Annotated in this window: 45 protein-coding genes, 1 tRNA gene and 1 pseudogene; 22 read left to right on the top strand and 25 right to left on the bottom strand. The window is 72.4% G+C overall.

The features are described 5' to 3' along the window. Positions 1–22: 22 nt before the first annotated feature. The 4 genes from ABH937_RS34605 (at position 23) to ABH937_RS34590 (ending at position 8,089) form a co-directional block, all read left to right on the top strand. The gene (locus ABH937_RS34605; protein ID WP_370220539.1) at positions 23–424 is read left to right on the top strand and encodes a globin; all 402 of its coding nucleotides are present in this window, start codon (positions 23–25) and stop codon (positions 422–424) included. Between the two features lie 149 nt (positions 425–573). Further along, positions 574–4,071 (top strand): FtsX-like permease family protein, encoded by a 3,498-nt coding sequence (locus tag ABH937_RS34600; RefSeq protein ID WP_370220538.1) that lies wholly within the window; start codon positions 574–576, stop codon positions 4,069–4,071. Further along, positions 4,068–7,097: a hypothetical protein gene (locus ABH937_RS34595; protein ID WP_370220537.1), complete on the top strand. Its 3,030-nt coding sequence runs from the start codon at positions 4,068–4,070 to the stop codon at positions 7,095–7,097. The genes ABH937_RS34600 and ABH937_RS34595 overlap by 4 nt, the downstream gene beginning before the upstream one ends. Then, positions 7,094–8,089, top strand: a complete 996-nt coding sequence (locus ABH937_RS34590) for an ABC transporter ATP-binding protein (RefSeq protein WP_370220536.1) — start codon at positions 7,094–7,096, stop codon at positions 8,087–8,089. Before ABH937_RS34595 ends, ABH937_RS34590 begins: the two co-directional genes overlap by 4 nt. A 48-nt stretch (positions 8,090–8,137) precedes the next feature. Here ABH937_RS34590 and ABH937_RS34585 read toward each other — a convergent pair whose 3' ends face one another. From ABH937_RS34585 to ABH937_RS34565, 5 genes are all read right to left on the bottom strand, one after another. Beyond that, on the bottom strand, positions 8,138–8,905 hold the full coding sequence (locus ABH937_RS34585) for a hypothetical protein (protein WP_370220535.1): 768 nt from the start codon (positions 8,903–8,905) through the stop codon (positions 8,138–8,140). Positions 8,906–8,945: 40 nt separating this feature from the next. Next, positions 8,946–9,425, bottom strand: a complete 480-nt coding sequence (locus ABH937_RS34580) for an acyl-CoA thioesterase (protein WP_370220534.1) — start codon at positions 9,423–9,425, stop codon at positions 8,946–8,948. 134 nt (positions 9,426–9,559) lie between these two features. After that, entirely contained in the window at positions 9,560–11,224 is a 1,665-nt protein-coding gene (gene ettA, locus ABH937_RS34575) for an energy-dependent translational throttle protein EttA (protein ID WP_280688738.1), read from the bottom strand. Positions 11,225–11,559: 335 nt separating this feature from the next. Further along, on the bottom strand, positions 11,560–12,750 hold the full coding sequence (locus tag ABH937_RS34570) for a thioester domain-containing protein (RefSeq protein ID WP_280688737.1): 1,191 nt from the start codon (positions 12,748–12,750) through the stop codon (positions 11,560–11,562). Positions 12,751–13,388: 638 nt separating this feature from the next. Beyond that, positions 13,389–14,336: a single-stranded DNA-binding protein gene (locus ABH937_RS34565; RefSeq protein ID WP_280688736.1), complete on the bottom strand. Its 948-nt coding sequence runs from the start codon at positions 14,334–14,336 to the stop codon at positions 13,389–13,391. Positions 14,337–14,772: 436 nt separating this feature from the next. Between ABH937_RS34565 and ABH937_RS34560 the strand changes: the two genes are divergently transcribed. Beyond that, positions 14,773–14,848: transfer RNA gene (locus ABH937_RS34560), tRNA-Arg, on the top strand. Between the two features lie 93 nt (positions 14,849–14,941). On the opposite strand, the gene ABH937_RS34555 is transcribed toward ABH937_RS34560, so the two are convergent. The 4 genes and pseudogenes from ABH937_RS34555 to ABH937_RS34540 form a co-directional block, all read right to left on the bottom strand. Continuing rightward, complete coding sequence (locus tag ABH937_RS34555) at positions 14,942–16,108, bottom strand: site-specific integrase (RefSeq protein WP_370220533.1); 1,167 nt, start codon at positions 16,106–16,108, stop codon at positions 14,942–14,944. A gap of 20 nt (positions 16,109–16,128) precedes the next feature. Next, positions 16,129–16,512 (bottom strand): helix-turn-helix domain-containing protein, encoded by a 384-nt coding sequence (locus ABH937_RS34550; protein WP_370220532.1) that lies wholly within the window; start codon positions 16,510–16,512, stop codon positions 16,129–16,131. A gap of 211 nt (positions 16,513–16,723) precedes the next feature. Next, a pseudogene (locus tag ABH937_RS34545) lies at positions 16,724–16,906 on the bottom strand (IS3 family transposase); the annotation flags it as partial. A 155-nt stretch (positions 16,907–17,061) separates the two neighbouring features. Next, positions 17,062–17,790, bottom strand: a complete 729-nt coding sequence (locus ABH937_RS34540; RefSeq protein WP_280689035.1) for an aspartate/glutamate racemase family protein — start codon at positions 17,788–17,790, stop codon at positions 17,062–17,064. 520 nt (positions 17,791–18,310) lie between these two features. On the opposite strand from ABH937_RS34540, the gene ABH937_RS34535 reads away from it, so the two are divergent. Then, positions 18,311–18,664 carry a hypothetical protein gene (locus ABH937_RS34535; protein ID WP_370220531.1) on the top strand — a complete coding sequence of 118 codons (354 nt, stop codon included), beginning with the start codon at positions 18,311–18,313 and terminating at the stop codon, positions 18,662–18,664. Positions 18,665–19,054: 390 nt separating this feature from the next. Here ABH937_RS34535 and ABH937_RS34530 read toward each other — a convergent pair whose 3' ends face one another. The 4 genes from ABH937_RS34530 to ABH937_RS34515 are packed head-to-tail and all read right to left on the bottom strand — an operon-like array spanning position 19,055 to position 22,906. Further along, complete coding sequence (locus ABH937_RS34530; RefSeq protein WP_370220530.1) at positions 19,055–19,513, bottom strand: SRPBCC family protein; 459 nt, start codon at positions 19,511–19,513, stop codon at positions 19,055–19,057. Further along, positions 19,514–19,996: an SRPBCC family protein gene (locus ABH937_RS34525; RefSeq protein ID WP_370220529.1), complete on the bottom strand. Its 483-nt coding sequence runs from the start codon at positions 19,994–19,996 to the stop codon at positions 19,514–19,516. It lies immediately after the preceding gene. After that, complete coding sequence (locus tag ABH937_RS34520) at positions 19,993–20,313, bottom strand: metalloregulator ArsR/SmtB family transcription factor (RefSeq protein WP_280688731.1); 321 nt, start codon at positions 20,311–20,313, stop codon at positions 19,993–19,995. Before ABH937_RS34520 ends, ABH937_RS34525 begins: the two co-directional genes overlap by 4 nt. A gap of 10 nt (positions 20,314–20,323) precedes the next feature. Beyond that, positions 20,324–22,906: a SpoIIE family protein phosphatase gene (locus tag ABH937_RS34515; protein ID WP_370220528.1), complete on the bottom strand. Its 2,583-nt coding sequence runs from the start codon at positions 22,904–22,906 to the stop codon at positions 20,324–20,326. Positions 22,907–23,452: 546 nt separating this feature from the next. On the opposite strand from ABH937_RS34515, the gene ABH937_RS34510 reads away from it, so the two are divergent. The 4 genes from ABH937_RS34510 (at position 23,453) to ABH937_RS34495 (ending at position 28,660) form a co-directional block, all read left to right on the top strand. Next, positions 23,453–24,265 carry a 2,3,4,5-tetrahydropyridine-2,6-dicarboxylate N-succinyltransferase gene (locus ABH937_RS34510; RefSeq protein ID WP_370220527.1) on the top strand — a complete coding sequence of 271 codons (813 nt, stop codon included), beginning with the start codon at positions 23,453–23,455 and terminating at the stop codon, positions 24,263–24,265. A gap of 56 nt (positions 24,266–24,321) precedes the next feature. After that, a complete protein-coding gene (locus ABH937_RS34505; RefSeq protein ID WP_370220526.1) occupies positions 24,322–25,620 on the top strand; it encodes an acyl-CoA dehydrogenase family protein in 1,299 nt (432 codons plus the stop codon). Between the two features lie 21 nt (positions 25,621–25,641). Next, entirely contained in the window at positions 25,642–27,243 is a 1,602-nt protein-coding gene (locus tag ABH937_RS34500) for an AMP-binding protein (protein WP_370220525.1), read from the top strand. Positions 27,244–27,448: 205 nt separating this feature from the next. After that, positions 27,449–28,660 carry a serine hydrolase domain-containing protein gene (locus ABH937_RS34495; protein WP_370220524.1) on the top strand — a complete coding sequence of 404 codons (1,212 nt, stop codon included), beginning with the start codon at positions 27,449–27,451 and terminating at the stop codon, positions 28,658–28,660. Between the two features lie 43 nt (positions 28,661–28,703). On the opposite strand, the gene ABH937_RS34490 is transcribed toward ABH937_RS34495, so the two are convergent. From ABH937_RS34490 to ABH937_RS34475, 4 genes are all read right to left on the bottom strand, one after another. After that, on the bottom strand, positions 28,704–30,161 hold the full coding sequence (locus ABH937_RS34490; protein ID WP_370220523.1) for a phytoene desaturase family protein: 1,458 nt from the start codon (positions 30,159–30,161) through the stop codon (positions 28,704–28,706). 55 nt (positions 30,162–30,216) lie between these two features. After that, a complete protein-coding gene (locus ABH937_RS34485; protein WP_370220522.1) occupies positions 30,217–32,445 on the bottom strand; it encodes an AMP-binding protein in 2,229 nt (742 codons plus the stop codon). A 127-nt stretch (positions 32,446–32,572) separates the two neighbouring features. Further along, positions 32,573–33,316 carry a 4'-phosphopantetheinyl transferase superfamily protein gene (locus ABH937_RS34480; RefSeq protein ID WP_370220521.1) on the bottom strand — a complete coding sequence of 248 codons (744 nt, stop codon included), beginning with the start codon at positions 33,314–33,316 and terminating at the stop codon, positions 32,573–32,575. Positions 33,317–33,378: 62 nt separating this feature from the next. Continuing rightward, positions 33,379–33,870: an NUDIX hydrolase gene (locus ABH937_RS34475; RefSeq protein ID WP_280688722.1), complete on the bottom strand. Its 492-nt coding sequence runs from the start codon at positions 33,868–33,870 to the stop codon at positions 33,379–33,381. Positions 33,871–34,115: 245 nt separating this feature from the next. Here ABH937_RS34475 and ABH937_RS34470 point away from each other — a divergent pair, with 245 nt between their 5' ends. Continuing rightward, positions 34,116–34,949: an enoyl-CoA hydratase/isomerase family protein gene (locus ABH937_RS34470; protein ID WP_370220520.1), complete on the top strand. Its 834-nt coding sequence runs from the start codon at positions 34,116–34,118 to the stop codon at positions 34,947–34,949. Between the two features lie 80 nt (positions 34,950–35,029). Further along, positions 35,030–35,224: a DUF1918 domain-containing protein gene (locus tag ABH937_RS34465; RefSeq protein WP_280688720.1), complete on the top strand. Its 195-nt coding sequence runs from the start codon at positions 35,030–35,032 to the stop codon at positions 35,222–35,224. Between the two features lie 22 nt (positions 35,225–35,246). On the opposite strand, the gene ABH937_RS34460 is transcribed toward ABH937_RS34465, so the two are convergent. Continuing rightward, on the bottom strand, positions 35,247–36,464 hold the full coding sequence (locus ABH937_RS34460; protein WP_370220519.1) for an acyl-CoA dehydrogenase family protein: 1,218 nt from the start codon (positions 36,462–36,464) through the stop codon (positions 35,247–35,249). A gap of 133 nt (positions 36,465–36,597) precedes the next feature. Between ABH937_RS34460 and ABH937_RS34455 the strand changes: the two genes are divergently transcribed. Next, entirely contained in the window at positions 36,598–37,263 is a 666-nt protein-coding gene (locus tag ABH937_RS34455) for a TetR family transcriptional regulator (protein ID WP_370220540.1), read from the top strand. Positions 37,264–37,341: 78 nt separating this feature from the next. Then, positions 37,342–38,754, top strand: coding sequence for a glycoside hydrolase family 5 protein (locus ABH937_RS34450; protein WP_370220518.1), 1,413 nt, complete (start codon positions 37,342–37,344; stop codon positions 38,752–38,754). Between the two features lie 7 nt (positions 38,755–38,761). Here the strand turns inward: ABH937_RS34450 and ABH937_RS34445 are convergent, their stop codons facing one another. Next, entirely contained in the window at positions 38,762–39,727 is a 966-nt protein-coding gene (locus tag ABH937_RS34445) for a LuxR C-terminal-related transcriptional regulator (protein WP_280688717.1), read from the bottom strand. Positions 39,728–39,998: 271 nt separating this feature from the next. Here ABH937_RS34445 and ABH937_RS34440 point away from each other — a divergent pair, with 271 nt between their 5' ends. Continuing rightward, complete coding sequence (locus ABH937_RS34440) at positions 39,999–40,706, top strand: G1 family glutamic endopeptidase (protein WP_370220517.1); 708 nt, start codon at positions 39,999–40,001, stop codon at positions 40,704–40,706. Between the two features lie 253 nt (positions 40,707–40,959). On the opposite strand, the gene ABH937_RS34435 is transcribed toward ABH937_RS34440, so the two are convergent. Continuing rightward, positions 40,960–42,984 carry a M3 family metallopeptidase gene (locus tag ABH937_RS34435; protein ID WP_370220516.1) on the bottom strand — a complete coding sequence of 675 codons (2,025 nt, stop codon included), beginning with the start codon at positions 42,982–42,984 and terminating at the stop codon, positions 40,960–40,962. A 125-nt stretch (positions 42,985–43,109) separates the two neighbouring features. On the opposite strand from ABH937_RS34435, the gene ABH937_RS34430 reads away from it, so the two are divergent. Next, a complete protein-coding gene (locus ABH937_RS34430; protein WP_370220515.1) occupies positions 43,110–44,837 on the top strand; it encodes a bifunctional 3'-5' exonuclease/DNA polymerase in 1,728 nt (575 codons plus the stop codon). 24 nt (positions 44,838–44,861) lie between these two features. On the opposite strand, the gene dhaM is transcribed toward ABH937_RS34430, so the two are convergent. Continuing rightward, the gene (dhaM, locus tag ABH937_RS34425; RefSeq protein WP_370220514.1) at positions 44,862–45,257 is read right to left on the bottom strand and encodes a dihydroxyacetone kinase phosphoryl donor subunit DhaM; all 396 of its coding nucleotides are present in this window, start codon (positions 45,255–45,257) and stop codon (positions 44,862–44,864) included. Positions 45,258–45,371: 114 nt separating this feature from the next. Here dhaM and dhaK point away from each other — a divergent pair, with 114 nt between their 5' ends. Both dhaK and dhaL read left to right on the top strand, forming a co-directional pair. After that, entirely contained in the window at positions 45,372–46,367 is a 996-nt protein-coding gene (dhaK, locus tag ABH937_RS34420) for a dihydroxyacetone kinase subunit DhaK (protein WP_280688712.1), read from the top strand. 88 nt (positions 46,368–46,455) lie between these two features. Further along, the gene (gene dhaL / locus ABH937_RS34415; RefSeq protein WP_370220513.1) at positions 46,456–47,094 is read left to right on the top strand and encodes a dihydroxyacetone kinase subunit DhaL; all 639 of its coding nucleotides are present in this window, start codon (positions 46,456–46,458) and stop codon (positions 47,092–47,094) included. A gap of 18 nt (positions 47,095–47,112) precedes the next feature. Here dhaL and ABH937_RS34410 read toward each other — a convergent pair whose 3' ends face one another. Beyond that, positions 47,113–48,282, bottom strand: coding sequence for a PP2C family protein-serine/threonine phosphatase (locus ABH937_RS34410; protein ID WP_370220512.1), 1,170 nt, complete (start codon positions 48,280–48,282; stop codon positions 47,113–47,115). A 276-nt stretch (positions 48,283–48,558) separates the two neighbouring features. On the opposite strand from ABH937_RS34410, the gene ABH937_RS34405 reads away from it, so the two are divergent. Next, entirely contained in the window at positions 48,559–48,777 is a 219-nt protein-coding gene (locus ABH937_RS34405) for a heavy-metal-associated domain-containing protein (protein ID WP_280688709.1), read from the top strand. A gap of 83 nt (positions 48,778–48,860) precedes the next feature. Continuing rightward, complete coding sequence (locus tag ABH937_RS34400) at positions 48,861–51,122, top strand: heavy metal translocating P-type ATPase (protein WP_370220511.1); 2,262 nt, start codon at positions 48,861–48,863, stop codon at positions 51,120–51,122. A gap of 16 nt (positions 51,123–51,138) precedes the next feature. On the opposite strand, the gene ABH937_RS34395 is transcribed toward ABH937_RS34400, so the two are convergent. From ABH937_RS34395 to ABH937_RS34385, 3 genes are all read right to left on the bottom strand, one after another. Further along, a complete protein-coding gene (locus ABH937_RS34395; protein WP_370220509.1) occupies positions 51,139–51,858 on the bottom strand; it encodes an SDR family NAD(P)-dependent oxidoreductase in 720 nt (239 codons plus the stop codon). Positions 51,859–52,361: 503 nt separating this feature from the next. Beyond that, positions 52,362–53,672, bottom strand: a complete 1,311-nt coding sequence (locus tag ABH937_RS34390; RefSeq protein WP_370220507.1) for a citrate synthase — start codon at positions 53,670–53,672, stop codon at positions 52,362–52,364. A 223-nt stretch (positions 53,673–53,895) separates the two neighbouring features. After that, positions 53,896–56,136, bottom strand: a complete 2,241-nt coding sequence (locus tag ABH937_RS34385) for an ATP-dependent RecD-like DNA helicase (RefSeq protein WP_370220506.1) — start codon at positions 56,134–56,136, stop codon at positions 53,896–53,898. 151 nt (positions 56,137–56,287) lie between these two features. Between ABH937_RS34385 and ABH937_RS34380 the strand changes: the two genes are divergently transcribed. Together ABH937_RS34380 and ABH937_RS34375 are read left to right on the top strand one after the other, a co-directional pair. After that, positions 56,288–57,079 (top strand): VOC family protein, encoded by a 792-nt coding sequence (locus ABH937_RS34380; RefSeq protein ID WP_280688704.1) that lies wholly within the window; start codon positions 56,288–56,290, stop codon positions 57,077–57,079. 39 nt (positions 57,080–57,118) lie between these two features. Continuing rightward, the gene (locus ABH937_RS34375) at positions 57,119–57,571 is read left to right on the top strand and encodes a GNAT family N-acetyltransferase (protein WP_280688703.1); all 453 of its coding nucleotides are present in this window, start codon (positions 57,119–57,121) and stop codon (positions 57,569–57,571) included. Positions 57,572–57,671: the final 100 nt, after the last annotated feature.

The following is a 57,671-nucleotide window of genomic DNA, read 5'->3' as shown; positions in this document are numbered from 1 at the left end:
GGCAGTCTGCGACCATGGTCAGGTGACTGAGATCGGGCGGGACGAGACTCGCGAGGAGAGCTTCTTCGAGGCGGTCGGCGGCGAGGCCGCCTTCCGCCGGCTGGTGCACCACTTCTACCAGGGGGTGGCCGGGGACGAGGTGCTGCGTCCGATGTACCCCGAGGCGGACCTGGCCGGCGCCGAGGAGCGCCTGGTGCTCTTCCTGATGCAGTACTGGGGTGGCCCGCGCACCTACAGCGAGCAGCGCGGCCACCCGCGGCTGCGGATGCGGCACGCCCCGTTCAAGGTCGACCAGGCCGCGCACGACGCCTGGTTGCGGCACATGCGGGCGGCGGTGGACGAACTCGATCTCCAGCCGGCCGCCGAGCAGCAGTTGTGGGACTACCTGACCTACGCGGCCGCCTCGATGGTCAACGCGCACTGACGTCCCATCGACGCCCACTGACAGCCCGCTGCCCTCTCGGGCAGACCTACCGGGATTCGGACGTTCGTTCCAGCAACACCCTTCCCATGGACTTCGTGGTCTGACAGCATCGCCCGGTATTCGGACGGTTCGGGGGAGGGTCGGCGTCCATGGGCTTTGTCCTACGCAGGCTGCGCAGCCGCTGGGCGCTGGCCACGGCCGCAGCGCTGACCGTGCTGCTGACCGCCACCGTGCTCTGCGCGCTGAACGCCTTCGAGGCCGGGATCGGGGACGCCGGGGTCCGCCGGGCGCTGAGCGTCCAGGATCAGAGCGCCACCACCGTCCAGGTCGGCTCCGACAGCATCGACGCGAGCAAGCGGACGGCTGCCGACCAGCAGGTCCGGGCGCTGGCGGGGCGGATCTTCGGCCCGCTGCCCAGCACCGTCCGCGAGGTGGCCCGCAGCCACGCCTACGCGCTGCCGGCCGGCGGCAGCACCACCGGCCCGGGCAGCACCAGCCCAGGCAGCACCGGCTCGGGCAGCACCTCGACCGGAGCCGACCCCGATCTGACGCTGCTCGCCACGCTGGACCCGACCGAGGTCACGGTCAGCGCGGGCCGCCTGCCGCAGCCCGTCGCCGACGCCGGCGCTCCGGTTCAGGTGGCCGTGCCCGACCTCGCGCTCAGCCGGCTCGGCCTGCGTCCGGCGAACCTGCCGGCCACGCTGCGGCTGGTCGACCGGTTCGACGGCTCCGCGCTGGACGTGCTGGTCACCGGCAGCTACCACGCCACCGACGCGACCACCCCGTACTGGCAGCTGGACCCGCTCGCCGGACGTGGCCTGAAGGTCAACGGCTTCACCACCTACGGCCCGCTGCTGGTCGCCGACTCCGCCTTCAGCAGCGGTCGGATCACCGAGCAGGGCGTCAACTGGCTGATCAGCGCCGACTTCTCACAGGCCCAGGCGAGCCAGCTGGACGCCCTGCGGGACCGGACGAGCAGTCAGCTGACTGACTTTCAGCAGCGCACCGGCCTCACCAGCAGCAGCGGGCTGCCGAACGCCCTGGACGCGCTGCACAACGACCTGCTGGTGGCCACCTCCACCCTGGTGATCGGCGCGCTGCAGCTGACCGTGCTGGCGATCGCCGCCCTGGTCCTGGTGACCCGGCTGCTGACCGAGCGGCAGGCCGCCGAGGACGCGCTGCTCACCGCGCGCGGCGCCGCCTGGCACCGGATCGCCCGGCTGACCGCGCTGGAGGCGGCCTTGCTCGCGCTGCCCGCCGCCGCGCTCGCCCCGCTGCTCACGCCGCCGCTGCTGCGCCTGCTCGGCCGCTACGGCGCGCTCGCCCGCACCGGCGTGCGGCCGAGCGGCGGGCTGTCACTCGACTCCTGGCTGATCGCGCTCGCGGTCGCCGGCGGCGCGGTGCTGGTGGTGCTGGTGCCCACCGCGCTGCGGGCGGCCGGCCCGGTGCTGCAGCGGCGGGCCGGGCGACGCCGGCAGCTCGTCTCGGGCCTGGCCAGGTCCGGTGTGGACCTCGCGCTGCTCGTGCTGGCCGTGCTCGCCTACCTGCAACTCGCGCACTACGGCTCGGCGGCCGGCACCGGCGTCTCGGCCACCGCCGCCGGCGCCGCGACCACCGGCGGCGGGGCGCTGTCGGCGGACGCCACCGGCCGGCTCGGCCTGGACCCGATCCTGGTCACCGCACCCACCCTGGCGCTGTGCGCCGGCACGGTGCTGGCGCTGCGGCTGCTGCCACTGGCCGCCCGGCTCGGCGAGCGCTGGGCGAGCCGGGGCCGCGGGCTGCCGGGCGCGCTGGCCGGCTGGCAGTTCGCCCGCCGGCCGCGGCGCAACGCCGGCCCGGTGCTGCTGCTGGTCTTCACGGTCTCGATGGGCCTGCTCGCGCTCGGCCAGGCCGCCTCGCTCACCGCCTCGCAGCGTGACCAGGCCGACTTCACCACCGTCGACGGCCTGAAGGTGACGGATCTCGCGGTACCGGCCGTCGGCCAGGGCGGGGTGCTCGCGGCGCTGCCCGGCGGCAGCCGGTTCCTGCCCGTCAACCGGCAGCCGCTGCCGCTGCAGAGCGGCCGGATCGGCCAGTTGCTGGCCGTCGACAGCAAGGACGCGGCCACCTCGGTCCGGCTGCGCCAGGACCTGACCGGCGGGCGGACGCCGGCCCAGCTGTTCGGCCCGCTGACCTCCGCCGACCCGAAGACCGGACCGGGCGCCAGTCCGAGCACCGGATCGGGCGCCGACCCGAGCAGCGGACAGAGCACCGGACCGGGCGCCGGGATCACGCTGCCGGGCGAGCCGACCCGGCTCGACCTCGACGTGTCGGTACGGACCGGCGACGCTCACTGGACCCCGCCGCCCGGCGCGCCGCCGGGCCTGTTCGTGCCGCCCGTCGACGCGACCACAGCCACCCCCACGCTGCGGCTGGAACTGCGCGACCGGTTCGGGGTCGCCTTCGAGGCGATCGTCCCCAACCTGCCCTACCAGGGCGACGGAACCGTCTCGGCCGACCTCGGCGCCCTCTTCGCCGCACCGGTGGGCCGCCCCGCCTACCCGCTCACGCTGACCGGCTTCCAGCTGACCAACAGCGTATCGACCGGCGCCGAACAGCAGTTGACGATCCATCAGCTCAGATCCGTGGACGCCCCCGGCGCGGCCGGCGTACCGGCGCCCCGCCTCGGCGGACTGCACTGGCGGGTGACGGACTACGACACCACCGCGGGCGCGCCGCCCGGCCAACCGACCCTGGCCCCGGACAACGGCCAGGACCTGCTCGGTCTGACGTACACCTCGAAGGGCGCCGGCGACACCCAGCAGGTCACCGTGGACGGGCCGGGCGGTTCGTTCCCCGGCACCATCGCCGCCGCCGCGACCAAGGACTTCATGGACGCCACCGGCGCCAAGCTCGGCCAGCACGTCCCGGTGCAGGCCGGCACCGCGAGCCTGGACGTCAGGATCACCGAGGTGGTCCCCGCGCTGCCCACCGTCGGCAGCGACAGCGGCGGCCCGACCACCGCGCTGATGGTCGACCTGGCCACCATGGACCGGGCGTTGGCCGGCGCCGGCGGCCAGCCGGTCGGCCCGAACGAGTGGTGGCTGCCGAGTACCGGCCCCGGCGACCCGGTGCCCGCCCAGGCCGCCGCCAAGCTGCGGGCCGGCACCGTCCCGGCGCAACTGGATCTGGACGATCAGCAGTTGGCCACGATGCGCGACGACCCGCTGAGCGCCGCCCCGCAGAGCGCGCTGCTGGCGCTGACCGTCGCCGCCGCCGTACTGGCCGCGATCGGGTTCGCGGCGGCCGCGGTGGGTGCCGCCGGCGAGCGGGCCGGCGAGTTCGCCGTGCTGCGCGCGCTCGGCGCCCGGCACCGGCAGTTGGCCAGAACCGCCGCCGCCGAGCAGGGGATCCTGATCGCGCTCGGGCTCGGGGTGGGCGCACTGCTCGGCACGGTGCTGGTCCACCTGGTGGTGCCGCACACGGTGCTCACCCCGGCCGCGCACCGCCCGATGCCGCCGGTGCTGGTGGTGCTGCCGCTCGGGCAGGCCTTGGTGCTGCTGGCGGCGGTCGCCGCGCTGCCCGTCCTGCTTACCGTCCAACGGGTGCTGCGGCCGGCCCGAGGCGCCGACACCGTCGCCTGCCTGCGCCTCTCGGAGGAGATGTGAGCGCCCGACCGCTGGCCCCTTGGGTGCGGACCCGGCTGCGGACCAGCCGCGCCGCCGCGCTGCTGCTGACCGTGCTGGTGCTCGGCAGCACCTTCCTGGCCGCGGCGCTCCCGCGCACGCTGGACCGGGACTCCGACCGTGCGGTCAGCAAGTTGCTGACCGACGCCGCGCCGACCGCCCGCAGCCTGACGGCCACGGTCGGCAGCGACCAGACCAGTGGCGGCCTCGGCAACCCGGGCGGCGTCTCCGGCTACACCCAACGCGTGCTGGACCTGGTCGCGCACGAGCTGCACGACGAGATCACCCAGCCGCTGGCCCCCTCCCCCGGCGAGCAGACCTACGGTGCGCGCACCACCGTCCCGCGCGACCTGACCGACCCCGGGTTGCCCAGCCCCGACGCCGTCCCGCCGTCGATGAACCTGGTCACCCCGCACGACCAGAGTGCCCATGTCCGGCTGCTGGCCGGCCGGCTGCCGGACACGGTCGACGCCGGAGCCGACGGCAACCTCCGCTTCGAGATCGCGCTGGCCAAGCCGACCGCCGACCTGCTGCACGTCGGTGTCGGCAGCGTCCTGGACACCGGTCGCACCACCAGTTTCACGGGGTCGCCGGTGATCAACGGCCCACGGTCGCAGCGCCAGGCCGTGGTGGTCGGCGTCTTCGAGGCGAACGATCCGAACGAGGCGTTCTGGTCCCCGCTGCCCTGCCTGACCGGTCCCTGCCTGGCCAGCACCCCGACCATGCCGCCCGCCCACTACTGGCAGGTCAACGCGCTGGTCGGCGCCGGCGCACTGCCACAACTGCCGGTCTGGGGCGGCCGGGCCGAGCTCTTCTGGCAACTGCCGATCGATCCGCGTCACCTGCACGGCTACCAGCTCGGCCAGGCGCAGCGCCTGGTCGGCTCGATGCTGGACGGCCCGCTGGTCACGCAACTGGACGCGGCCGCCGGCGTCCCCGGCCTGCGGCCGGAGTCCAGCCTGCCCACCCTGCTGGAGCAGGCCCAGCAGGAGCGCGCCGCAGCCGCCCCGCTCTACGCGATCGGCCCGCTCGGCGCGGCCGGGGTCGCGGTGGTGGTGCTGCTGCTGGCGGCCGGGCTCGCGGTGGACCGCCGGCAGGCCGAGTTGGCGCTGCTGCGTGCCCGGGGCGGCTCGCTGCCGGCGATCGGTGGGCGACTGCTCGCCGAGACGGCGGTGCCGGTGCTGCCCGCCACCCTGCTCGGCACCGCCCTGGCGCTGGTGCTGCTGCCCACGCCCCGCTGGACGGCCGCGGTGCTGCTCGGCGTGCTGACCGGCCTGGCCGGACTGCTGCCGTTCCCGGTACGGGCGGTGGCGCTGCTGCGGGCCACCGGGCCACGGGCCAAGGACCGTCGGACGCCCGCGCCGGCCAGGACCGGTCGGCGTTCCCGGTTCGCCCGGCCGCTTGGCGAACCGGGGCGACTGGTGGCGGAGTTGGCCGCGCTGGCGCTGGCCGCCGGCGCGGTGCTGGCGGTGCGACGGCGCGGGGTGGCCCCGCCCGGCAGCTCGCTCGACCTGCTGCTGAGCGCGGCGCCGGTGCTGCTGGCGGTCGCCGCGACGGTGCTGCTGGCCCGGCTCTTCCCGCTGCTTCTCGCGCCCGGGGCGCGGCTGGCGGCCCGGGGGCGCGGGGCCGTCGGCTTCCTCGGACTGGCCAGGGCCACCCGCGGTGGTGGCACGGGCGGCGGCCTCGGCGGCTCCCTCGGCGGCTCCGGAACACGGCAGCGGCAGGCCCCCACCGTGCTGCCGCTGATGGCGCTGCTACTCGCGGTCACCACCGCCGGCTTCGGGGTCACCGTGCTGGACTCCAGCTCCGCGGCGCGCCAGCTGGCGGTCCGTCAGCTGGTCGGGGGCGACGCCCGGGTGATGGCGAGCGATCTCGGCACCCTGCCGGCGGGCTTCCCGGCGGCCGCGGCCAAGCTGCCCGGGGTGCGGGCCGGCACCTCGGTGGTGGTCGACCAGACCGCCGCGCTCACCACCAGCAGCGGCGACGACATGGCGGGGGCGATGCTGGTCATGGTCGATCCGCAGGGGTACGCCGCGCTGTCGAGGCAGGTGGGCTACGGGCAGTTCGATCCGGCGGTGCTGGACGGGTCGTCAGGTGGGGCCTCGGGTGGGTCAGGCGCGTCGTCGGGCGGGTCAGGCGCGTCGTCGGGGGACTCGTCGGACGGCTCGGACGGCCTGGTCCCGGCGCTGATCAGCGACAACGTCGCGAGCGCGCTGCACGGTGGCAGCGGCGGCATCGAACTCCCGTCGCCGTACGGGGAACTGCGGATCAAGCCGGTCGGTGCCTTCCACCGCACCCCCGCGATGCCGGACCCCGCCGAGCGCGCGGTGATCGTCGTCTCCAGCGCGGCCGTCGTGCGTCAACTGCCCAGGTCGGCACCGCTGCTGGCGGCACCCACCGAGTGGTTCGGCAGCGGCGGCGGGATCAGCGGCGCCGCGCTGCGCGGGCTGCTGGCCGGCGAGCTGCCGGCGGCCGGGATCGACGCCGGCCAGGCGGGCCGGCTGAACCAGGCCAACCAGCTGTTCAGCGTCGCCACCGCGCAGGACTACGCCAACGGGCTGAGCGACAGCCCGTTGCAGCACGCGGCCGCGCGGCTCTTCTGGACAGCCGTGTTCGCCGCCGCCGGGTACAGCGCGCTCGCGCTGCTGCTCACCCTGCTCCGCGCGGCACCCGAACGGGCCGCGCTGCTCGCCCGGTTGCGCACCATGGGCCTGCGCCCGGGCCAGGGGCTGGCGCTGATCCTGATCGAATCGCTGCCGCAGACCCTGCTCGCCGCGATCGCCGGGGCCGCGGTGAGCTGGCTGACCGTGCCGCTGCTCGGCTCGGCGGTGAACCTGACGGCCATGGTCGGCACCAGCGTGCCCGGCGGCCTGCGGCCGGCACTGGCCCCGGTGGCCTGGCAGGCGCTGATCCTGGCAGCGCTGTCCTGCGCGGTGGTGGTCGCGGAGACGCTGCTCGCCGGGCGGCGGCAGATCAATACCGAGTTGAGAGCGGGTGACCAGCGGTGAGCGATGGGACGAAGCGGGTGGCCGGCGGTGCCGAAGCCGAGGTCAGCTTCGAGGAGTTGCAACGGCGGGTGCGGACCGCCAAGGCCGCCCCCGGCTACGGGCACGACTCCGTGATCGCCTGCGACCGGCTGGTGCGGATCTTCACCGCCGAACGGGTCGAGGTGCAGGCGTTGCAGGGCCTGGACCTGCTGGTGGGCAAGGGCGACCTGGTCGCGCTGGTCGGCGCCTCCGGCAGCGGCAAGTCCACCCTGCTCAACATCCTGGCCGGACTCGACGTCCCGTCGGCCGGTTCGGCCAGCGTGGCCGGCTGCGACCTGCTGAACATGACGGCCAAGGAGCGCCTGCGCTACCGCCGCGAGGTGGTCGGCTTCGTCTGGCAGCAGACCGCACGCAACCTGCTGCCGTTCCTGACCGCCGCCCAGAACGTCGCGCTGCCCATGCAGTTGAACGGCGAGCGCTGGAAGGCGGGCCTGGCCGGACGCCGCTCCGCCCGGGCGCGCGAACTGCTCGACGCGCTCGGCATCGGCCGGTTGGCCGACCGGCGACCCGCCCAGCTCTCCGGTGGCGAGCAGCAGCGGGTGGCCATCGCCGTCGCGATGGCCAACAACCCCTCGGTGGTACTCGCCGACGAGCCGACCGGCGAGCTGGACTCGGAGACCGCCGCCGGGATCTTCGAGGCGTTCCGCACGGTCAACCGCGAACTCGGCGCCACCGTGGTGATCGTGACGCACGACCCGATGGTGGCCGGCGAGGTCCGGCGCACCGTCGCGATCCGGGACGGGCGGACCAGCTCCGAGGTGCTGCGGCAGACGCTCACCGACGAGGAGGGACGCGAGACGGTCAGCGAGCGGGAGTACGTGATGCTGGACCGCACCGGGCGGGTCCAGCTGCCGCGCGAGTTCCTGGCCGCGCTGGGGATGGAGCACCGGGTCGCGGTCGACCTGGCCGCCGACCACATCGCGGTGCGGCCGGACGACCGGGAGGCCGGCTGAGCGGCCGGGCCCGTGCTGGGGTGCGTCAGGCGCGGCCGGTGTGGTGCGTCAGGCCAGCGGGGTGAGCCCCAGGCCCGCACCCGGGGCGGCGGCGGCCCGCAGGGCGACGGTGCCGTGCGGGGCGGTCAGCCGCAACCAGCCACCCGCGCGGTGCGCCGTCAGCGGTGCGCCCGGGTGCAGGAAGCCGATCCGGTAGGCGGCGTGGGCCGCGCGCAGCGGCAGCGCCGGGAGCGCGGTCAGCGGGCGGGCCCAGATCTCGTCGGCGATGCCGTCCAGCACCGCGCGGGTGCGGTGGTGCTCCGGCACCTGGGCCGTGCGCTCCTTGAACTCGCCGACCGCGGCCAGCAGTTGCGGGAGCACCTGGTCCGCGCCGACCGCGCCGAGCGGCCGCCAGCCGCCGCGCGGCGGCAGCAGACCCGCCCAGGCGGGCCCGGTCACCGGCGGCGGCACGGCGAGCGCGCCGTGCTCCTCGTCCACGCCGTCCAGCAGCTGACCCGCCGAGACCGTGAGGTCGACGGCCGGGCCGACGAACGGATCGGCGGACGGATCGGCGGACCGAACCAGACGTGCGGTGCGCAGCGCCAGGACCCCCGCGCTGCCGAGCGGCAACCGCCCGTACACGGCCAGCACACCGGCGCCCGAGCCCTCGCCCGTTCCCGTGCCCGCGCCCGCTCCCGTCTCGTCCGGGGTCGCCTGCAGCCGGACCGCCGCCGCGCGGTCGAACCGCAGCAGCCGGGCCAGGAACGCGCCGAGGTCGGCCGCCTCGCGGGGGTCGGCCAGCACGAACCGGGCGGTACTGATCACGGGTGCGCTCACACTTCGTTCGTCGTCGGGGTTCGTCGTTCGCTCGAGGTGGTCAGGCCGCCGCGGGCACCTTCTCGGCCCGCTTCGCCGTGCTCCGCTCGACGACGTCCGACTCGTCCATGAAGCGGCTGAGGAACTCCCGCTCCACCGGGCTGATCCGGCGCGGGCGGGCGTTCTTCAGGTCGTACGGGACCACGACCGTGGAGGCCCGGACGTACACCGTCTCGGTGCCGTCCTCCGCGATGTCCTTCACCTCGTAGCGGACGGTGAGCGAGGCCCCGCCGATCCGGGTCACCCAGGTCTCGATGGTCACCGGCGTCGGGCGGTGCACCAGCGGGAGCTTGTAGTCGATCTCGTGCCGCGCCACCACGGAGCCGCCCGCGAACTCGCCCGCCCCGGCCTCGGCGGCCTGGGTGAACATGAAGTCGATCCGGGCCTCCTCCAGGTAGCGCAGGAAGACCACGTTGTTGACATGGCCGAAGGCGTCCATGTCGGACCACCGCAGCGGGCAGGCGTAGATGTGGCGAGCCACGAACGTCTCTCCTTCTTCCACTCATTCGATCGGCCCGGCCGGATGCCGCAGGGGCACCCGGCCGGGCCGCTGGGCCGCCGGGCCCGGTCAGCCGTGGGCCGCGTGTTGACGGACCAGCGGGCGCTGACGGATCGTCAGCCGCGCGTCAGCTTCTTGTAGGTCGCGCGGTGCGGGCGGGCCGCATCGGCACCCAGGCGTTCGATCTTGTTCTTCTCGTAGGACTCGAAGTTGCCCTCGAACCAGAACCACTTGCTGTCACCCTCGTAGGCGAGGATGTGGGTGGCCACTCGGTCCAGGAACCAGCGGTCGTGGGAGATGACCACAGCGGCGCCCGGGAACTCCAGCAGCGCGTTCTCCAGCGAGGAGAGGGTCTCGACGTCGAGGTCGTTGGTGGGCTCGTCGAGGAGCAGCAGGTTGCCGCCCTGCTTGAGGGTGAGCGCCAGGTTCAGGCGGTTGCGCTCACCACCGGAGAGCACCCCGGCCGGCTTCTGCTGGTCCGGGCCCTTGAAGCCGAACGCCGAGACGTAGGCGCGGGACGGCATCTCGACCTGGCCGACGTTGATCCAGTCGAGACCGTCGGAGACGACCTCCCACAGGGTCTTCTTCGGGTCGATGTTGGCGCGGCTCTGGTCGACGTAGCTGATCTTGACGGTCTCGCCGACCTTGACGCTGCCGGAGTCCGGGTTCTCCAGGCCCTGCAGCATCTTGAAGAGCGTGGTCTTGCCGGCACCGTTGGGGCCGATCACGCCGACGATGCCGTTGCGCGGCAGGGTGAAGCTGAGGTCGTCGATCAGCACCTTCTCGCCGAAGGCCTTGTTGAGCTTGTCCACCTCGACCACGATGCTGCCCAGACGCGGGCCCGGCGGGATCTGGATCTCCTCGAAGTCCAGCTTCCGCATCTTGTCGGCCTCGGCCGCCATCTCCTCGTACCGGGCGAGGCGGGCCTTGGACTTGGCCTGGCGGCCCTTGGCGTTGGAGCGGACCCACTCCAGCTCTTCCTTGAGCCGCTTGGCGCGCTTGGCGTCCTTCTGGCCCTCGACCTTGAGACGCGACTGCTTGGTCTCCAGGTAGGTGGAGTAGTTGCCCTCGTACGGGTAGGCGCGGCCGCGGTCGAGCTCCAGGATCCACTGGGCGACGTGGTCGAGGAAGTACCGGTCGTGGGTGACCGCGACGACGGTGCCGGCGTACTTGGCCAGGTGCTGCTCCAGCCAGTTCACCGACTCGGCGTCCAGGTGGTTGGTGGGCTCGTCGAGGAGCAGCAGGTCGGGCGCCTCGAGCAGCAGCTTGCAGAGCGCGACGCGGCGGCGCTCACCACCGGAGAGGCTGGTGACCGGCCAGTCGCCGGGCGGGCAGCCCAGCGCGTCCATGGCCTGCTCCAGCTGCGCTTCGAGGTCCCAGGCGTTGGCGTGGTCGAGCTCCTCCTGGAGCTTGCCCATCTCGTCCAGCAGCGCGTCCGAGTAGTCGGTCGCCATCAGCTCGGCGATCTCGTTGAACCGGTCGAGCTTGCCCTTGACCTCCTTGACGCCGTCCTCGACGTTCTCCAGGACCGTCTTGGACTCGTCCAGCGGCGGCTCCTGCAGCAGCATGCCCACGCTGAATCCGGGCGACAGGAACGCGTCACCATTGGAGGGCTGCTCCAGGCCGGCCATCATCTTCAGCACGGTGGACTTGCCGGCGCCGTTGGGGCCGACGACGCCGATCTTCGCTCCGGGGAGGAAGCTGAGCGTCACGTCGTCAAGGATGACCTTGTCGCCGTGCGCCTTGCGCACCTTGCGCATGGTGTAGATGTATTCCGCCACGTGAGATCGCTCCGGCGTCGTCGAGGAGTGTTTCAGGCTGTCAGCGTTCCATTGTGCCGCACCCCGGCTCCCATCCCGAACCTGCGGGGGCCCGGGCAGGCCGGGGACGGGGCCGAGGACGAGGCCAAGGACAAGGCCGGGGACAAGGCCGGGGACGGGGACGAGGGCAGGGCCGGGGACGAGCGCAGCCGCACGGCGGGAGGGCGGGCGAACGCCAGTGGCCCGGCCCCGGGGTCGGGGCCAGGCCACTTCGTCTTCTTCTCACAGCCGCTCAACAGCCTTCTACAGCTGCGTCAGGCTTTCCTGGTCACCCGGTCGGGCCCCAGGCTGCCCGATCAGGCAGCGGTGCGGCTGTGGCGACCACGGCGACGCATCATGAACACCGAGCCACCACCGAGCAGCACCAGCGCACCGGCGATGCTCGCGATCAGCGGGGTCGAGCCGCCACCACCGGTGAACGCCAGGCTCTTGCCACCCGTGCTGCTCGGGCTGGCCGAGACACTCGGCACCACCGGGGCGGCGGAGCTGCTCGGCTTGGCACTCGGGGTCGCCGGGGCGGTGGGAGTGGCCGACGTGCTCGGGGACGAGGACGGGGTGGTCACGGTCCAGCCGGCCTTGGCGGCGGCGCTGACCGTGTCGGTCTGGCTGCCGGCGAGGATCAGGGTCTGGCTGTGGTGATCGGGGGTGTAGTTGAGGCTGCGGAACGCCCGACCGCTCTGCACCTGGGCCGAGGTGGAGGCGGTGATGGTCGCCGAACCGGCGGCCGCACCGGCCGGAGCCTTCACGAAGAGCTTGTCGCCGTTCTTCGCAGGCTTGGTCAGCTTGCCGGTCTTGTCCGACAGGACGTTGCCGGTGGCGTCCGTGATGACCACGCCGGCCGCGCTGGAGGCGGAGTCGAGCTGGGCGGCGACGGAGTCACCCGTGCTCGCGACCGTGATCGGCCCGAGCAGCGCACCGGGCGCACCGTTGACAGCCGCCGGGCTCAGGGTGAGCGACGGGGTCGGCTGCTGCACGTCGGTCGCGTGGCTGATGAGGTAGGTCGCCAGCGCCGCGGCCGTGGCGTCGGTCGGGACCGCCTTGAGGTGGTCCGAGTAGGTCCAGATGGCAGCCTGGGTGCCGGCCGCGGCCTGGTCCGCCGAGAGCGTCGCGCCGCCGACGTCCTTGCTCAGCGTGGCGAGGTCGCTCACCTGCGGGTAGGAGTTCTGCAGGATCCAGTTGACCTTGCCGGCGTCGGGGTTGGTCCCGAGCGAGATGCCGGACCAGTCGCTCTCCTGGTACTTGGCGCTCTGCTGCGTCTCGTTGTGGATGTCGATGCAGTAGGTGTCGAACTCGGTACCGTCGGCCGCCTTGAGGACGATCAGGCCACCGCCGGCGATCCAGTCGCTGTCGTTGATCTTGATGTGGCCGCCGGCCTTCAGGCCGTCCTGAAGCGTGGCGACGGCCCCCGAACCGCCGGTGCCGCCGTCCGCGACAGCCGCCCCCGCCAGTGCGAACCCGCCGCCGACCAGCATGCTCGACGCGAGCATGACAGAAGCGAAGCGGGAGATACCCCGCCGTTGCATGTGGTACATGAATGACCCCTCCGGGCAGGGCCGCGCCCATGACGGCCCGCCGCGCATTGCCGCGCTTGTGGCGCTGCCGCACTTGTCTGAACCAGACGCATCATATTGAGAACCGCAGGCGTGCAAACCACAGGACCTACAGAAGTCGCTTCTGTATCGGAATTGTTATCAAGCCGGTTGCCAACGCGTCATCCTGACGCGGTGCCAGCTATTTCGTCACTTTATCGACTCTCTGACCTGCCGCCGTCGGTCTCCCATTGCACAGTCGGTGACGAGAAGTGTCACCGAAGTGTCGGCGAAGAGTTGGCGAAGGCTCAACTAACGGTCAGCGGGCGAGACCCCTTTGCCCGACTCCACTACTCCCGATTCCCATACCCCGCAGGCCCTTTCCACGCCCACGCCTACGGCCACGCCTGTGTCCTGAGCAGGCCCGTACTGTCACGATGCCAACCCCCGACCGGCCCCCGACCAGCGCCCAGCCGGTGACCGCCAGCGACTGCCCCTTCGACCAGCTTCGACCATCTCCGGCCGCCGGGGCGCCCGACCCGACGCCAGGTCAGGCCACGCGCCCCGCTCCGCCCACGGCCGCGCGCCCAGCTCGGTCACACCGTCACCACCTCGCCCTCCGCCCCGACCGACGGAGCCTCCGCTCCGGCTGACGCTCCGCCTGCCGCGCACCCTCCCCTGGTCGACCGCGGCGCCACCGCACCCCGCGCTGCTCGGGGCGCCCGCGTGGCGCGCGCCGCCGGGGAGCCAGGCACCCCCTCTCCCCCGACGTCACCCGCCGCTGCACCCGCCTCGATCGCCATCGGCCGCCGAGGCGACCCGACCGCCACCTCGCGCACCCCGGGAGCCTCGCCGGCCACCGCAGCGGCCATCAACTCGCCAGCCCCAGCAGCGCCTCCGGCACCACCCGTGCCATCCGCCTCCGCCGCCCGCGTGGCGCGGTGCTCGCGGATCGCCTTCACGATCCACTCCGGCACCGCCTCTCCTGCCGACGTCACCTCCGAACGACCACGAACCGCCCAGCGGAACGCCGACGTACCCCGGCCGAGATCGTGCCCCACCGCCCGGGCGTCGATGTCCACAACGCTCCGCCGCTTGCCGTCGTCCTCCCATTCCCTGATCCGCAGCCGCCCGCACACCACCACCGGATCACCCTTGCTGAGCGAACTGACCACATTCGTCGCCAACCAGCGCCAGGCCGTCACGCTGACCCAGTTGGTCTCGCCGTCGACCCACTCACCGCGCGCCCGGTCGTAGCGCCGCTCGGTGGCCGCGAGCCGGAAGTTGGCCGTCGGCACCCCGGCGGCCGTCTGCCCGTAGTTCACCGCCGAGGCGACATTTCCGATCATCGTCACCAGAGTCTCGTTCACGACACACCCTCCGCATTTCTCGTATTTCTCCCGTACCGGAGAATCGGTCGGCTGATGACGATGATGTCCCGTTTCATGGACATCGGCCCACGGTGGGATATTTCTGTGGATAACCAGCCCCTGTGGATAACTTTGCCAGGGTTTGGCCATCCCATATTCACGGCCGATAGTCATTACATTCTGCGTGCATGACAAGAGGGCGGCTCACCTGCGCCCCATGCCCCCTGAACGAGTGGCAGCAGGGACGCTCTGTCCACGTCATCCGACCGGACGAACCGAAATCCCACCCCCGCCCCACCCTTCCTGAACCGTCACGTTCCCGGCACACCCCGCTACCAGCACGGCAGGTCCATAACGGGTGAGGAGACATCGCCGTAACGACTGCACAACGTCCGACGGGAACCCACCCCGCAATGCTGCACCCCGCCCCGCTACCTGCGATTATCAGACCGCTCTCGCAAGGCCGACACAACCCACCCCCTCGGTGGAAAGCCAAGCAAGGCAGCCTTACCCCCTTATCCTGTCCCCGACAGGGCAGGGCGCCACCAACCCCACCCAGGGATTAGGCACCGAACGCCCACCAGCCCCACCCCGGGCCAACGCCCGCCCCGCCCCCGTAGCTCAGCGGATAGAGCAGGTGCCTTCTAAGCACTTGGCCGCAGGTTCGAGTCCTGCCGGGGGCACCACCGCGCCCCGCCGATCCGAGCCGGATCGGCGGGGCGTTTTCGCAGGTCAGAGCACGACCGTGCGGCAACCTTGTCTGCGGTGACCACGGACTTCTAATCGAACTCTTGTCCGACTGGTTGCGGCTGGCGGCCGCGGTTTCCGGCTGTCCACGGCACATTCGCGGACGCGCGGCGGCAACGATCCGCCGTGGCCCGGGCCAGTCGGGGGCCGCCCGGCGCCCCGTTCGGGCCTGCGGCCTCCCAGCGGAGGTTGGCCTCGATCCGGCGCCGGTACTCCGCCTGCTGCCCGTCGATGCACAGGGCGTAGTTCCGGAGCAGAACCTCGACGCTGTTCCCTGCCCAGACGGCCACCTCGGCCGGTGGGATCCCGGCGTTCAGCCATTCCGTCAGCCGGGTGTGCCTGAGGTCGTACACCCGCTTCCCCATCGGAGAGGCCGCCTCCTCGGCGGTCAGGAGCTGGTCCCGGGCCCGGTGCCAAGCACGCCGACATACGGACCCGGCCAGCACTCCGCCTCCCTCCCCTTGGAAGAGCAGGTCACCGGTCTTCAGCTTCTCGTCCTCGATGTGCTGGAGCAGGATGCCACCGAGCAGGGGCGAGCACGGCACCGGCCGCACCTGCCCCTCCTCGCGCCCTTTCAGGTGCCGGCGGTCGTGCCGCGTCCCGGAGTCGGTCCAGCGGCGGCCCACTTCCGGCGTAGCCACGTGCACCAACAGTTCGCCCCACGCTCCTTCTTGCAGAGCCAGGTCACTCACCCGCAGGGCCACAGCCTCTTCCGGCCGCGTCCCGGCGTAGCGCACCGTCGCGAAGAACGGGTGGAGCCGGCTGCCACCGCGCGGACGATTGCGGATCCAGGCGAACAACTGGGCGGTCTTCTCCGGCCCGATCAGCGATCGCTTGTCGACCGCATCGCTGGTCTTCACGGCCTTGGCCCGCGGTTCGCTCGACTGCTGCATCGGATTGGCCGTCAGCACCTTGGAGCGGACCGTGTAGTCCAGCGCGTTCGTCAGGATCCGACGACTCCGACTCCGGGACGACGCGGCGGCCCGCTTCCCGTCGAGCTTGGTGGTGATCGCGGTGATCACCAGGGCAAAGCGGGCGCTGCCCTCGATGTCGCCGGCCGGGCCACTGTGCCGCTGAATCCAGCGCAGGATCCGCTTGTTCTCTTGCGATGCCTGGTCCCGGTGTTCCTTGTTGAACGCCCACTCAAGGACGAAGGTGGCAGTCGAACCGGTCCGGAAGATCCCCGGACAGGCCGTCACGGCCCAGCGTGTTCCCCAGGTCAAAGCCGATGGTTGCTCACCGTTCGTCCGGGCTCCCCGCTGCTCGATGATCCGGGGCGGACGAAACCCGTCAAGCCCGCACCGCTCGCCACCGCTTCCGATTCGCCCCGCGCGCGGGCCCGCTGGCGCTCGGCGGTCAGCTCCCGGCAGTCGGGGCAGTGCCCGCGTCCACCGGAGGCGGCGAACGCCGCTGCCCACGGACGACGTCCGACCGCCTGACCGCGCCCGTAGGACGGTGCGGCGTTGAGACGGCCCACTGCCCGCACGTCACGCTTGTTCTCGCCCCAGTCCGCCAGGCGCCGCGAGATCGTGGCGGTCGAAACCCCCATCAGGGCCGCGATGGCCTTGATGCTCTGGCCGTCGCGGTACAAGCCCACCACCATGGTGCGGTCGAGTTCTGTACGAGGGGCCACAGGTACGGGCTCGTTCGGCGGTGGCGAGTTCGACCTGCGAGAGGGTGCGCCAGCGCCGCCGGGGCTTGATCAGCTCGGTCTTGAGCAGCCCGATCGTAGATTCCATGAGGGCGTTGTCGTAGGGGTCCGGGGCGCGCTCGGCGACCGGGTCGGCGATGGTGCTGATGACCTTCTTACCTCGCACGGCGCTGGTGATGCCGAGTTCGCGCATCAGTCGCTCGACGGTACATCGGGCCACCGCGTGGCCTTGCCGACCCAGCTCGCGCCAGATCTTCCGAGCCCCGTAGACACGGTAGTTGGCGTGGTAGACCTTCTGGATGAGCTCCTTGAGTTCCTCGTCGCCACAACTAGTACGGCCGGGCACGGGATGTGAGGCTGCTGTCGCAGAGCGGGCAGGTAAACGGATTTCTGATCCCCAGTCTCGATGGAGCGGGCCGCGACCCAGCAGGGGCCCTTCTAAGCACGTGGCCGCAGGTTCGAGTCCTGCCGAACGATCGAGCCTGCGGGACTAGACGGCTGTCAGCGGGATACGGACGCGGTTGGTGCGTCGTTCTCGGTGCCGGACAGTGCCGCGTCCACAGCGGCCGCGGCGTGGAGTCGTGCGGTGGGGAAGACCGGGACGGGACTGTCCTCGGAACCGATGAGAAGCTCGATTTCGGTGCAGCCCAAAATGATGCCTTCCGCACCGCCTGCGACCAGGTCCGTGATGACCTTCTGGTAAGCGGCGCGTGACTCGTCCCGCACGATGCCCAGGCAGAGTTCCTCGTAGATCACGTGGTGAACGGTCGTGCGCCCGTCAGCGTCCGGGATTCGCACATCGAGTCCGCCGGCTTCGAGACGGCCTCGGTAGAAATCCTGCTCCATTGTGAACGCGGTGCCCAGCAGGCCGACTCGGTGCAGGCCTGACGCCCGTACGGCCTCTGCGGTGGCGTCGGCCAGGTGCAGCAGGGGGATGGAGACCGCCGCCTCGACACGGTCGGCGACCTTGTGCATGGTGTTGGTGCAGATCAGCACCATGTCTGCGCCGGCTGCCTCGAGAGCCTGAGCAGCCGCAGCCAGGATCTCGCCGGCCTCCGTCCAGCGGCCCTGGACCTGCAACTGCTCGATCTCCGCGAAGTCCACCGAGTAGAGCACGCACCGCGCCGAGTGGAGTCCGCCGAGGCGGTCGCGCGTGAACTCGTTCAACAACCGGTAGTACTCCGCTGTCGACTCCCAGCTCATCCCACCGATCAGCCCGATCGTCTTCATCGCCACGCCCCTCACGTCGACTCCGAGCGGCATCGGGTTCGCCACCGGAGGCCTCCATATGAGGAATCAAGCATGGCAGACCCCGATATATAGCCTCGCTTGGAGTCAGTGAGCGCACTCGACCGGCTCGCACAGGTCACGGGCATCCGCTCAAGCGGCAGTGGGCCACTCGTCACTCTCGCTGACCATGACGGTCAGCACTGCGTGATCCGGCTGGATTCTCGCTCTTCTGGCGCATCCACCCCGTAGCCGCCCCAGGGGTGGGTGGCGGGGCGACCAGCACCGTCAGGGCGCTGGGTCTCCGTCAGAGTGTCAGGTCCATCATGCCTTGTCACAGGCTCCCGGGGTAGGACGGAGAGCACGCCCGGGTTCCCTTGCCCGCATGTGTCGTTCGCCCGCAGACTCGACGGCATCCACTCCCACGGCCGCGTGTCGGCGCCTGTCCCCAGGTGCCGGTGCGTACGTCGTGCTGCCCCGCCGTCGACGGTGGGCGGGAGTGCCGGGTTGAAGGGGGAACGCGATGGATCAGGATGCGGTACTGCGGGCGAGGGCGCTGCTGCTCAGCTCGAACCGGCGGGTATTGCGAGGGCCAGAGGCACTGTGGGTCTACCGGGTACTGACGCAGGTCGGGCCCGAGGTATACGGGTCGAAGCTCGCGTATGTGCTGGTCGAGGCCAGCCGGTCAGCCAGGGTGAGCGAGCTGCCGCAGGTCAGGCTGGCGCTGCTGGACGAGGCGGTCGAGGTCGCACAAGCGCTGGACGGAGCGAACCCGTTCCGCGCGAAAGTGCTGGCCAACGCAGTGGACGCCCGTCGGCAGGAGCTGACCGATTCCGTCGGCGGGGCCACTACTCAGGCCAAGGAACCTCACGGCTGACCGGTGGTCCTGCTCTCGTCGGTCCTGGCGATCACGTAGTGCGCTCGGGCTGAGTGGCAGGCCTGGCGGTGCGTAGCCCTGCGACCCGCCGGCCGCGCGACTCGGGGGTGGACGATGCCGGACCTACTGCCGCAGCACGACGGCCTGACGGACCACCAACCGCCCGCAACGACCAGCCATGTTCTGCGGCTCCTGCCGGGGGCACCGCCGCGCCCCGCCGATCCGAACCGGATCGGATCGGCGGGGCGTTTTCGCAGGTCAGAAGCCAGCCAGCGGGGCCGCTCACGCCCGGGTGCGGCGGCCGGGGCCTGGATACGACCTTGCGGGGGCGAGTCAGGACGGCTCAGGGCGGTGCCGCGGTGCCGTCAGTGGTCTCGCGAGCTGCGGTCGTCAGATCGACGTGTCGCCCTGGCCACGTTCCAGGCGCTGCTTCAGGGTCGCCAGGTTGGTCGGCATCTCCTTGCGGGCCTCACGGCGTACGACGAGCGGGACGAGGAGCTTGCCGATCCCGTGGCCTTCGAAGTCCACGGCGATGGTCAGGCGGGATCGGTCGGCGGTCAGGGGCTTGACGGTGACGTCGACGATGGCGCGGACGGGCCCGTCGATGCCCCGAACGCCCCATGTCTCGGGTGGGTTGACGTGGACGACTTCGGAGGTGCTCGGACGGTTGGCGCCGCCGATACGCCGGGTGGTCCGGCACCGGGCCCCTACGGCGGGGGTACCCGGCTGGTCGATGTGGCCGTCGATGACGCCCGCCTGCCACTCGTGGAAGCGGGTCGGGTCGATGGCGTAGGCGAACACGTCTTCCGCCGGCCGGTCCACATCAGTGCTGACGGTGATCGGTGACATTCAGCTGCCCTCCGTGAACAGGGCCGCGTAGCGCGTCAGATACAGCGGCCATCCTGCGTCGTGGGCGACGCCGTCGCTGACGGCCTGCCAGCCGGGGCCGTGCCGATCGATGTGGCGGTGCTCCAGCTCCACCCGGGTGCGGTGCGGGGTCTCGGCGACGAACGTGACCTCGACTTCGCTGGTGTGGTCCGGGTCGGTCTCGATCTGCCACTGCGGGCTGATGTCCCAACTGAACACGACCCGATCCGGCGGTTCGAAGGCCAGGACACGAGCCCAGCGGCACTCGCTGCCGTCGACGCCCCGGTCGTAGATGTGGCCGCCGACCTTCGGTTCGAACACCGTCTCGGCGATCGCGACGCCGAGCAGGTTGTGCTCCGGCGGTTTGAAGTCGCCGAACCGCTCGGTGAACACGGAAAAGGCCCGCTCGATCGGCGCCTCTACGACGATCTCCCTGCGAACCACGGCAGCCGCTGCCTGAGTCATGGCTTCTCCTCGGTCTGGTCCACGACGTCCTGATAGCCGTCCAACGCGCGGTTCCAGAACGTCTCGAGCTGATCACGCAGCGCGGCCACGCCCGCCGGATTCAGCCGATAGACCCGGCGGGTGCCGACCGCACGGTCGGTCACCAACCCTGCGTCCTTGAGCACCTTCAGGTGCTGGGATACCGCCGGCCGACTGATCGGCAACTGGTCGGCCAGCTCACCGACGGCGTGCGGTCGCTGCGCCAAACACTCGACTATGGAACGCCTGGTGGGATCCCCCAAGGCGTCAAAGCCATCGCCAGCTCGGTAAGTACCCACGAACAGTAAGCTACAACTTACGGATACTCGGGTCAAGGCCTGGCGCTGTGCGGGAGGGCCGCTCCGGGGCGCCGGGGCTCTCCGGGAGCGGCAGTTCGGCCCAGATGGTCTTGCCGCGGGCGTGGTAGCGGGCGCCCCAGAGCTGGGTGAACTGGGCGATCATGTACAGCCCGCGCCCTCCCTCGTCGGTCTCCAGTGCGCGCCGGATGTGCGGGGAGGTACTGCTGCCGTCGGTGACCTCGCAGACAAGGGTGCGGTCGCGGATCAGTGTCAGCCGGATCGGCGGCTTGCCGTAGCGGATGGCGTTGGTGACCAGTTCGCTGACCACCAGTTCCGTGGTGAACGCGAGGTCCACCCGATCCGCCAGGTCCCACTCGGCCAGCTGTCGAGCTGTCAGCGTACGTGCCTCACGCACGATCTCGGGCTCGGACGCCAGCTCCCAGGTGACGTGGCGGTCGGCGTCCAGTCCGTGGACCCGCGCCACGAGCAGCGCCACATCGTCCTGCGGGTGGATCGGCAGCATCTGGCGGATCACGGCCTCGCAGACGTCGTCGAGCGCAAGCCCGGAGACAGGCTGGCCGGAGACAGGCTGGCCGGAGAGGGGCTGGTCGGAGAGCGGCTGGCCGGACAGCACCTCGCGGAGCCGTTCCGCCCTGCTGGCGGTGCCCTGCTCCGGCGACTTCAGCAGAGCACCGGTGTACAGCACGAGCAGGTCCCCGTCGGCCAGGGTCAGCTCACCGCTCTCGAACGGCGCTCCGCTGCCTCCGAGAGCAGGACCGCCCGGCAGCTCGAGGAACTCCACCCTCCCGTCCGCCGACACGCGCGCGGGCGACGGATGACCGGCCCGGGCCATGGTGCAGCGCCGTGAGATGGGATCGAAGACCGCGTACAAGCAGGTCGTTCCGGCCGCCCCGCCGGTGAGCCCTTCGCCGCTCTCGTCGACATCGTCGCTCTCGTCGCTCTCGTCCTGGAACCGGTTGACCTGGTCGTCCAGGTGGGTGAGCACCTCCTCGGGCGGCAGGTCGAGGTCCGCGAGCGTGCGCATCGCGGTGCGCAGCCGGCCCATGGTCACTGCCGAGTGCAGGCCGTGCCCGCCGACGTCTCCCACCGCCAACGCCACCCGCGCGCCCGACAGCGGGATCACGTCGAACCAGGCGCCTCCCAGCTCCAGGTGGCCGCCGGCCGGCAGGTAGCGCGACGCCGCCTCCACGGCACCGAGCGTGGGCAGTCGCCGTGGCAGCAGGCTGCGTTGCAGTGCCAGCGCGGTCGTTCGCTCCCGGGTGTACCGGCGCGCATTGTCGATGCACACGGCGGCACGTGCGACGAACTCCTGGGCCAGCAGCACGTCGTCCGCCTCGAACTGGTGCGCACGCTGGAAGCGTACGAAGACCACCGTGCCAAGTGCCGCGCCCCGTGCGGCCATCGGCACCAGCAGCCAGGAGTGGACTCCGAGTTCACCGACCAGCGCGGCCCGACGGGGATCGAACGCGGTCAGCTCGGCGAGCACCTCCGGACCCGTCAGAAGCACGGGTTCACCGCTCGCCATGGCCCGGGTGAACAGGGAGCTCGGCCCGGAGGTGAAGGGGTCGACATCTCCGGTCGCGACCGCCACCTGCCCCGGGCCCCCGAGGACGGACGAACTCGCCGCACGGCGCAGCGGCACGGCGTCCGCGATCGGACCGGCCGTCGGCTCCTCGCCGCCGAACACCGGGTCCAGCAGGTTGACATAGGCGTGGTCGGCGAACGCCGGGACGGCCAGATCGGTCAACTCCTGCGCGGTGTCCAGGACATCGAGGCTGCCGCCGATCTTCGAACTCGCGTCGTTGACCAAGGCCAACCGCTCCTGGGCCCGCACTCGCTCGGTCACGTCGAACACCGCGTGGACGATTCCGATCACCTCCCCCGAGCGGTTTCGCAGCGGCAGGATGGTCTCCGACCAGGTACGGTCCCGGTCGGGGTCGGCGGGAACGCGGCCACGCACCTCGGTGGCGACCATGGCCACACCGGTGGCCAGCACCTGCCGCTGCCGGGCCTCGAAAGCCGTCAGGTCCAACAACCCGGCGGGGGCGATCTCCCGCATGGTGCGCCCGAAGGAGTCCTGGTCCGGAAAGCCCGCCCCCTGACGGGCTCTGCGGTTCTGCGCGACGAAGCGCAGCCGGGTGTCGAAGACGTCGACGATGAACGGGGACTCGTTGAAGAGGCTCCCCAGGATCGCGCGGCCGAGGTTACGCCGGCGAAAGTCATCGGTGCTCTCGGCGTGGACCAGCCAACACGGCTGACCGGAAGCGCCGGTCAGGGGATGGGCCCAGATGGCCACCCGCAGCCGCCCACCGTGCCGGTGCCGCAGGACCACCTGTCCGAGGAAGGCCGTGTCCTGCGCCCGGAAGCGCCCCGTGAGGTTGGCGACCTCGGCGTGGCTGTCCAGCAGTTCGGTGGCGGACCGTCCCTGGACCTCGTCCACGGTGTATCCGAGCAGGCGCTCGGCGCCCGGGCTCCAGCTCATCAGCACGCCGCGCGCGTCCACCACCGCGTATGACTCGTCCCCCGGCTCGGGGAGCTCACCGAAGGTGTCGTGGAACACCGCCTCGCGCATGTGTCACACCCACCTCGCGACTCGCGGGCACTCGACCGCGCCACCCGCAATCGACGCCTGCGGCGGCCTGGGGGTCCTCTCCTTGGCTGATCCACCAACCCAGGAAAGCCTATCGCCGGCTCGCACCGCCCGCCGGTCAGCGCACGGCGGTGACCGGCATGGCGAGGGGCCATGGCGTTTCGTCGCGCCGGGCGGGGCCTGACCTTCCCACGGATCGTCCTGCGCCATCGATAAGCGTACTTTTGCAAGGGTCAAAATTTTACTTTTCAACCTTCCTTTTGATGCCAAATCGCCGGTTTGATCTACGAATCACAGGTGTGCGAGGCTGTGTCCTGGCAGGCAGTTACCGCTGAGTAGCTCGCCGTGCCCATCGCGTGCTGACGTCCCGGGGAGAGTGGCGGACGTCGCACATCGCAGCCGGGGTGGCATGGGGCGCAACCCACGTGAGCCGCCCGGTGCGAGGTCCCGGTGGTCACCGGGACGACCTTCCATCCAACCTGGGGAGCGTGTGGACCGATGCTGAACCGCGGTGTCGATACAGCGATATTGCAGAGTGAGATCGAGGAGCTCTGGGAGCTGCGGGACGAGGTCTCGCTCCAGTCGGCCGAGGCCGTGGCCGCTGTCGACGCGGCGATCGAGCTGCTGGACACCGGCCGCGCCCGGGTGGCCGAACTCGTCGCCGGGGAGGTCGTGGTCCACGAGTGGCTGAAGAACGCGATCCTCCTGCTGTACAAGCAGGCCCAGCCGGAGAACTCGCGGTTCGGCCCGTTCGAGTGCGCTGACAAGATTCCGCTGAAGTCCGGGATCAGTGCGTCCGGTGTGCAGGTGTCACCGGGCGCCGTGATCCGCCGGGGCAGCTACCAGGAGCCGGGCGCTGTGGTGATGCCGAGTCACATCGGCATCGGCTCGTACGTCGGCGAGGGCACCCTGGTCGATTCGTGGGTCGGGATCGGGTCGTGCGCCCAGATCGGCCGCAACGTCCACCTTTCCGGCGGGGTCGGCCTGGGCGGCATGATCGAGCCGCCGATGGCCAGGCCGGTGGTGATCGAGGACGATGCCTTCATCGGCGCCCGGGCGATGATCTACAGCGGCGCCCGGGTCGGTGAAGGTGCGCTGCTGGGGGCCGGGGCCCTGCTGACCGACACCATTCCGGTGATCGACGCCGCCACCGGTGAGGAACTGAGCCGGGGCGAGGTCCCGCCGTGGACGGTCGCCGTTCCCGCCAGCCGTCCGCGCGAATTCACCGGCGGCACCTTCGGCCTGCCCTGCCTTCTGGTGATCAAGCACTTGAAGAAGGGCGAGCGTCACGACAAGGCCAGGCTCAACGATGCGGTGCGTACACCGCCCGTCGTCCTCTGACGCCCACCGCCTTCGGTCACTCCGCCTCCAGTCGACAAGTCGAGGAATCTGCCCCCATGTCTGCCACCGGAATCACCCCGGTTCTGAACCGCAACCCCGAGCTCAGGGATCTCCAGTCCCGGCTCCTGGCCTTCCTGGACGCCCACCTGCCCGTACCGGTCTGCGAGGACGACAGCCGGCCCGACTGGCTCGAGCTGCGTGAAGCGGCCGCGGCCGCAGGGCTCACCGGCATCGACGTCGCTCCGCCGGACGGGACAGACGGGCCGAACGCGGCAGACGGGCCGGACAGGCGGGACGAGCCGAACGGGTCTCGGCTGGTCGCCCAGGGCCTTGCCATGTTCCTTGCGGGGCAGCGGGATTGCGACGCGCGCGAGGTCTTCAGTACCGGGCACGGCGCGATGCCGCTGCGCTACGGGTCACCGGCCGTCGCCCGGCGGATACGTGAACAGGTCGTCTCGGGCGGGAAGTTGGCAGGGGTCGCGTCCAGCGAGCCGCACTCGGGATCGGACCTTCGGGGCTTTCGCACCGTCCTGGTCGACCACGGTGACCACTTCCTGCTGTCGGGCTCGAAGGGGCTGATCAGCAGGGTCGAGGAGGCCTGCGGCTTCGTCGTGTTCTGCAAGCTCATCGACCGGCGGGACGTCGGCGTGGTCGACCTGCGCAGCGTGCCGCTGTCCGCGGTGTGGGTACCGATGGACGCCACGGGCGTGCTGACCGAGACCACCGACCCGCTGGGGATGCGGGGGTGGAGCTTCGGGCACCTGCACTTCGTCAACACCCGGCTGGACAAGGACCTCCTGCTCGGCGAACCCGGCGACGGCCGCCGGATCTTCGACACGCACTTCTCCGCCTGGCGGTTGATGATGTCGCTGCTCTGCCTCGGTGCCGCTGCCGCCGCGATCCAGGAGTCCGTGGCCCGCACCCGGCGCCGCCGCGTGGGCCGGGTGCCGCTGTCCGCAATCCCCTCCGTCGCCGCCCGCCTGGGCACCTGCGCGGCCGAGGTCGAAGCCGCCACCGCCTGGTGCTTCTCGCTCCTGGAGCGCATCGACCAGGGCACTGTCGACGTCGCCGCCTGCTCGGCCGCCAAGGCCCTGGCCACCGACACCGCCTACCGGGCCGTGGACCTCGCCCTCCAACTGCACGGCAGTGAGGGATACACCCGGCACACCCCGATGGAGAAGCGACTGCGCGACATCCGCGGGCTGCGCATCGCCGACGGTCCCAACGACACGCTCTACAGCGTGCTGGCCCACTCCATGCTGACGGAGGACCAGTTGACGGAGACTCACTCGACGGAGGAACAGCGGGCCGCAGCTCAGCAGGCCGAAGCCGCCCGTCTCCTCGCCCACCACTGACACCGACGCAACGAGCCGCAGATGCCGATCACCACGAGCACACAGCACTTCCGGACCGAGACAGCGGAAATCCTCGACACGTTGGAGGCCCACCCCGAGCGCACGGCCCTGGTCCACCAAGGACGTCGCATCACCTCCGGTGAACTGCGCGACCTCACCCACCGCCTGGCCCGGGCCATGCGGGCGCAGGGCATCGACCGCGGGCAGACCGTGACCCTGCTGAGCGGCAACCTGCCGCAGGCCGTCGCCGCGCGCTACGCCGCCAACCTGATCGGCTGCCGCGTCAACCAGCTCTACAACAAGCTGCCGGTCGACACCCAGGCCACCATGGTCCGGGACGTCGAGACCCGCGCGCTGATCGTCGATCCCCGCCACGCGGACCGGGCCGCCGGGATCACCGGCCGCACCCCGGTCGCGACCGTCCTGGTCCTCGGTCCCGCCGAGGTGGGCACGGATCTGGTGGGCACGGATCTGCTGGGCACGGATCCGGTGGGCACGGATCTGCTGGCGCTGGCCGCCGACCAGTCGGCCGACCCGTTCCCCTGCCAGGCCCGGCCGCAGGACGTGCGCACCATCCGGCACTCCGGCGGTACCACCGGCCACTCCAAGGGGATCTGCGTCGGCTACGGGCAGGTCCGCCGTTTCGGCCCCGACCTGCCCGACGACCCGACAGAGCCGCTGCGGCTGCTGGTGTGCACCACCATCGCCCATGCCGCCGGTCAGATGACGGACAAGGTGCTGCGGGCCGGCGGCAGCGCGCTGCTGCTGGACGACTTCGACCCGGCCACCGTGCTCAGCACGATCGAGCAGGAACGCATCACCGACGTGTTCCTGATGCCACCGCTGCTGTACCAGCTGATGGACCACCCGCAGGCGGACCGCGCCGACACCACCAGCCTGCGCCGCCTCACCTACGGCGGCTGCCAGGCCTCACCGGCGCGGCTCGCCGACGCGATCCGACGCTTCGGTCCGGTGCTGGTCCAGCTCTACGGGCAGCACGAGGCCGGCATCGTCAGCGTCCTCGACGCCGCGGACCACGATCCGCGCCGCCCGGAGCGGCTGCGGTCCGTGGGCCGGATCGCGCCCGGGTACCAGGTGGCGATCCGCGACGAGGCGGGCCGCGAGCTGGCCACCGGTGAGCGCGGCGAAGTCTGCGTGCGTTCGGACAGCCTCATGCAGGGCTACTGGAAGCAGCCGGAGCTGACCGCCGAGGTCCTCAAGGACGGCTGGCTGCACACCGGGGACATCGGGTACCTGGACGCCGACGGCTATCTGACCATCGTCGACCGGCTGAAGGACCTGATCAACACCGGCGGCGGCCACGTGTACACCTCCGAACTGGAGGACCTGCTCAACTCCCATCCCCAGGTGCGGCAGAGCGCGGTCTTCGGCGTCCCGGACGCCGACCGGGTGGAGCGCGTGCACGCCGTGGTCGTACCGGTGCCGGGCAGCCGGGTCGACGCCGGCGAACTGTGCGCCATGGTGCGCGAGGGGCGCGGCACGATGTACGAGCCGTACCGTGTCACGTTCCGCGACGCGTTGCCGCTGACCGACGCCGGCAAGCCAGACAAGAAGGTGCTGCGGTGGCAGGCTGAGGGACTCCGGGAATCCACCGGGTCGTAGGCCGCGCGGACACAGGGACACAGGGACACGCGGACACGCGGACGCACGGGCGTGCGGGCGTGCCGGCGTGCGGACGTGCCGGCGGCGCCAGGCCCGTACGGGTGGACTCGCCGAGCGGCGTCCGGGAGTGCGGGGTCCGGCGCCGCAGCGGGTGGTGACGTTGCCTGGCAAGGTCCCCTCACCCCACCGGAAGAGACGCCCCGTCATGCGCCGTGCCCCCGCCCGCCGACTCGCCACCGCCCTGCTCGCCCTCTCCACGCTGGCCCCGCTCGCGCTGGCCGCGCCCCAGGCCCAGGCCGCCCCGCCGACGGCCGTCGTCTCCGCCACCGACCCGTCCGCGGACGACTGCCCGCCCCACGGCCTGGATCCCGCGATCGTGGCCCGCCTCGACCAGGCGATCGAGCAGACCCGCCAGGAGGCCGGCGTCCCCGGCGTGACCGTCGGACTCTGGTTCCCCGGCCAGGGCAGCTACATCCGGTCGACCGGCACGGCCGACACCGCGACCGGTGCGCCGATGAAGCCGTACCTCAACATGCGGCTCGGCAGCGTGACCAAGACCTTCACCGCCACCGCCGTCCTGGAACTGGTCGACGACGGGCTGGTCGGCCTGGACGACCCGATCTCCGCCTACCTGGACGGCGTCCCCGACGGCGAGCACATCACCATCCGGCAGCTGGCCGAGATGCGCAGCGGCCTGTTCACCTACAGCGCCGACCCGGACTTCCAGCACGCGCTGTTCAGCGACCCGACCCGCCCGTTCACCCCGCAGGAGCTGCTGGCGTACGCCTTCCGCCACGACAACGTCTTCCCCCCGGGTACGCAGTTCCAGTACTCCAACACCAACTACATCCTGCTCGGTCTGCTGGTGGAGAAGCTCGCCAAGATGCCGCTCGCCGACTTCATCCACCAGCGTGTCCTCGAGCCCTCCCGCCTGCACCACACGCTCTTCCCGCAGGGCGCCGAGTTCCCGAAGCCGCACGCGCACGGCTACACCAACCAGACGCTGACCGGCGCGATCGCCGACACCACCCACTGGAACCCGAGCTGGGGCTGGGCGGCCGGCGCGATGATCTCCGACCTGCACGACATGCACCACTGGGCCAAGGACCTCGCCACCGGCACCCTGCTCTCCCCGGCCACCCAGGCACAGCGGGAGAAGTTCATCCCGGTCCCCGGATTCGACGGCGCGGGTTACGGGCTGGGCCTCTTCAACACCCACGGCTGGATCGGGCATAACGGGTCGCTGCCCGGCTACGAGAGCGTGGTGATGTACCTGCCGGAGCAGGACGCCACGATGGTGATCTTGCTCAACACCGACATCCTGCACAACGGTTTCGAACCGAGCACCCTCATCGCCAAGGCGATCACCTCGATCGTCACCCCGGACCACGTCTACGAGCTCCCGGCCGAGGGCTGACCACGGCGGACGCCCCGCCCGGGGTGCACCACCAACCGCCCCGTCACTCGGCCGGCCCGAGTGGCGGGGCGGACCGGATGCCGAACTCCCGCCGCAGTGCGGAACGCGCAGCCAGGTACCCGGACATGCCATGCACCCCCGGCCCCGGCGCGGCGGCCGCGGAGCACAGGTACACCCCGCGCATCGGCGTGCGGTAGGGGTCCCAGCGCGGCCCGGGGCGCAACAGCGACTGCTTGACGGTCACCGCACCCGAGGCGATGTCACCGCCGACGTAGTTCGGGTTGTAACTCTCCAGCGCTGCGGCACTCACCCCACGGCGGGCCACCACGGTGTCCCGGAAGCCCGGTGCGTAGTGCTCGATCCGCGCGGTCACCAGCTCGACGGGGTCCGTGGGGTCCCCGTTGGGCACGTGCGCGTAGGCCCAGACCGGTCGTTGCCCGTCCGGCGCCGCCCGGCCGGGGTCGACCGCGCAGGGATCGACCACCAGGACGAACGGTGTGTCACCGTGCCGTCCCCGGGCCACTGCCGTCTCCTGACGGAAGACCTCCCGCTGGATGCCGCCGAGATGAACGGTTCCGGCCCGGCCGACCAGCGGTTCGGCCCACGGGATCGGTCCGCTGACCAGATAGTCGACCTTGGCCGCACCCGGACCGTTGCGCAGCGCGCGCAGCATCCTCCGATAGCCGGCCGGCACCAGTTCCTGACCGATCGTCAGGAACTCTCTGGCCCCTACGTCGAGCAGCACCGCCCGGACACCGGCGAACCGCCGCAGGTCCGTGACGCGCTGTCCCGGGTGGATCCGGCCGCCGTGCGCCGCCAGGTCGGCGGCCAGCACCTCGGCGATCCGCCCGCTGCCGCCCCGGGGCAACGGCCAGCCGCTGCCGTGGGCGAGATGCCCCAGCAGCAGCGCGACGGCCGCCGAGGCCGGGGTCGGCATCGCCCCCACCACATGCGCCGCCACCCCCGACAGCAAGGCCGCCGCCTCCTCACCGGCGAACTGCCGGGTGGCCAGCGGGCTGCCATGGCGCAGGATCCGGCCGGCCAACAGGAGGGCGACGAGCGGATCGGCCGCCGGGTTCGGCCGGCCGGACAGCATCAGGTCCACCACACCACGGCTGCGGTCGAGCAGCGGACGCATCAGGGCCTCCCAGCGGCGCCCGTCCGGGCCGAGCCGTTCACAGGTCCTCGCCAGGCTGTGGAAGGCGAGCGCGGCCCGGCCGCCCTCCAGCGGATGGGCGTAGCTGATCTCCGGCCGCAGGAGTTCGACCCCGCGCGCGACGAGGTCGAACTCCCGGAAGAAAGGGGAGGCGGCGGCCATCGGGTGCACGGCCGAACAGACGTCGTGGACCACGTCCGCCCGGAACAGCGCCTTCGAGCGCAAGCCGCCGCCGATCTCCTCCGCCGCCTCGAACACCTCGACGGCGAGTCCGGCCCTGGCCATGGTCACCGCAGCGGCCAGACCGTTCGGCCCGCTGCCCACCACGACGACATCCGCGGTCATCGGGCGATCGGCCCCAGCGGACCGCGCGGACCGGGGCGACGCCCGGCGGGCGCCCTCACCGCGTGCTCCACTGCTTGAGCGCCGCACGCAGCACCGGCCCGAGCTGCGCCACCGCCGCCGCGTCGAGCATCCGCAGCTGCGGCTGGTCGACCTGATGCGCCCACACGGTGCCCTCCACGTGCGGGGACCAGCTGCCCACGGGGTCGGCGAGGGCACGCCCGCCGGGGGTCGGGACGGCGGCGGCGGCGAAGAGCAGCAGGTCGCCACGGAAGACGCCGGGACGCAGCAGCGGGATGAGCCGGAGGTGGTTGGCGCAGACCGCCAGCACGGCGTCGATGGTGGCCTCGTCGAAGGCCGTCGGCGCGCTGGTCAGCTTCTCCAACTCGTGCAACAGGGCGCGTCGGTCGAACTCGGCCGTGCTCGCGGGGGTGGCAGGTCGCGGGTAGCCGTCCAGGCTGGCCAGCAGGCCGACCTCGCAGCCGGACTGCTGGAGCCGGGTGGCGGTCAGGTGGGCCAGGGTGCCGCCGAAGGAGGTGCCGAGCAGGTGGTAGGGCCCGGCCGGCTGGGCGGCGCGGATCTGGGTGACCAAGTCGGTGATCAGCTCGTCGGGGTCGGTCAGCGGGTGCCGGCCGGGGATCAGGCCGCGCGCCTGGAGGCCGATCAGCGGTTGCCCGGGCTCCAGTTGGGCGGCCAGCGCGCGGTACGGCCAGGCGATGCCGCTCAGTGGTGGCAGGCAGAAGAGCGCGGGGCGCCCGGGCTCCCCGGCACGCAGCAGCACCGGGGTGTCCAGCGGATGGGTGGCCGGCGCCTGGTCGACGTCGGTCTTCGGCTGCTGAGTCTGCTGGGCCTGTTGGGCCTGTTGGGCCTGTTGGGGCTGCCAGGTCTGCTGGGCCTGCTGGGCCTGCTGAGTCCGGCCAGGTCGCTGAAGCCGCTGATCGGCGGGGCCGACGAAGTCCAGCCGCCCGTCCGGCAGTCGGCGGGCCAGGTCGCCGGTGCGGTACATCCGGCTGCCGGGCGGCCCGTACGGGTCGGCGACGAACCGGGCGGCCGTCAGGGCCGGTTGCCCGTGGTACCCCTCGGCCACCCCCAGCCCCGCGACGTACAGCTCGCCGACGGCCGGCGCCGCGACCGGGCGCAGCCCGGGATCCAGCAGGTGCACCCGGGTCCCCGGCAACGGCCGCCCGATACCGGGGAGTTCACCCGGCACCAGCACCTCGCTCAGGGTGGCCGCGACCGTGGTCTCGGCCGAGCCGTAGCCGGTGAAGAGCGTGTACCGCCCCGCGTACCGCTCGACCAGCTCGGCGGGGCAGGCCTCGCCGACCGTGACCACCACCGTGCCGGGCGCCAGCGCGCCCTCGGGCAGTGCGGCCAGCGTGGCGACCGGCATGATCACGTGGGTGGGGGTGTGCGCGACAGCGGTGCCGGGGATCGGCTCCCGGCGCGTGGTGGGGCCGTCGGGGGTGAGCACCAGCGCACCGCCGCTGAGCAGCGTCATGCTGAACTCGCGGACGGCCGCGTCGAAACTGGTGGAGGCGTGCTGCAGCACCCGGCTGCGCTCGCTCAGACCCAGCCGCTCGATGTGGGCGGCGGCCAGCGCGAGCAGGCCCCGGTGCGGGACGGCGACGGCCTCGGGGGCGCCGACCCCGTGGGCGCCGGCGGGCTGGATCAGGTAGGCGATGTCCTGCGCGGTCAGCGGACGGGTCCGTTCGGCGTCGGTCACCGGGTCGGCGTTGAGACCGAACAACTCGGCCACGGTCAGCGGGTCGTCCAGCTCCACGGCGCTCGGCGTGCCCGGCAGCCGGGGCACCGTGCTGCGGGTCACCAGCAGCACCGGCCTTGCGACGGCCAGCAGTCGGCCGGTCCACTGGCCTTGCGCGACCGGGTCCAGCGGGACGTAGCCGGCGCCGGACTTGAGCACCGCCAGGATGGCGATCAGCTGGTCGGCCGAGCGCGGCAGCGCGAGTGCGACCAGCTCACCGGGGCCCGCGCCGCGCGAGATCAGCAGCCGGGCCAGCCGGTTGGAATAGTCCTCGAGGTCGGCATAGCTGACGGTCCGTGAGCCGTGCACCAGCGCGACGTGGTCCGGGGTCGTGGCCGCCTGGGCGCTGAACGCGTCCGGGAAGAGCCCGCCCACCGACGGCTCCGCGACCAGCGTCTCCTCGACCAGCCCCTGCTCGATCAGCGACTGCTCGCCCGGCGGCAGGTCGCACGCCGAGGCCCGGCTCACCGGTACGCCGCGGCGGGCCGGACCCGCCAGGAACTCCTTGCCGCTGCGCCCTGCCATCGTGCTTCCCGTCGTCGTCGCGTCATCAGCTCCGAGGGGAGGAACGAGGGCATCGACGAGCCGTTTCGCCCGTTTGCCGCCGACCACCCGGACGAGCGACGCGACGACGGATGACGCTACCGCCTCATCACTGCGCGAGCCGCAGCTCCGCCGACCGGACCAGGACCGCCTCCCCCGCCAGCCCGCGCGGCAGCCGCAGCGCGATCGCCGCGTCGTACCCGGACGGCACGTCGACCGCCCGCAGCTCCCAGCCCGCGGGCGGCCGCGCGCCACCGGCCGCCGGCACCTCGAACCCCGGGCCCAGACCCACGTAGTCCTTGTCCGCGCCCTGGCCGAGCCCCATCCCCGTCCCCTTGAGGTAGGCCTCCTTGCGCACCCAGCAGCGCAGCGCGCCGGCCGCCCAGCGTTCCGGCCGCAGCTCGGCCAGCGCGGCGAGTTCCGCCTGCTCGGCCGGGTGCAGTTGGGTCACCACCTCCGCGCCGGCCCCGGGCTCGAAGGCGCCGCCCAACTCGACGTCCGCGCCGACCGGATCGGCGGCCAGCGCGATCAGCGCCAGTCCGGCGGCGTGCGAGAGCGAGAACTCCAGGCCGGGGTCGTGCGCCTGCTCCGGCCGGCCGTGCGGTTCGCCGCAGCCCGGACAGGAGGCCCGACGGAACGTCACCTCCTCGGGCCGGCGGCCCAACCGCTCGGCCAGCAGCCTGCGCAGCGCGACGTGGGCGACCTGGTAGAGCGCCCGGTCCTCGGCACGCCGGAACGCGGTGGACCGCCGCCGCTCCTGCTCGTCCAGCACCCCACCGGCGGCGGCCTCGGCCACGGCCGCACTGGCCGGGGTCACCGCGACCCAGCGGACCTCGACCTGCCCCGGCTCCATCCTGCCCGCCCCACCCACTCCAGCCACTCCCTCTCGCTCACCGAGCCACTCGCCCGGCCGACTCAGATCCCCGAGACCGTCCCCGACGCGATCCGCACCACCCCGTCGGCCCGCGCCGCCAGCGCCAACCGCAGCCGGGGCCCGCGCGCCTCGCCGAGCAGCGGGTAGGCCTGCTCGGGCTCGACCCAGCGGTACTCCTCCAACTCGCTCTCCTGCAAAGTGATCACGGTGTCCACCGGCACCGTGCCCGCGTCGAACATGAAGTGCACGGCCGGGTGGTCCAGCTGCCCGGAAGGGTGGGTCCAACCGACCACCAGCAGCGAGCCGACCTCCCGGTCCAGCCCGGTCTCCTCCAGCAGTTCACGCTTCGCGCACTGCAGCGCGTCCTCGCCCAGGTCGATGGTGCCGCCGGCGAACTGCCAGCCGGGCCGGTAGTTGGGCTTGAGCACCAGCACCCGGCCCGCCTCATCGGTGAGCAGGCAGCCGGCGGCGGTGTAGGAGCGCGGAAGCGAGGCGAGCCAGGCGTCCCGGGGTAGCAACTGCTCCTGGTCCACTTGTCGACTCCTCTGCGCGGTGCGGTGGTCTCGTCGTGCGCATTCAACCACGACCCCTTCCCCGAACGGCGCTCCCGCCCGGGAACGGGGCGCCCCGGCTCGGTCCCCGAACTCCGGGGCTCTGCTGGCGATCAGCCGGTGATCGAGGCGGTGGCTCCGGTGGCCTCGGCGCTCCCGACGGCCACCGACCCCGTCACCCCCGCCCCCGGCGGGTGCCACCCACCCCGCCTGCAAGAGTGGGGCCCATGACCGACCAGACGCCCCTCACCGCCGACCGCGCCGAACTCCCCTCCCCCGTGCCCGGTCTGCGCGCCTTCCACAACGGCACCGACGGCGTGGCCGTGCTCCTGCTGGACCGCCCCGAGCGGCGCAACGCCGTGACGCTCGCGATGTGGCAGGCGCTGCCCGGGCTGCTGGCCGCGTTGGCGGCCCGGCCCGGGGTGCGGGCGCTGCTGGTGACCGGGGCCGAGCGCACCTTCAGCGCGGGGGCGGACATCGGCGAACTCGCCCAGGTGTACGGCGAGCCGGCGAGCGCGGACGCCTATCATGCGCGCAATGTCGAGGCGGAGCAGGCGCTGGCCGCCTTCCCGCACCCGACGCTGGCCGTGGTGCACGGCTCCTGCGTGGGTGGCGGCTGCCAGCTCGCGCTCGCCTGCGACCTGCGGTTCGGCGCGGCGGACGCGCGGCTGGGGATCACGCCGGCCAAGCTCGGCGTGGTGTACCCGGCGGTCCCCACCGCGCGGTTGGCCGCACTGGTCGGGCCGGCCAGGGCCAAGTACCTGCTCTTCTCCGGCGAGTTGGTGGACGCCGAGCGGGCCGAGCGGTTCGGGCTGCTGGACGAGGTGCACCCGGCGGAGCGGTTGGACGGGCGGGCGCTGGAGTTCGCCCGGTTGCTGGCCCGACGCTCGCCGCAGACGATCGGCGCGGCCAAGGCGGCGCTGGCGGCGAGCGACCCGGCCGCCGCGCTCGCCCCGTGGGAGCAGCGCTCCCGCGAGGCGCCCGACGTGCGCGAGGGGCTCGCGGCGTTCCTGGAGCGGCGCGAGCCCTCGTTCCCGGACCGACTGGGCCCGACGGAGTAACGTGAGACGTGAGTCCAGTCACTCTCTGGTGAGATGCCCTCAGGAGCAGTCCCACCCCCCGAGGCAAGGAGTTTCCGGACATGCGTGCAGACGTAGGCGACCGCATCCACATCCACAGCCGATCGATCGGCCTCGAAGAGCGCCAGGGCGAGATCACCGAGGTGCGCGGCCAGGACGGCGAACCTCCGTACATGGTGAGGTTCGCCGACGGGCACGAGGGTCTGATCTACCCCGGCCCGGACTGCACCATCGAGAACCGATCGGCCGAGCGGTAGCCGCACACTCGCTCGGCACAGCTCAGCGGATCGGCAGCCCCGAGATGGCCCGCGCGATGACCAGCCGCTGGATCTCGCTGGTTCCCTCGAAGATGGTGTAGATGGCGCTGTCCCGGTGCATCCGCTCCACCGGGTACTCCCGGGTGAAGCCGTTGCCGCCGAGGATCTGCATCGCCTGCGCGGTGACCCACTTGGCGGTCTCACCCGCGTAGAGCTTGGACATCGAGCCCTCGGCCGCGGTGAACGGCTGCTGGTTGGCGGCCATCCAGGAGGCCCGCCAGACCAGCAGCCGGGCCGCGTCGATCCGGGTCCGCATGTCGGCCAGGGTGAAGGCCACGCCCTGGTTGTCGATGATCGGACGGCCGAACTGCACCCGGGTCTTTGCGTAGTCCAGCGCCACCTCGTAGGCGGCCCTGGCGATGCCGATCGCCTGCGCGCCGACCGCCGGGCGGGAGGCCTCGAAGGTGGCCATCGCCGCGTTGCGGCCCGACTTGCGCACTCCCTCACGGGCTCGGGCCAGCCGCTCGTCCAGCTTCTCCTTGCCGCCCAGCAGGCAGCTCCCGGGCACCCGGACCGCGTCCAGCACCACCTCGGCGGTGTGCGAGGCGCGGATGCCGTGCTTCTTGAACTTCTGTCCCTGCGACAGGCCCGGGGTGCCCGGCGGCACCACGAACGACGCCTGCCCGCGCGCGCCGAGCTCGGGGTCCACGGTCGCGACGATCACGTGCACGGCCGCGATGCCGCCGTTGGTGGCCCAGGTCTTGGTGCCGTTCAGCACCCACTCGTCCTTGGCCTGGTCGTAGACGGCCTTGGTGCGCAGCGCGGAGACGTCGGAACCGGCGTCCGGCTCGGAGGAGCAGAAGGCGGCCACCTTGACGTCCTCGGGGGTGCCGAACATCTGCGGGGCCCAGGTGCCGATCTGCTCGTCGGTGCCGTTGGCCAGCAGGGCCACCGCGGCCAGCGTGGTGCCGACGATGGACAGGCCGATGCCGGCGTCGCCCCAGAACAGCTCCTCCATGGCGACCGGTATGCCCACGCCCGAGGGGTCGAAGAACTGCTGGGCGTAGAAGTCCATCGAGTAGATCCCGATCTTGGCGGCCTCCTGGATGATCGGCCAGGGGGTCTCCTCGCGCTCGTCCCACTCGGCGGCGGCCGGGCGCATCACGTCGGCGGCGAAGCCGTGCAGCCAGTCGCGGACGGCGAGCTGGTCCTCGCCGAGTGCCAGTGAGAAGGGGTTCATTCGGTCCTCCAGGATCAAGATCGCGCCGCCCGGGGTGCGTCCCGGGGGGTTACCCCCGGTAACACCGACGGAGTCTGCTACTGATAGGTAACGGCTGTCAATGCGCAGCACGACGGCACCGCACCACGCCGCGATGAGGGGAACGGAGGGCCAGGTGACCGCGCTGGAGGAACCGCGCAGGGAGCAGCTGCTCAACGCCGCCGACCGGGTGGTCAGCCGGGAGGGGCCGGGCGCCAGCATGAACGCCATCGCCGCCGAGGCCGGCATCACCAAGCCGATCCTCTACCGGCACTTCGGCGACCGCAGCGGCCTCTTCCAGGCCCTGACCGAGCGTCACACCTCCGGCCTGCTGGCCGCGGTGCGCAGCGCGCTGGCCGAACCGCTGGAGCGCCGCGAGCGGGTCGAGCTCGTGCTGGACACCTACCTGGCCGGGATCGAGGCCCGCCCGCAGGTCTACCGGCTGCTCACCCATCCGGAGACGGGCGACCCCGACGGGGTGGGCAACGCGCTGGCCCCCGCGCTGCGCCAGATCGCCGACGAGATCACCCGGGCCGTCACCGCGCAGGTCGACCTCGGCCCGGACGCCCCGTTGCTCTCCGAGGCCTGGGGGCGGGCGATCACCGGCATGGTGCTGGCCGCCGGGGACTGGTGGCTGGAGGCCAAGCCCTGCCCGCGGGCCCGGATGGTGCAGGCGCTGGCCGACCTGCTCTGGGGACGGCTGGCCGCGGCCGCGCCGCTGCCCACGCCGCTGCCGAACGGCGGAGCCGGGTCCGAAACGGCCGTCCCCACCGCGGAGTAGCGCCGCACCTCTTGCGCACGGCGGCGGCATGGGCCACGATCGGCGCTCTCCCCGACCGCCGCCCCGTGCGAGGTGTCCGTGCGCGCCTTCCGTACCGCCGCCGCCCTGTTGCTGAGCGCCGCCGCGCTGCTCACCGCCGCGCCCACGGCGCAGGCCCGACCCGCCTGCCCGGCCGCCGACTTCCCCACCGGCAGCGCCCAAGTTCCGGACGGGCGCACGCTCTTCACCGACCCGGCAGGCCGGGTGGTGGAACCGCGCGGCTTCAACGTCGACAAGTACGACGAGACCACCGAGGCCGACCTGCGCTCGATCGCCGCCCACGGCTTCACGCTGATCCGGGTGGCGATCTCCTGGAACCGGCTGGAGCCCGCCCGCGGCCACTACGACGGCGTCGAACTCGCCAAGCTGCAGCGCCTGTTGAGCTGGGCCGACCGGGACGGGCTGCTCGCCGTGATCGACTTCCACCAGGACGTCTACGGGCCGGCCTTCGGCGGTGGCGACCGGGGCATCCCGCTCTGGGCGACCCGGGACGACGGGCTGCCCTTCGTCCCGGACCCGAACGACTGGTTCGCCGGTTACTTCCAGCCCGCCGTGCAGGCCGCCTTCCGCCACCTCTACGACGACGCCGACCTGCGCCGCTGGCAGGCCGATTTCTACACCCACCTGGCCACCGAACTGCGCGGCCACCGCTCGCTGTTGGGCTACGACCTGTTCAACGAACCGTTCGGCCCGGTGAACGGCGACCCGAGCGACCCGGCGGTGCTGGCGGCCGCCTCGGCGGCCCTGGAGCAGGGGCGGCTGGCGGCCATGTACCAGCGGCTGATCGCCGCGATCCGCTCGGTGGACCAACGCTCCTGGCTCTTCGTCGAGCCCACCGTGCTGGTCGGCGAGGGCGTGCCGACCCAGCTGCCCGGCTTCACCGACCCGCGCCGGGGAGCGGCCAGGCTCGGCTACGCGCCGCACTTCTACGACACCGCGGTGGAGAACGGCGCCGACTGGAACCCGGCCGACGGCTTCATCGAGAACTACACCGCGGCGATCACCGCCTATCCGCACGCCAACCGGATGCCGGTGCTGGTCGGCGAGTGGGGTCCGCCGAACTCCCGCACCCCGGGCAACACCGAGCTGGTGCGCCGACAGATCGCCGCGATGGCGGGCTTCGCGAGCGCCTGGACCATGTGGTACTGGTGCCAGGGCCAGGGCGGCTACTGCGCGTTGGGGACCGACGGGCAGGCCGCGCCCGGGGACGGGCCGGCCTTCGGCCCGTACGTCCTCGCGCTCGCCGGGCGGCCGAGCGCGGAGTCCTGGGCGGCCGGCGCCGCCTCGGTGACCTTCCGGGCGAGCGGCGGCTGGACCGAACTGGCCGCCCCCACCGACGCCCGGATCGCCGTCACCGGAAGCAGCCGGGTGACCATCGACCGCAGCCGCCCCGGGCATCCGCGCGTCCAGGTCCCCCGGGGCGCCGCGGTCACCCTGACGGTGACCGCGTGAAAGACGGCTAGAGCAGGTCGGCGCGCGCCGCCTGGATCCCGGCCTGGAACCGGGTGCGCGCGCCGAACCGGTCCATCAGCTCGCGCACCCAGCGCTGCACGGTCCGGGTCGAGACGCCCATCTGCCGGGCGATGCTCTCGTCGGTCAGCCCGGCCGCCAGCAGGGTGAGCAGCTGGTGGTGCCGGTCGCGCGGCGGCTCGGTGGAGTCGGGCGGCGGCATCCGCATCGCCCGCGACCAGTACAGCTCGAAGAGGCCGGCCAGCGCGTCCAGCAGCGAGGACGGGCGGACCAGCAGCACGCTCTGCTCCGCGGTGCCCGAGCTGACCGGCAGCAGCGCCCAGCGGTCGTCCACCAGCGCCAGTTTGAGCGGGAGTTCGGGCAGCACCCGGGCCTGCTCGCCGGCCTCGGTGAACTGGTGGATCTCGGCCAGCCGGACCTGGTCGCGCAGCACCTGGCTCTCGTAGACCACCCGCATCCGCACCCCCCGGGCCAGCGAGGCCAGTTCGAGCTCGGGATCGGAGCGGCGGATGTAGGGCGGCTTGTCGAGCACCCGCAACTCGCCGCGCGCGCCCAGCTGGAGGCTGCGCCACAGGTCGGCGATCGCCTCCCGCCCGGTGATCACCTCGACCAGATCGCCGTCGGCGCCGGTGCTGGTGTGCCGGTAGGTCCGCAGCAGCTCGGTGATCCGGCCCCGGGTCCGGCGCAGCTCCAACTCGCGGCGCAGCAACAGCTCTTCCAGCGCCACATCGGGCGCCGTCGGGTGCCACACGGTGCCGTCCGCCGGCGGGCGTTCGACCAGGCCCAGGTCGGCGAGCGCGCCGAGCGCGGCCACGGCCCGCTCGGTACCGATCCCGACGGCGGCCGCCAGCCCGGGCGCGGTCAGTCCGGGGCTGCTCAACAGGTGCAGGTAGAGCAACTCCTGGTCGGCGGCCAGCCCGAGGCCACCGAACCGCCCCGCCCACTGCTCCGCCACCTGGCCCGCCCCTGGATCACGTACCGTCGCCGCGACCGGTCCCACCTGGGGATCCGGTCCTGTCGTGGACCCGACTGTGGTCCACACCTGACCGGAAATCAAGACTTCTGACACCTGACATGTTTCCGCCATGTCGCATTCCGGCACCAGCCGTGACCTTCCCGACAGTCACCGCCTGGCCGCACGCTGATCGGCAGCGCCAGACGGTCCTCCGGCCCCCAACTCCGAAGGCTGCCCGGCGCACCGACCCCCACGCACCGAGGAGTACCCCATGGCCAGTCTTCGCCTGCGCAAGCCCGCCCGGGCCGCGATAGCCGGGCTGCTCGCCCTCTCCGGCGCCGCGTTCGCCGCCCCGGCCGCGCAAGCCGCCACCCCGCACTTCTTCGCCCCGCTGCACAACCACGGCGGTCACCCCTACTCCGGCAACAGCAACTGGGGCGGCTACATCGCCCAGGGCAGCGGCTTCAAGAGCATCACCGGCTCGTGGACCATGCCGGACGTCCAGTGCAACACCAGCAACGACCTGTTCGCCCCGTGGATCGGCATCGACGGCTACGGCTCGCAGACCGTCGAGCAGACCGGCGTCCAGGCGGACTGCTCCAGCGGCTCGCCGGTCTACTCCGGCTGGTACGAGATGTACCCGGCCGCCCCGGTCTACTTCAACGAGCCGGTGAGCGCCGGCGACACCTTCAACGCCAGCGTGGTGGCCGGCACTCGGAGCAGCTACACGCTCACCCTCACCGACGTCACCCAGGGCTGGACCAAGACCACCAAGCAGACCCTGCGCTCCCAGGACGTCAGCGCCGAGGCGGTCATGGAGTCCCCGACCCAGAGCTACCCGTCCTTCAGCCAGCTGAACTTCGCCAACCTCAAGGTGAACGGTCAGGTCTTCGACAACTACTCGCCGCAGTCCATCGACAGCGGCCCCTACACCGAGACCGCGCTGCAGAACGGCGCGTTCTCCATCATCCCGGGCTGACCAGCCGTCAACTCCCCGGCAGAGCACTGAATCCGGCCGGTGTGCCACGCAGCGTCGCGTGGCACACCGGCCGCACCACTGACGCGCCCTAGGGCCTCTCTTACGGATCTTGCCGGGCGTGCGACGCCGGGCATCCCGCCTGGACGCACCGGCGAATCATCCAAGTACGACCCAGTACGAGGACGATCCGCCGGCACGCCCAGCCGGGCGCCCAACGCCGCACGCTGATCCGACAAGATCCGTAAGAGAGGCCCTAGCCCAGCCCGCGCCGGGCCAGCAGCGGTGCGGCGTCGGGCTCACGGCCGACCACGGCGCGGAACATGTCCAGCGCCGGGACGCTGTTGCCCCGGGCCAGCAGCTCGCGGCGGAAGCGCTCCCCGCTCTCCCGGATCGGCCGCCCGTTGCCCTTGAACCACTCCACGGTGTCGGCGTCCAGCACCTCGGACCAGATGTAGGCGTAGTAGCCGGCGCTGTAGTCACCCACGAAGAGGTGGCTGAAGTAGGCGGTCCGGTAGCGCGGCGGCACCTCGGGCAGCGCCAGCCCGGCCTCCTTGAGCACCTCGGCCTCGAACGCGGCCGCGTCCAGCACGGGTTCGCCGACCGGGCGGGTGTGCCAGGCCCAGTCCAGCAGCGCCGCCGCCAGGTACTCCACGGTCTGGTAGCCCTGGCCGAACCGCTCGGCCGCCGCCAGCTTCGCCAGCAGCTCCTCCGGCAGCGGCTCACCGGTCAGGTGGTGCCGGGCGTAGTTGGCCTGTACCTCGGGCCAGCTCAGCCACATCTCGTTGACCTGCGAGGGGAACTCCACGAAGTCGCGCGGCACCTCGGTGCCGGCCAGCAGCGGGTAGCGCACGTCGGAGAAGAGGCCGTGCAGCGCGTGGCCGAACTCGTGGAAGAGGGTGCGGACCTCGTCGCCGCTGAGCAGCACCGGCTGCCCGGGCGCGGGCTTGGTGATGTTCAGGTTGTTGAAGACCACCGGCTTGCGGTCGAACAGGCCGTTCTGCTTCACGAGTTCGTCCATCCAGGCGCCACCGCGCTTGGACGGGCGGGCGAAGAAGTCGGCCAGGAAGAGGCCCAGCGGCCGGCCGTCCTGCTCGAAGACCTCGAAGACCCGGGTGTCCGGGTGGTAGCCGACCAGGTCGGTCCGCTCGCTGAAGGTCAGCCCGTAGACCAGGCCCGCCGCGTGGAACACGCCGTCGTGCAGCACCCGTTCGAGCTCGTAGTACGGGCGCAGCGCGGCGCTGTCCAGGTCGTACTCGGCCTGCCGGACCCGCTCGCCGTAGTACGCGAGGTCGTGCGGGCCGAAGTCGGTGACGCCGTCGGCCGCCGCTTCCTCGCGCAGCCTGGCCAGCTCCCGCTCGGCGTTGGCCACCGCCGGCGCGATCAGCCGGTGCAGCATCGCGGTGACCGCCTCGACGCTGCCGGCCGTCTCGTCGGCCACCACGTAGGCGGCGTGGCTGGGGTGGCCGAAGAGCGCGGCCCGCTCGGCGCGCAGCACGGCCATCCGGGCGGCCAGCGGACCGTTGTCGGTCAGGCCCCGGTTCAGCGCGGCGTCCATCAGCCGGCGGCGCACCGCACGGTCGGTGAGCCGGGCCAGCGCCGGCTGCTGGGTGAAGTTCAGCAGGCTGAGCACGTACTTGCCGTCGTGCCCGCGCGCCCGGCCGTTCTCGGCGGCGGCGGCGATCTCCGCCTCGCCCAGACCGGCCAACTGCTCGGGGCGGTCCAGCACCAGGGCGCCGGCGGCGTTGGCGGCGAACAGGTTCCGCTCGAAGGTGGCGGAGGCGGTGGCCAGCTCGGCGTTCAACTCGCGCAGCCGCTGCTGCTCGGCCGGCGGCAACTGCGCCCCGGCCCGGACGAAGCGCAGGTGGTGGCGTTCCAGCAGGCGCAGCGACTCGGCGTCCAGGTCCAGCGAGGCGCGCTCGGCATGCACCGCGTCGAGCCGGGCGAAGAGCGCGCGGTCCAGGTGGATCGCGTCGCTGTGCGCCGCCAGCCTCGGCTTGAACTCGGCGTCCAACTCCTGCAGCAGCGCGTCGGTGTGCGCGGAGCTCTGGTTGTCGAACACGGCCAGCGCCCGCCGCAGCAGCTCGCCGGTGCGCTCCAACGCGACCACCGTGTTCTCGAAGCTCGCGGGCTCCGGATCGGCGTCGATCCGCGCGATCTCGGCCAGTTGCTCGGCCATCCCCGCCTCGAGGGCCGGGCGGTAGTGCTCGGCGCGGATCTCGGCGTAGGGAGGCAACTGGTAAGGGAGCCGGCTGGGCGCCAGGAAGGGATTCTCCGTCATTCCGCAGACCCTACGCGCCGCTGTCAGCGCCGCGCGCTACGGTCGGGTCGAACGAACCGGCACGCGCGGCCCGCCGACCGCGAGCCGCCCGCCTGCCGCCGCCACCCACCGAGACGGAGCCCACCGTGCCCGCCAGGATCGCCCTGGTCCCCGACGCCCACGGGCGCGGCGGCCGGCTGCACCGCATCTCCGAGGCGGGTGAGCCGCTCGGCGCCCCGCTGAAGGCCGCCGAGCTGGCCGTCACCGTCGCCGAGCTGGAGGCCGCCGAGCACCCGCGCTGGGTCTGGGCGAGCGCCGAGTCCGTCTACCCGCCGCTGCTGGCGGCACTGGCCGACCTGCCCGGCGGGCGCCGGCTCGGCCGCTGCCACGACCTGCGGCTGGTCGAGGCCCTGCTGTTGGCGCACGAGGGCCGCTGGGGCGCGCCGCGCTCGCTCGGCGCCGCCTGGGCCCGGCTGCGCTCCCTGCCGGTCCCCGCCGACCTGTCGGAGAGCGGCCCGGCCGAGGCGCAGGACACCCTGTTCGCCCCCGACCGCCTGCAACTGCCGCCCGGCACCGACCCGCTGGCCGCCGTACTGGCAGTGCACGCGGACCAGCAGCGCCGGCTCCAGGCGATCGAGGGCGAGGCGCAGCGGGCCCGGTTCCGGCTGCTGGTGGCCGCCGAGTCGGCCGGCGCGCTGGCCGCCGCCGAGATGGCCCAGGACGGCCTGCCCTGGCGCACCGAGGTCCACGACGCGCTGCTCACCGAGCTGCTCGGCCCGCGCCCGCACATCCCCGGCACCCAGCCCGCCAAGCTGGCCGAGCTGTCCATCCGGCTCCAGCAGGCGCTCGGCGGCAAACCGTTCAACCCCGACTCGCACACCCAGGTGCTGCGCGCCTTCGCCGAGCAGGGCGTCCGGCTGACCTCCACCCGGGTCTGGGAGCTGCGCGAACTGGACCATCCGGCCGCCGAGTTGATGATCCGCTACAAGGAGCTGGCCCGGATCCACACCGCGCACGGCTGGGCCTGGCAGGACGCCTGGGCGCGCGGCGGCCGGTTCCGCCCCGAGTACGTGGTGGGCGGGGTGGTCTCCGGGCGCTGGGCCAGCCGGGGCGGCGGGGCGCTGCAGATCCCGCGGATCCTGCGCCGCGCGGTGGTGGCCGATCCGGGCTGGCGGCTGGTGGTGGCCGACGCGGCCCAGCTGGAGCCCCGGGTGCTGGCCGCCCTCTCGGGTGACGCGGCGCTGGCCCGCAGCGCGGCCGGCGGCGACCTCTACGAGGCGCTGGCCGCCACGGCCTTCCAGGGCGACCGGGCGAAGGCCAAGCTCGGCCTGCTCGGCGCGATGTACGGGCAGACCAGCGGGGACATCGGCCCGCTGCTCGCCATCCTGCGCCAGCGCTACCCCGTCGCGATGGGCTACGTGGAGGCCGCCGCCCGCACCGGCGAGGAAGGCGGAATCGTCACCTCCCGGCTCGGCCGCAGCTGCCCGCCGCCCTCGGACGCCTGGCTGGACCTGACCGAGGGCGCCGCGGCGGCCGGCGGCGAGAGCGCCGAGCAGGGCGGGCGCTCCACCCGGGCCCGCGGCCGGTTCACCCGCAACTTCGTGATCCAGGCCAGCGCCGCCGACTGGGCGCTGGCCCTGCTGGCCGCGCTGCGCCGCCGGCTGGCCGAGCTCACCGGGCCCGGTGGCCGCCCGCACCTGGTCTTCTTCCAGCACGACGAGGTGGTGGTGCACGCGCCCACCGAGCTGGCCGAGCAGGTGGCAGCGCTGATCACGGCGGCGGCCGACGAGGCCAGCCGGCTGGTCTTCGGCGACACCCCGGTGCGGTTCCCGATGAGCACGGCCGTGGTGGAGTGCTACGCGGACGCCAAGTGAGCCAGCGCCCCAGGCCCCGTCCGGTCAGAACTTATGCGCCTGCCAAGCCTCCTGGGCCGCCCGGACCACCTCGGCCAGGCCCGCCCCGGTGGAGGCGGTCACCACCACCGACACCGCGCCCTCCACGAACGGCGCGTCCACCAGCACGAGCTCCTCAGCCCGCCCCAGGTCCGCCAGCACGGCCCGCGCGGTGAGCACCGAGCTGCCGAGATCGGGCAACACCACGACGCCCGCGCCGCCGTCCGCCTGCCGCACCGCCTCGGTGATCAACTCGTAGCTGGTCCCGAGCTCGCCGTCCTCGGTACCGCCCGCGACCGCCACCCGCACGCTCCCGCCACCCAGCTGCTCGACCAGCTCCCGCACCCCGGCGGCCAGCAGCGGGCTGTGCGACACCAGGACGATTCCCACCGAAGTCCTCATGTCCGCCGAGGGTAGTCGCCGCCACGCCAGGTCGCGGTGAACGGATGAGAAACCCGCACCTGGTGGCGTAGGTTCGGCAACGAGCCGGTCCGACCTCAGCAGCGGGAGACGCCGATGAAGAAGCTGATCAACACCCCCGAGTCCGTACTCGACGACGCGCTGACCGGAGTGGCCGCCGCCCACCCGGAACTGACGGTGGACCGGGAGAACCACGTCATCCACCGCGCGGACGCGCCCCGCCCCGGCAAGGTCGCGCTGATCTCCGGCGGCGGCTCGGGCCACGAACCGCTGCACGGCGGCTTCGTCGGCCCCGGGATGCTGGACGCGGCCTGCCCCGGCGAGGTCTTCACCTCCCCGGTGCCCGACCAGGTGCTCGCCGCCCTGCGGGCCACCGACGGCGGCGCGGGCGCGGTCCTGATCGTCAAGAACTACACGGGTGACGTGCTCAACTTCTCGCTCGCCGCCGAGCTGGCCGCCGAGGAGGGCATCGAGGTCCGCACCGTGCTGGTCAACGACGACGTCGCGGTCGAGGACTCCACCTACACCGCCGGGCGGCGCGGCACCGGCGCCACCGTGGTGGTCGAGAAGGTGGCCGGCGCGCTGGCCGAGCGCGGCGCCAAGGCCGCCGAGGTGGCCTCCGTGGCCGAGCGCGCGGTGGCCGCCTCCCGCTCCTTCGCGGTGGCACTGACCGCCGCCACCACCCCCGCCGCCGGGCGCCCCGGCTTCGACCTGCCCGAGGACCAGATCGAGGTGGGCGTGGGCATCCACGGCGAGCCGGGCCGCCGCCGCGAGCCGCTGCGCCCGGCCCGCGAGCTGGTCGCCGAGGTGGTGGAGACCATCCTCGCCGACCACACGCTGACGGCGGGCGACGAGGTGATCGCCCTGGTCAACGGCATGGGCGGGACCCCGCTGATCGAGCTCTACATCGTGCACGGCGAGGTGGCCGCCCGGCTGGCCGAGCGCGGCATCACCATCGCCCGCGCGCTGGTCGGCAACTACGTGACCAGCCTGGACATGGCAGGCTTCTCGCTCACCCTGACCAAGGCCGATCCCGAGCTGCTCGAGCTGTGGGACGCCCCGGCCCGCACCCCGGCCCTGCACCGGCCCTGACCACCTGTCACCGACCACCCGTCACCGACCACCCGTCACCGACCACCCGTCACCGATCAACTGTCACCGACCGACTGGGAACCCCGTCATGCGCTATGACCTGGACCGGGAACTCGCGCTCGGCTGGCTGCGCGCCGCAGCCGCCGCCGTCGAGCGCCGGCACGAGGAACTCACCGCGCTGGACGCCGCGATCGGCGACGGCGACCACGGCAGCAACCTGCGGCGCGGCTTCGCCGCCGTCATCGCCGCGCTGGACGCGCTGCCCGCCGACGCCTCGCCGGGCACGGTGCTGAGCAAGGCCGGCAGCACGCTGATCTCCAAGGTCGGCGGCGCCTCGGGGCCGCTCTACGGCAGCGCGCTGCGCGGCGTGGGAGCCGCGCTGCCCGCCCCGAGCGCGGACCTGACGGAGCTGGCCCAGGCGCTGCGCGCCGGGCTCGGCGCGGTGCAGAAGCTGGGTGGCGCCGTGGTCGGCGACAAGACCATGGTGGACGCCTTCGAGCCGGCCGTGGCCGCGCTGGAGCGCGCCGCCTTCGACGGCTTCACGCTGCGCGAGGCCAGCGCGCTGGCCGCCGAGGCCGCCGAGGCGGGGGCCCGCGCCACCATCCCGCTGCAGGCCCGCAAGGGGCGCGCCTCCTATCTCGGCCCGCGCAGCATCGGCCACCAGGACCCGGGCGCGACCTCCACCGCCCTGCTCTTCCGCGCCCTGGCGGACGCGGTGGTCAGCTGAACGGCCGGCTGCCGCTGGTCAGTCGGCCCGGCTGACCAGCAGCAGCAGCGCGTCGTCGCCGAGGTCGCCGCCGGTGTGCCGGAGCAGGTCGGCGTAGAGCTGGCCCACCGCCACCTCCAGCTCGGCCACCGAACCCGCGGCGCCCGCCACCAGCTCGGCGACCCGCCCCTCCAGCGGATAGAACTCGCCGCTGCCGCGCCCGCGGGCCTCCACCACGCCGTCGGTGCAGAGCACCAGGACGTCACCGGTGCCGAACGGCTGGTGCCAGCTCTGCGGGCGGCCCGCCGCCAGCCGCCCCAGGCCCAGCGGCACCCAGGGGTCGGGGGCCTCCAGCACCGTCACAGTGCCGTCCGGGGCCACCCGCAGCGGCGGCACGTGCCCGTACTGGAGCAGCTCGACCACCCCGTCGCCGCGCACCTCGGCGAACAGCGCGGTGGTGAACTCGCCGTCGGGGACATGCCGTTCCACGCTAGCCTCGATCCGGGCGGCCACCTGGTGCAGCCCCGGCTCGTCGTAGGCGGCCTCGCGGAAGGCGCCGAGCACCACGGCGGCCGTCTGGACCGCGTCCAGCCCCTTGCCCCGGACGTCGCCGACCACCGCGCGGGTGCCGTGCGGGGTCTCCAGCACCGAGTAGAGGTCGCCGCCGATCCGCGCCTCGTCGGCGGCCGAGGCGTAGCGCACCGCCAGCCGCAGCGGCCCGACCTCGGGCCCTGGCCGGCGCAGCAGCGCCCGCTGGGCCGCCTCGGCCACCGAGCTGACGGCGGCGAAAGCGGCCGCCCGGCGCATCCGGAGCTCCGCGACGTAGGCGCTGAACAGGGTGAGCGCCAGGTAGGTGATCATCGAACCGAACAGGAAGCGCTGGTCGTGCACCGCGGTGACCTGGTCGTATCGGTTGAGCCCGGCCAGCGCCGCCAGCCCGATCGTGCAGACGCTCAGCACGCCGACGGCCGACAGGGTGAGCGCGGCGATCGAGGGCACCACGGTCATCAGCGGTGCCAGGTAGCGCTCCTGACCGGTGGACAGGTCCGCGACGCAGACGCAGACGATCGCCAGCAGGGCCGGCGCGGCCCGCTGCCGCCAGGACAGGTCCCGCAGGTCGACGGCGGCCAGCGCGCGCCGCCGCCGCGCCTTGGGCAGGCCCTGGACGGCGGAGGCCAAGGGGCGGCTGGGGCGGCGGAAGCTGAACACGTGCCGAACATTACGGACATTCGACCCGGATGCCCATCCACGGTCACCCCGACGGACAGCCGCGTCGCCCGGTCACCCAGCGCCATTCCGGGTGACCGGGAGCGGCGAAGACGGGCGCATGGTGGTGGTGCGACTACTGTCGGTCAGCGGACCGTGACGACCATCTCACCGGCCGCCCGGCTCACCCCTCTTCACGAAATACCCCTCGGGGGTATCGTGTTCTCGACAGTACGGCGGCGCCGACCTCCGGCGCCCCCTCATCCCTTGGAGGCAGCGATGTCCAGCACCGTCACCTACACCGTCACCGGCATGAGCTGCGGCCACTGTGAGAAGTCGGTCAGCTCGGAGCTCTCCGCTCTGGCCGGCGTCACCGAGGTGGCCGCCAACGCCAAGGCCGGCACCGTCACAGTCTCCTCCCAGCAGCCGCTGGCCCTGGCCGACGTCCGCGCCGCCGTCGACGAGGCGGGCTACGAGCTGGTCGGCCCGGCCGCCTGAGCCCGGTCACGGGGAGCGACCGGGGCGCACCCCGGCCGCCCGGTCGCACCCCGTCCCCACCCGTCCCGCGAAGGAGCCGCCCGATGAGCACCGCCACCACCGCACCCACCGGCATAAGTGACCGCGTCGAGCTCTCGATCGGAGGGATGACCTGCGCCTCCTGCGCTGCCCGGATCGAGAAGAAGCTGAACCGGATGGTGGGCGTCGCGGCCACGGTGAACTTCGCCACCGAGAAGGCCCGGGTCGACTTCGGCCCCGGCGTCACGGTGGCCGACCTGATCGCCACCGTGGAGCGCACCGGCTACACCGCCGAGCCGCCCCCGCCGCCGGCCGCCGAACCGGCCGCGGGCCCCGCCGTCGAAGCCGGAGCCGAGGCCGACCCCGAGCGGGTGCGGCTGCTGCTCAGCGCCGTGCTGACCGTCCCGGTGGTGCTGCTCTCGATGGTGCCGGCGCTGCAGTTCACCTTCTGGCAGTGGCTCGCCTTCGCGCTCACCGGCCCGGTGGTGGCGTACGGCGGCCTGCCCTTCCACCGGGCCGCCTGGACCAACCTGCGGCACGGCGCGGCCACCATGGACACCCTGGTCTCGCTCGGCACCCTGGCCGCCTTCGGCTGGTCCCTCTGGGCGCTCTTCCTGGGCGGCGCCGGGATGCCCGGGATGAAGCACGAGTTCAGCCTGGCGATCGGCCGGGCTGACGCCGGATCAACCCTCTACCTGGAGACGGCTGCCGCCGTCACCACGCTGATCCTGCTCGGCCGCTGGCTGGAGGCCCGCTCCAAGCGCCGGGCCGGCGCCGCGCTGCACGCGCTGCTCGACCTCGGCGCCAAGGAGGTCGCGGTGCTGCGCGACGGCCACGAGGTCCGGCTCCCGGTGGCCGAACTGACCGTCGGCACCCGCTTCGTGGTCCGGCCCGGCGAGAAGATCGCCACCGACGGCGTGGTGGTGGAGGGCGCCTCGGCGGTGGACGCCTCGATGCTCACCGGCGAGTCGGTCCCGGTCGAGGTCACCGTCGGCGACAGCGTCACCGGCGCCACCGTCAACGCGGGCGGCCGCCTGGTGGTGGAGGCCCGCCGGGTCGGCGCGGACACCCGGCTGGCCCACATCGCCCGGCTGGTCGAGCAGGCGCAGAACGGCAAGGCCGCCGCCCAGCGGCTGGCCGACCGGATCTCGGCGGTCTTCGTCCCGACGGTGATCCTGATCGCGCTGGCCACCCTGGCCGGTTGGCTGCTGGCCACCGGCAGCGCCACCGAGGCCTTCACCGCCGCCGTCGCCGTGCTGATCATCGCCTGCCCCTGCGCGCTGGGCCTGGCCACCCCGACCGCGCTGCTGGTCGGCACCGGGCGCGGCGCCCAGCTGGGCATCCTGATCAAGGGCCCCGAGGTGCTGGAGACCACCCGGCGGGTGGACACCATCGTGCTGGACAAGACCGGCACGGTGACCACCGGCGCCATGGCGCTGACCGCCGTGCACACCGCCGACGGCGTCACCGAGGAGCAGGCGCTGCGGCTGGCCGGCGCCCTGGAGCACGCCTCCGAGCACCCGATCGCCCGGGCCGTCGCCACCGCGGCCCGCGAGCGGCTGGGCGCGCTGCCCGCTGTCGAGGAGTTCACCAACCTGCCGGGGCTCGGCGTACGGGGTCTGGTGGACGGTCACCAGGTGCTCGCCGGTCGGGAGTCGCTGCTGGCCGAGCTGGCGCAGCCGCTCAGCCCCGAGCTGGCCGCCGCGAAGGCCGCCGCCGGAGCCGCCGGACGCACCGCCGTCGCGGTCGGCTGGGACGGCGCGGCCCGCGCGGTCCTGGTGGTGGCCGACACCGTCAAACCGACCAGCGCGCAGGCGGTGCGCGAGCTGCGCGAGCTGGGCCTGCGTCCGGTGCTGCTGACCGGCGACCACGCCGCGGTGGCCCGGGCGGTGGCGGCCGAGGTCGGGATCGAGCCGGCCGACGTGATCGCCGAGGTACTGCCCGAGCAGAAGGTCGCGGTCATCGAGCGCCTGCAGAGCGAGGGCCACGCGGTGGCGATGGTCGGCGACGGCGTGAACGACGCGGCCGCGCTCGCCCGGGCCGACCTGGGGCTGGCCATGGGCACCGGCGCCGACGCCGCGATCGAGGCCGGCGACCTGACCCTGGTCCGCGGCGACCTGCGGGTGGCGGCGGACGCGATCCGGCTCTCCCGGCGGACCCTGGGCACCATCAAGGGCAACCTGTTCTGGGCCTTCGCCTACAACGTGGCCGCCGTCCCGCTGGCCGCCGCCGGTCTGCTGAACCCGATGGTCGCGGGGGCCACGATGGCCTTCTCCTCGGTCTTCGTGGTGACCAACAGCCTGCGGCTGCGCCGCTTCGCCGCCTGAGCCGAGCTGACAGGACCTAACGCCCGAGCAACTCGCCACCGTTGCAGTGCAGGATCTCGGCGGTGATGAAGCCCGCCCCGGGCGAGGCCAGGAACTGCACGGCCGCCGCCACCTCACCGGTCTCGCCGATCCGGCCGAGCAGGGTGCGGGCGGCCCGGCGGGAGACCTCGGCCTCGTCCAGCCGCGGGCCGAAGAACTCGGTGCCGGCCACCGTGCCGGGCGCCACGATGTTCGCGGTGATCCCGGAGGGGCCCAGCTGGGCGGCCAGGAAGTGGTTCCAGGCGTGCAGCGAGGCCTTGGCCGCCCCGTAGGAGCCGGCTCCGCGCAGCGCGGCGATCGAGCTGATCGTGATCACCCGCCCCTCGCCCGGGGTGAGCCGGTCCCGCACCGACTCGGTGAGCAGCACCGCGGTGAGCACGTTGCGCTCGAAGTCGCCGCGCCAGCGGGCCAGCAGCGCGTGCGGGCCGGCCCCGAAGCCGGTCTCCCGGCTGCCGGCGTTGTTGACCAGGACGTCGATCCGGGCCGGCAGCTCGCCCAGCGCCGCCTCCACGGCGTCCGGGTCGGCCAGGTCGCAGACCAGCGTGCTGACGCCGGCGCCGAGCCGCTCGGCCGCGCTTTCCAGCACCGCACGCCGACGGCCCACGATCACCACCGCGTCGCCCGCCTCGGCGAACCGCCGCGCGATCTCCAGGCCGATCCCGGTGCCACCGCCGGTGACGACAACGTTCCTGGCCATCTGTCTCTCCCGCCCTGTCCGTACCGGAATGCCACGATTCCTATCACGCTGGGTTGCCATCACTGCGGGGAGGGTGACGTCGGGCGCCGCGAGTCATGTGGTATGAGCGGGTGAACCGAGGGACGCGGACGGAAGCGAGAGACAACTCACACCCCCCGGACGTAACTTTGCCGACCCAGATACGTCTTACCTTGGTGAGTGCGGCAGACGACTGCGGAACGGCACCGTGCGACCCACCCTCTCCCCTGGGGGCAGGGCCGCGCACCCGTGGTCGGCGCGCCGCCCACGGGGCTCCGGCGGGCCCCGGGCGCGCACGGCGCCGGGCAGTGGGGTGACCAGGAACGCTTTGAGCGGCCGTTCCCAGCCTCGTCCACTTCCCGGCGGCCGTGCGCCGTCACGTCCGCTTCCGAAAAGGCCGAGCGCCCCGGACACGCCGAAGGCCCCGCGGCACGAAGCTGCGGGGCCTGCTGGACACCTACCGGCACCTGCCAGCGCGGGATCGCTCAGCGCTTGTCGAGCGCCACGTAGTCGCGGATCGCGGTGCCGGTGTAGATCTGGCGCGGGCGGCCGATCCGGCTGGTCGGGTCGTTGATCATCTCGTGCCAGTGGGCGATCCAGCCCGGCAGCCGGCCGAGCGCGAACAGCACGGTGAACATGCTGGTCGGGAAGCCCATCGCGCGGTAGATCAGGCCGGTGTAGAAGTCGACGTTCGGGTAGAGCTTGCGCGAGATGAAGAAGTCGTCGCTGAGCGCGTGCTCCTCCAGCTTGAGCGCGATCTCCAGCAGCTCGTCCGACTTGCCCAGCTGCGCCAGCACGTCGTGTGCCAGGCCCTTGACCAGCGCGGCGCGCGGGTCGAAGGCCTTGTACACGCGGTGGCCGAAGCCCATCAGCTTGACGCCGTCCTCGCGGTTCTTCACCTTGCGGATGAAGGCGTCGACATCGCCGCCGTCGGCCTGGATCTGCTCCAGCATCTCCAGCACGGCCTGGTTGGCGCCGCCGTGCAGCGGGCCCCAGAGCGCCGAGATGCCCGCCGAGATCGAGGCGAACTGGTTGGCGTGGCTGGAGCCGACCAGGCGCACGGTCGAGGTGGAGCAGTTCTGCTCGTGGTCGGCGTGCAGGATGAAGAGCTTGTCCAGCGCGTTGACGATCACCGGGTTGAGCTCGTAGTCCTGGGCCGGGACCGCGAAGGTCATCCGCAGGAAGTTCTCGACGTAGCTCAGGTCGTTGCGCGGGTAGACGAACGGCTGGCCGACCGACTTCTTGTACGCGTAGGCCGCGATGGTCGGCAGCTTCGCCAGCAGGCGCACCGTCGACATGTGGCGCTGGGCCGCGTCGAACGGGTTGTGGCTGTCCTGGTAGAAGGTCGACAGCGCGCCGACCACCGAGGAGAGCATCGCCATCGGGTGCGCGTCCCGGGGGAAACCCTGGTAGAAGCGCTTGACGTCCTCGTGCAGCAGCGTGTGCTGGGTGATCTCGCTGTTGAACTCCGCCAGCTGGTCCGGCGTCGGCAGCTCACCGTTGATCAGGAGGTACGCGATCTCGATGAAGCTGCCCTGCTGGGCCAGCTGCTCGATCGGGTAGCCGCGGTAGCGGAGGATGCCGTTGTCACCGTCGACGAAGGTGATCGCGGACTTGTAGGCAGCGGTGTTGCCGAAGCCGTTGTCCAGGGTGACCAGGCCGGTCTGCGGGAGCAGCTTCGAGATGTCGAAGCCGGAGTTCCCCGCAGTGCTCTCGACGACCGGGTACTCGTAATCGCCGCCCTGGTACCGCAGTACTACAGATTCCTGACTGTTCTCGCTCACGCGCTTCCTCACCGACGAAATGAAAATCCGCTTCCAAGGTGTCTGCCCGTCCACCCTCCCCCATCTGGAGGACGACCGCGCACCCGGGGTGGCCCAAAAGGGCCCCACACTACAAGAACCGACGCACCAGCCCGTACGAACCGGACAAGATCACGGCAAGACTAGGCTGGTCCATCAATTTCTTCACGTCAAGATACCCCCGCGGAGGCCCCTGACCCCATTCGGCCTCAGGTGATCATCCGATGGACAGCCGGTGATCCAGGGCTGAATGACGGCGCCCCGCACTCACCGTGCGCACCGCCTGCCCGATCGCCTTGCGCGAGCCCACCAGCACCACCAGCTTCTTCGCCCGGGTGACCGCGGTGTAGAGCAGGTTGCGCTGCAGCATGGTCCAGGCCGAGGTGGTGACCGGAATCACCACCGCCGGATACTCGCTGCCCTGCGAGCGGTGGATGGTGACGGCATACGCGTGCTGCAACTCGTCGAGTTCGTCGAAGTCGTAGGGCACCTCCTCGTCCTCGTCGGTCAGCACGGTGAGGCGCTGGTCCTCCACGCTCAGTGCGGTCACCACGCCGACCGTGCCGTTGAAGACGCCGTTCTGGCCCTTCTCGTAGTTGTTGCGGATCTGGGTCACCTTGTCGCCGACCCGGAAGGTCCGGCCGCCGAAGCGCTTCTCGGCCAGCCCTTCGCGCCCGGGGGTGACGGCGGCCTGGAGCAGCGTGTTGAGGTTGCCGGCGCCGGCCGGGCCGCGGTGCATCGGGGCCAGCACCTGCACGTCCCGGCGGGCGTCCAGCCGGAACCGCTGCGGGATCCGGCGGGCCACCACGTCCACCACCAGCCCGGCCGCGCGCTCGGTGTCGTCCTCCACGAAGAGGAAGAAGTCGGGCAGCCCGTCGGTGAGCGGGGGCTGCCCCTCGTTGATCCGGTGCGCGTTCACCACCACACCGGACTGCTGGGCCTGGCGGAAGATCCGGGTCAGCCGCACCGAGGGGATCGGCCCGCCGTCGGCCAGCAGGTCACGCAGCACCTCACCCGCGCCGACCGAGGGAAGCTGGTCCACATCCCCCACGAAGAGCAGGTGCGCGCCCGGCGCCACCGCCTTGACCAGCTTGTTGGCCAGGATCAGGTCCAGCATCGAGGCCTCGTCGACCACCACCAGGTCGGCGTCCAACGGCCGGTCCCGGTCATAGGCCGCGTCCCCGCCCGGACGCAGCTCCAGCAGCCGGTGCACGGTCGAGGCCTGGTGGCCCGTCAGCTCCGCCAGCCGCTTGGCCGCCCGCCCGGTCGGCGCCGCCAGCAGCACCTTCGCCCGCTTGGCCAGCGCGAGCGTGACGATCGACTTCACCGTGAAGGACTTGCCGCAGCCCGGGCCACCGGTCAGCACCGCGACCTTCTCGGTCAGCGCGAGCCGGACCGACTGCTCCTGCTCCGGCGCCAGCTCGGCCCCGGTCCGCTGGGCCAGCCAGGCCAGCGCCTTGGTCCAGTCGACGTCCGCGAAGCCCGGCATCCGGTCGGTCTCGGCGCCCAGCAGCCGCAGCAGTTGGTTGGAGAGCGAGATCTCGGCGCGGTGGAACGGCACCAGGTAGACAGCGACCACCGGCTCGCCGCCCTCCCCCGGCAGGCTCTCGCGGACCACCCCCTCCTGCGCCACCAGCTCGGCCAGGCACTCGATCACCAGGCCGACGTCCACCTGCAGGAGCTTCACCCCGTCGGCGATCAGCCGCTCCTCCGGCAGGTAGCAGTGCCCCTGGTCGCTGCTCTGCGAGAGCGCGTACTGCAGCCCGGCCTTCACCCGCTCAGGGCTGTCGTGCGGGATGCCCACCGCCTGCGCGATCCGGTCCGCGGTCAGGAAGCCGATGCCCCAGACGTCGGATGCCAGCCGGTAGGGCTCGTTCTTCACGACGCCGATCGAGCTGTCCCCGTACTTCTTGTAGATCCGCACGGCGAGCGAGGTGGACACCCCCACCCCCTGGAGGAACACCATCACCTCCTTGATCGCCTTCTGCTCCTCCCAGGCCTCGGCGATCATCTTGGTCCGCTTCGGCCCGAGCCCCGGCACCTCGACCAGCCGGGCCGGCTGCTCCTCGATGACGGTCAGCGTGTCGACGCCGAAGTGCTCGACGATCCGCTCGGCGAACCGCGGGCCGATCCCCTTGATCAGGCCCGAGCCCAGGTAGCGCTGGATGCCCTGCACGGTGGCGGGCAGCACCGTGGTGTAGTTCTCCACGGTGAACTGGCGGCCGTACTGCGGGTGCGAGCCCCAACGGCCGTACAGCCGCAGCGATTCCCCCACCTGCGCGCCGAGCAGCGCGCCGACCACCGTCAGCAGGTCGTTCGCGCCACGACCGGTGTCGACCCTGGCGACCGTGTAGCCGGTCTCCTCGTTGGCGTAGGTGATCCGCTCCAGCACGCCCTCGACCTCGGCGAGCTGCCGCTGGGCGGGCACCTGAGCCGTGTCGGACCGCTGCCCGGCCATCCGGGGACCCCCTCAACACCGCCGCTGAACCCATGCCCAGGAACGGTATCGCGCCGGGCCGACAGCGCGGTGACACGATGGCAGAGGAGGACTCGTTGTCATGCCCGGACGCCCACCCGCGATCCGGCCCCGCACAGAGGCGGAGGACGCCATGCTGACCACCAACTACGTCCCCGGCGCGCCCAACTGGCTCGACCTGGGCAGCCCCGACACCGACGCCGCCCAGGCCTTCTACAGTGGTCTCCTCGGCTGGACCTTCAACTCGGCCGGCCCCAACTCCGGTGGCTACGGCTTCTTCCAACTGGGCGACCGAACCGTCGCCGCGCTCGGCCCGCTCACCGAGGAGGGCGCGCCACCCGCCTGGACGCTCTACTTCCACACCGAGGACGCCGACCAGACCAGCAAGCTCGTCCAGCAGGCGGGCGGCGTGGTCCGGCTCGGCCCGTTCGACGTCTTCACCCACGGCCGGATGGCCGGCTACACCGACCCGACCGGCGCCCGGTTCGCCGTGTGGCAGCCCGGCGACACCCCCGGGCTGGAGGCCGTGACCGACGTCGGCACGCTCTGCTGGACCGAACTGCACACCACCGACCCGTCGGCCGCCAAGCCGTTCTACCGCACGGTGTTCAACTGGCTGGAGCAGGACGTCCCGTTCGGCGACTTCACCTACACCGTGATCACCCCCACCGACGGCGGCACCGACGCCAGCCAGGGCGGCCTCGCCGGGATGGTCGCCGAGGACCGGGCAGCGCACGCCGGCTCCTACTGGCAGCCGTACTTCGAAGTGGCCGACGTCGACGCGACCATCGCCCGCGCCGTGGAACTCGGTGGCACCCAGCGTGGCCACGTGGTCGAGGAGGCCGGAGTCGGGCGGTTCGCGCAACTCAGCGACCCGCAGGGCGCGGTCTTCGCGGTGATCACCGGTGCGCCCGCCGAGGAGTGAGGCCGCGGGTCACCGGGCGGGGTCACTAGGCTGAGCACCATGAATGATCTTGTCATCCGCCCGGCGACCTCCGACGACATCCCGGCCATCGTGGCGATGCTGGCCGCCGACTCGGTGGCCGCAACCAGGGAGAGCCCCGACGACCTGGCCCCCTATTACGCGGCCTGGGAGCGCATCGCCGCCGACCCCAACCAGCACCCGACCGTCGCCGTCCGAGCCGGCCGGGTGGTCGGCACCCTTCAGCTCAGCGTCATCCCCGGCCTCTCCAGGAGCGGCACCACCCGGGTGATCGTGGAGGCCGTCCGGGTCCACGCCGACGAGCGCGGCAACGGCCTCGGCACGGTCCTGATGGAGTGGGCGATCGACCGCTCCCGCGAACTCGGCGCGGGTCTGGTGCAGCTCACCTCGGACCTGAGCCGCACCGACGCGCACCGCTTCTATGACCGGTTGGGATTCACCGGATCGCACCTCGGGTTCAAGCTGCAGCTCTGAGCATGCGGTAAACGCAGAGAAGCCCCCTTCCCGAAGGAAGAGGGCTTCTCTAGAAGAATTGTTCGGCGGCGTCCTACTCTCCCACAGGGTCCCCCCTGCA

Origin of the sequence: Kitasatospora sp. GAS1066B, from assembly GCF_041262605.1 — a bacterium.
In the GTDB taxonomy this organism is placed as follows: domain Bacteria; phylum Actinomycetota; class Actinomycetes; order Streptomycetales; family Streptomycetaceae; genus Kitasatospora.
This window is presented reverse-complemented; position numbering and strand designations above follow the sequence as displayed.

What these genes read in the sequence shown, in the direction of transcription:
- ABH937_RS34600 (WP_370220538.1), top strand. Translation starts at nt 574, where the DNA reads ATGGGCTTTGTCCTACGCAGGCTGCGCAGCCGCTGGGCGCTGGCCACG.
- ABH937_RS34570 (WP_280688737.1), bottom strand. Translation starts at nt 12,750, where the DNA reads ATGCTCGCGTCGAGCATGCTGGTCGGCGGCGGGTTCGCACTGGCGGGG.
- ABH937_RS34565 (WP_280688736.1), bottom strand. Translation starts at nt 14,336, where the DNA reads ATGACTATCGGCCGTGAATATGGGATGGCCAAACCCTGGCAAAGTTAT.
- ABH937_RS34550 (WP_370220532.1), bottom strand. Translation starts at nt 16,512, where the DNA reads ATGGTGGTGGGCTTGTACCGCGACGGCCAGAGCATCAAGGCCATCGCG.
- ABH937_RS34540 (WP_280689035.1), bottom strand. Translation starts at nt 17,790, where the DNA reads ATGAAGACGATCGGGCTGATCGGTGGGATGAGCTGGGAGTCGACAGCG.
- ABH937_RS34535 (WP_370220531.1), top strand. Translation starts at nt 18,311, where the DNA reads ATGGATCAGGATGCGGTACTGCGGGCGAGGGCGCTGCTGCTCAGCTCG.
- ABH937_RS34530 (WP_370220530.1), bottom strand. Translation starts at nt 19,513, where the DNA reads ATGTCACCGATCACCGTCAGCACTGATGTGGACCGGCCGGCGGAAGAC.
- ABH937_RS34525 (WP_370220529.1), bottom strand. Translation starts at nt 19,996, where the DNA reads ATGACTCAGGCAGCGGCTGCCGTGGTTCGCAGGGAGATCGTCGTAGAG.
- ABH937_RS34515 (WP_370220528.1), bottom strand. Translation starts at nt 22,906, where the DNA reads ATGCGCGAGGCGGTGTTCCACGACACCTTCGGTGAGCTCCCCGAGCCG.
- ABH937_RS34505 (WP_370220526.1), top strand. Translation starts at nt 24,322, where the DNA reads ATGTCTGCCACCGGAATCACCCCGGTTCTGAACCGCAACCCCGAGCTC.
- ABH937_RS34500 (WP_370220525.1), top strand. Translation starts at nt 25,642, where the DNA reads ATGCCGATCACCACGAGCACACAGCACTTCCGGACCGAGACAGCGGAA.
- ABH937_RS34495 (WP_370220524.1), top strand. Translation starts at nt 27,449, where the DNA reads ATGCGCCGTGCCCCCGCCCGCCGACTCGCCACCGCCCTGCTCGCCCTC.
- ABH937_RS34490 (WP_370220523.1), bottom strand. Translation starts at nt 30,161, where the DNA reads ATGACCGCGGATGTCGTCGTGGTGGGCAGCGGGCCGAACGGTCTGGCC.
- ABH937_RS34485 (WP_370220522.1), bottom strand. Translation starts at nt 32,445, where the DNA reads ATGGCAGGGCGCAGCGGCAAGGAGTTCCTGGCGGGTCCGGCCCGCCGC.
- ABH937_RS34480 (WP_370220521.1), bottom strand. Translation starts at nt 33,316, where the DNA reads ATGGAGCCGGGGCAGGTCGAGGTCCGCTGGGTCGCGGTGACCCCGGCC.
- ABH937_RS34470 (WP_370220520.1), top strand. Translation starts at nt 34,116, where the DNA reads ATGACCGACCAGACGCCCCTCACCGCCGACCGCGCCGAACTCCCCTCC.
- ABH937_RS34465 (WP_280688720.1), top strand. Translation starts at nt 35,030, where the DNA reads ATGCGTGCAGACGTAGGCGACCGCATCCACATCCACAGCCGATCGATC.
- ABH937_RS34460 (WP_370220519.1), bottom strand. Translation starts at nt 36,464, where the DNA reads ATGAACCCCTTCTCACTGGCACTCGGCGAGGACCAGCTCGCCGTCCGC.
- ABH937_RS34455 (WP_370220540.1), top strand. Translation starts at nt 36,598, where the DNA reads ATGAGGGGAACGGAGGGCCAGGTGACCGCGCTGGAGGAACCGCGCAGG.
- ABH937_RS34440 (WP_370220517.1), top strand. Translation starts at nt 39,999, where the DNA reads ATGGCCAGTCTTCGCCTGCGCAAGCCCGCCCGGGCCGCGATAGCCGGG.
- ABH937_RS34435 (WP_370220516.1), bottom strand. Translation starts at nt 42,984, where the DNA reads ATGACGGAGAATCCCTTCCTGGCGCCCAGCCGGCTCCCTTACCAGTTG.
- dhaM (WP_370220514.1), bottom strand. Translation starts at nt 45,257, where the DNA reads ATGAGGACTTCGGTGGGAATCGTCCTGGTGTCGCACAGCCCGCTGCTG.
- dhaK (WP_280688712.1), top strand. Translation starts at nt 45,372, where the DNA reads ATGAAGAAGCTGATCAACACCCCCGAGTCCGTACTCGACGACGCGCTG.
- dhaL (WP_370220513.1), top strand. Translation starts at nt 46,456, where the DNA reads ATGCGCTATGACCTGGACCGGGAACTCGCGCTCGGCTGGCTGCGCGCC.
- ABH937_RS34405 (WP_280688709.1), top strand. Translation starts at nt 48,559, where the DNA reads ATGTCCAGCACCGTCACCTACACCGTCACCGGCATGAGCTGCGGCCAC.
- ABH937_RS34400 (WP_370220511.1), top strand. Translation starts at nt 48,861, where the DNA reads ATGAGCACCGCCACCACCGCACCCACCGGCATAAGTGACCGCGTCGAG.
- ABH937_RS34395 (WP_370220509.1), bottom strand. Translation starts at nt 51,858, where the DNA reads ATGGCCAGGAACGTTGTCGTCACCGGCGGTGGCACCGGGATCGGCCTG.
- ABH937_RS34385 (WP_370220506.1), bottom strand. Translation starts at nt 56,136, where the DNA reads ATGGCCGGGCAGCGGTCCGACACGGCTCAGGTGCCCGCCCAGCGGCAG.
- ABH937_RS34380 (WP_280688704.1), top strand. Translation starts at nt 56,288, where the DNA reads ATGCTGACCACCAACTACGTCCCCGGCGCGCCCAACTGGCTCGACCTG.
- ABH937_RS34375 (WP_280688703.1), top strand. Translation starts at nt 57,119, where the DNA reads ATGAATGATCTTGTCATCCGCCCGGCGACCTCCGACGACATCCCGGCC.